Below are 49,958 nucleotides of genomic sequence, written 5' to 3' on the forward strand. Positions count from 1 at the left end.
TGACTGACAGGAATGAGGGCGTCCCGCTGCGCGGGAGGCCTTACATCGGGGGGGGGGGGGGGGGGGGCGGGGGCCGGTTTTTTGGCGGGGGGCAAAAACACCCCCCCCCCCCCCCCCCCCCGGCGGGGCGCGCGCGCGCCCCCCCCCCCCCCGGCGGAGGCACCGCAGGCTTACAGCGCTTCCAGGCTGCAGCACGGCAGCGCAGGCAGGCCCTGACCCGCCACGGCCGCGGCCAGCTGCGCATCGGCACCGTCCACATCGATGCCCTGTCGTGCGTACCACGCCGGGTCGTAATAGCTCTGCGCGTAGCGCTCGCCACTGTCGCACAGGATGCTGACGATGCTGCCGTGGCGGCCGGCTTCGCGCATCCACTGCGCCGCCTGCAGCACACCGATGAAGTTGGTGCCGGTGGAGCCTCCCACGCGCCGACCGAGCTGCCGGCTGACGTGGCGCATGGCTGCCAGGCTCAATGCATCCGGCACCTTCACCATCGCATCGACGCTGGTTGGAATGAAGCTCGGCTCCACCCTCGGTCGGCCGATGCCTTCCACACGGGAGCCACCGCTGCAGGTCAGGTCACGCCACTGCTGCTCGCCCGCCACCGCCGCCTGGTAGCCCTCGAAGAACACCGAGATCTCCGGATCCGCGCAGAGGATGCGGGTGTCGTGCCGCCGGTAGCTGACGTAGCGGCCCAGCGTGGCCGCAGTGCCGCCGGTGCCTGGGCTGCACACGATCCACTCGGGTACCGGGCTGGGCTCTTCGGCCATCTGCTTGAAGATGGACTCGGCGATGTTGTTGTTGGCGCGCCAGTCAGTGGCCCGTTCGGCGTAGGTGAACTGGTCCATGAAGTGACCGCCGGTTTCGCGCGCCAGCCGTTCCGATTCGCAGTTGAGATCACAGGCGCGCTCGACCAGGTGGCAGCGGCCACCATGGAATTCGATGGCAGCGATCTTTTCCGGCGAGGTCGTGGCCGGAATCACCGCGATGAAGGGCAGCCCCAGCAGGCGTGCGAAATACGCTTCGGACACCGCGGTCGAGCCGCTCGACGCCTCGATCACCGGCCGCCCTTCGCGCAGCCAGCCGTTGGCCAGCGCGTACAGGAACAGCGAACGCGCCAAGCGGTGCTTGAGGCTGCCGGTGGGGTGGCTGGATTCATCCTTCAGGTAGACATCGATGCCTTCGAACCCGGGCAGCGCCATCGGGATCAGGTGGGTATCGGCGGACCGGTTGAAATCGGCTTCGATCTTGCGGATGGCCGCAGCCACCCAGGCGCGCTGGGACATGGAACGCCACTTCGGTGAGTACAGCTGGGCATTCTACTCCGCCCGCACCGCTGCAACGGGCGCCGCGGCCGCCCTGCACGGCCACGGCGCCTCCACTTCAGATCTTGAAATCGTCGTATGCGATCCGCTCTTCCGTCACCCCCAGCCGCTGCAGCAGCTGCCGGGTCGCGGCCAGCATCGGTGGTGGCCCGCACAGGTAGAACTCGCAGCCGGAAAGATCCGGATGCCGCTGCAGCAGATCCTCATGGATGGCGTCATGCACGCGCCGGCCAGTTCCCTGCCCGGACCAGACGGGATGCCAGCTGAAGTTCGCGTGCGCTGCCTGCAGGGCCTGCATCTGCGCCATGTAGGGGCAATCGCGGTCGCTGCGGGCACCGTACCAGTAGTGGATGCGCTCCTGCCCTCCCTCGGAAAGCCGATGTTCGATCATCGCCCGCAGCGGCGCCATGCCGGCGCCGGCTCCGATGAAGATCTTTTCCCGGGACACGCCGCTGAGCGCGAAATCACCGAACGGTCCGCTGTAGCGGACGCGATCGCCGGGGCGCAACGCGTACAGATAGCTGGACCCTTTGCCCGGCGGATGCCGCTTGCCCTGCTGCCAGCCGGGGCTGAACCGGGCCAGCAGCACCAGGCGCCCCGCTTCGGCGGCAACCGGCATCGCCAGCGAGTACGAACGACGCACCGCCGCCTTGTTGTGCAGGGTTTCCGGCAGGGCCAACGGTGCCCAGTCCTGCCGGTGTTCGTCCGGATGCCAGAGCGCGGAACGGGGCAACTCGTATTCGGGCACATGCAGCTGCAGGTAGCAGCCGGGTTGATAGAGTGCGTCGGCGGCGTGGTCCGGACGCAGGTGGATCTCGCGCAGGAACGGGGTCACCGCTTCGATCCGCTCGACCGTTGCCTCATGCTCGGTCCACAGGCTGGCACCGCCGGACACCTCGATCTCCATATCCGCCTCCACCTGCAGGTTGCAGGCGAGCCGGCAGCCGACCTTCAGGCGCGATCCGGCCAGGTGCGCCCGATCTGCGGCGGAAGGGGTTCCAGCCTGTCCACGGACCCGGACTTCGCACAGTCCACAGCTCTGCCCGCCGCCGCAGTTGGAAGGCAGGTTCACGCCTTCGCGGGCCAGCGCCAGGTAGACACTGTCCCCCTGCGCCGCGGCCACGGTGCGCAGGTGCGTGCCTCCCGGGGCGAACACTGCCAACTGCCGGCGGCTGCGCCATCGATGTGGAACGAACTCATGCAGGCGGACGCTTGCCAGCAGCAGCCACGCGCCGGTCAAGGCCATCCACAGCCCCCCCAGCCCCATCCCCACCACCAGCGGATTGTTGAAGTTGGCCCGCGCCGCGTAGTCCATGATGTGCAGCATCCAGAACACATCGAACAGCCGCCACGTTGCGGTGCGATGCTCGAGCACCTGTCCGCTGTCGGCGGAGACGTAGACGGTGGTGTCCTGCGCATCGCCGAAGTCCACCCGCCACACCGCGTCGGGATGGCCGCGCGTCTCCAGACTGTGCGCCAGATGCACCGGCGCTGCGGGCACGCCCTGGCCACGGTAGGCGGCCTGCGCGACGCGCAGCGCGATCACCGGATCGATGGTGATGCGCCTGCCATCACGCGCATCGATCACCTCGGTGCCTTCCGCTGACTGCAGTCGATACACCGGCGCCTGCAGCAGCCAGCCGCTGTCCAGGGTCGCGGCCGGCCACCGCGCAGCACGCAGCGCATCGGCCGGTGAGACGGTATCTGCCGGCCATGCCAGGGGCGCCGCGGGCGCAGCCCGCTGCGAAGTGCCGGCGATCCGGTCCGGGTCAAGCAGGCTCATGCCCAGTCCACTGCCGAGCCAGACCAGGAACTGCAGTCCCACCAGCACCCCGATCCACCTGTGCAGCCGGCGCAGCCACGGCGTCATGCGCGCCTCCTCTGGCCGAAGCTGTAGAACAGCAGCCACACGCCACTGAGGCCGAATGCCAGCCCGATCACCGATGCGACGCGCAGCAGGCCATTGTTGACGTCGGTGCGCTGCTCGTAGTCCATGATGTGGAACATCCACAGGAAATCGAACCAGCGCCACAGGCTGTGCCGGCGCGCCAGCAGTTCACCGCTGTCCGGTGACAGGTACAGCGTGGTGCTTCCGCGGTCAGCGAAATGGACGGCCCACATCGGCACCGGTCGCGTCTTCACTTCCGACGGCGCACGGGTCACCCATTCCACCCGCGCGACCTCGCCTGCGCCCTGGTACAGCGCTGTGGCCAGCGCGATGGCGCCATCCCGGTCCAGCCGCGGCAGGCGCTCTCCACTGCGGGCATCGACCAGGAAGCGTTCCGGTCCGCGCTGGACGTCGTAGACCTCACGCTCCAGCAGCCGCTTGAGGCGGAACGACTGCAGGCCGGGATAACGCGCGGCCAGCACATCGACACCGACCCGATCATGCACCGGCGCCAGCGGTTCGCCACGGACATGGGCCAGGTGGTCGCCATGGATCACCTGCAGCGGCACCACGGTCATGTAGACCCCGCTGAGCATCCACAACAGCGCCTGCACACCGATCACCAGTCCGATCCATTTGTGGGCGCGGCGCGCCCAGAATGCGGGTTTCATCTACCTTCTCTCCCTTGCGGAGCACCCCCGCCGCAGGCGACGGGGGCGCGTGCGATCACCAGCGGTAGCCGATGCGTGCATACCAGCGACGACCGAGCAGGTCGTAGGTCATGGTGTCTGTGTTGGCGTCGGTATAGCTCTGGATGAACGGCGCCGAGCGATCAAAGACGTTGTCCACGCCCAGCGCCACATCCAGCGCCTTGCTGACCGCGTACCTGAGCTGGAGATTGTGATAGAACACCGATGGCGCATGATCACCGATGTCGCCACGCGCGGCATTGATGTCGTCGGCCCGGCCGATGTACTGGGTGGTCCAGGTACCGGACCATTGCCCACGGGACGCGTTCATCGACATCAGTCCACGCCACTTGGCATAGCTGCCACGGCCGCCGGTGATCCTGCCGGCATACGTGATCACCTCTGCTCCGGCATACGGGCGCACGTCATAACGCTGAAGGTAGGAGATGTCGGCACTGATGCTGGCGTCCATGCCCCACGGCTTGAACTCGTAGAGTGCGCCCAGGTCGTAGCCACTGACCTGCTCATCGGCCGTGTTCACCGGCTGCGATGAGAGGTAGTTCACTTCGCCGGTGCGCGGGTCGCGGGTGAAGTTGCTGGCGTCGCAGAACGGATGCGCCAGCGACGGAGTGTTGTAGCAGATGGCCAGCTTGGTGGAGCCGGCGATACGCTGGATCGCGTTCTCGATGCGGATGCGGTAGTAGTCCAGGGTGAGCGTCAGCCCGGGTGCGAACGTGGGTGTCCACACCACCCCGGCGGTGAAGGAGGTCGCATCTTCCGGCTCGAGATCCGCATTGCCGCCGGACGTGGTCAGGATGGTATTGCCCGGCTGCACGTAACCAGCCGGCACGCCATCGGCCTGGCAGTTCGCACGCACGATCGAGCTGGCCGGCAGTCCGCTCCAGCCACTGCAGGGGTCGGTGGTGGTGAGGTTGCCCTCGGACACGCCACCGAACAGTTCGGGGATGTTGGGAATGCGGAATGCCGTAGCATAGGTGCTGCGCAGCTTCAGCGAAGGGCTGACCTGCCAGTCCAGCCCGGCCTTGTAGTTGAAGTCGCGCCCGAACAGGTCGTAGTCGGACACGCGGCCGGCCAGGTTGAGGTACAGCGAATCTGCGATGACCGCGTCCTGCAGCAGCGGCACCGCCAGCTCCATGTACGCTTCCTTGGCCGTGTATCGCCCGGCGATCGGATCCTGCCGGTTGGTGTTGCCGATGCCGAGCACGGTCAACGGATCCGGATCACGCCAACCGCGCTCCCTGCGCACCTCCACGCCCGCGGCGAATCCCACCCAGCCTGCCGGCAGCTCGAAGATCTGCCCGCTGAGATTGGCGGTGAAGCTCTTCTGCTCGTTTCCGCCGGTATCGCGCGAGGTGTACAGGATGTAATCCAGCACGTCACGGCTCAGGTCCCCGTAGCCGAGATAGTCGCCGCAGGGAATCGCTGCGCCGGGCGCGGTACTGCACAGGGACCGGTCCAGCGTCTGGTCGACGCGATCGAGGTTGGCGACATTGTCCGAACCATCCACGCCGGTGTTGCGCCCCCAGTTGAAGGCCACCGACCAGTCCCAGCTGGTGCCGAACTGGCCTTTCAGGCCCGCTACCACCCGGTAGGTGTCGGTCTCCTGGAAGAAGTGGCGGGGACCGGCCTCTTCCAGGCGCCGGCGCTGCAGCAGCAGATCCTGCCCGGTGGGATTGGTCGGATGGTCGGCGGCGATGTTGATCGGCCGGTAGACGCCCAGCCCACCCGAGGTCGCCAGCTGCCTGGACTGGCGGTTGGTGTACATCGCTTCGATGAACGCGCGTGTGCTGTCATTCAACTGGCTGTCGCCGAACACGCTCAGGCTGAGCCGCTCGATCGGGTTGACCGCGTTGAGCGTGGGATTGCCGTTGTAGTTGTGCTTGGCCGCCGAATAGGGCTCGTAGAAATCGCCGTCGCCTCCGGGCACCTGGTTGAAGTTGACCCGTCGGCCATCCGCCAGCAGTGCACGACCACCGATGGTGGACGAACTGCCGGAGCAGACCAGCCGGCCATCGGATTCGATCAGGCCGCAGGGCGCGCGCGAGGCCATGTTGACCGCTCCGCTGTCGAAGTAGCTGACCGCAGCCATCAGCGAGCCGCGTTCGCTGCTGACACCCCAGCTGACATCGACCGAGGTTTCCTCGCCGTCGCCCTGGCTGGTCTGGCCATAGCGCACCACCGCTTCGGCACCCTCGAATCCCTGCTTGGTGATGATGTTGACCACGCCAGCCACCGCATCGGCGCCATAGATTGCCGATGCACCGTCCTTGAGCACCTCCACGCGCTCGATCAGTGAGACCGGAATGACATTGAGGTCGACCGAACTGTTGGCGCCGGTGCCGCCATTGACGATGCGCCGGCCGTTGAGCAGGACCAGGGTCCGGTTGATGCCGAGACCGCGCAGATTGACCTGGGTGGTGCCGTAGCCGTTCTCGGCCCAGTACGCATTGCTCTGGCTGCCCGCGAACCCTGCCGAGGCCGGCAGGCGCTGCAGCAGGGTTTCCACCGAGGTGGCGCCGGAACGTTCGATGGCCTCGGCATCGATCACGCTCACCGGGCCGACGCCTGACAGCTGCGCGCGCTTGATGTGGCTGCCGGTCACCTGCACGGTATCCAGCGTGCGTGCCTTCGAATCGGGCGACTGCGCATCCTGCGCGGCGACGGAGTGGACAACGGAGACGCACAGCAGACTGCCGATGGCCGCAGCCATGGCATTGGACTTCAGATACATGTTCTCTCTCCCGCAGGAATACTGTCTCTGGGTGCCCCCGCCACGATTCGGGCAAAGGGACACGACGGCGTCATGTCGACGCGGGGACAGCCGCTCAGGCGATGGGAGGTCGGAATACGCGGGAAAGTTTGCTGGCAGGCAGGATCAGTGCCGGCAGCGCAATGTCCAGCGCGATGCGCGGATGGGCGCTGGGCAGCAGCAGCGATGGCATCGGAGGGTAGAGACTCAACAGGCAGCGGCAGTCGCAGCCGGCCGCATCGACACAGCTGCAGTGATCCTTGTGCACGTCGCCGGCGGCCACCGGCGCCTGATCATGGCGGGTGTGGCCCGACGCCGGTGCCGCGCTGCGCGGTGTTGCCTGGCAGCCCGCAATCGCCCGGCCCGCGGAGCCTGCAGCGTCCCCGCCAGGCAGCGCCATGCGCGTCCCCGCCCACGCTCCGAAGACACCTTCGAAGAGGAGCACGGCCATCAGCAGCAGCGGCAGCCATCGGCGGTAAGGCATGGGACCCCTGAAGACCCTCGGTTATTTGTATATACATACCATCATTAGCGCGGCAGGCAACGGGCTGTCAACCGCCCGCGACGATGCCCGGGCGTCTCGCCATCCCTGCCGGATTCCCCTGCGTCCCACTGCCGCGCCGTCTGCTCTGGTTGCAGGCATTTCACCCGGCGTTGCGGGAGCGCTCATCCCATTGCGGACGCACACCGATTATCCTGCGCTGCAACATGACCGACGATCCCAGATCGACAACGAGGATGCAAGCGAAGTGCGGGTTCCGGCAACTGCCGGTTTCAGATGCAACTTCCAGCCACTCTCCGCGGGTCATTTCCCTCCATTGCTGACAGGACGCGAATCATGAGCCTTTCTTCCCTCCAACAGGTCCCCGGCGTCGCCGCCCAGGCCCCGGCCGAAACCAGCGGCTTCGTGTTCAACCACACCATGCTGCGGGTGAAGGACATCACCGCCTCGCTGGACTTCTACACCCGCGTGCTGGGCTACCGGCTGATCGACAAGCGTGACTTCGCCGAAGCGCAGTTCAGCCTGTATTTCCTGGCCTACGTGCCGTCCGGCGCCGTGGTGCCGGAAGACGATGCCGAGCGCCGCCTGTGGATGGCCGGCCTGCCGGGCGTGCTGGAGCTGACCCACAACCACGGCACCGAAGCCCAGGATGGCCCGGTCTACCACGACGGCAACAGCGATCCGCGCGGCTTCGGCCACATCTGCGTCTCGGTGCCCGAGCTGGAAGCTGCCTGCCAGCGCTTCGAAGATCTGGGCGTGCCGTTCCAGAAGCGCCTGACCGACGGTCGCATGAAGAACATCGCCTTCATCAAGGACCCTGACGGCTACTGGGTGGAAATCATCGCCAACGCCTGATCCGGAAAGGGGCACAATTGCGCTGGCGCCAGGCCATGCCCGGCGGCCTTGCTCCGATATTCATCGCACGGGAAGCAGGCCGCGCTGCGCGCTCACCGGGCGCGGCCCGGCGCTATCCACACTGTCCCCTTTTCTGTAGAGGTACGCATGGAAACTATGGAACTGCACCGCGGTCGATTGATCGATCACCTGCAGCTGGTGGTGCGCGACCTGCCGGCCAGCCGCCGCTTCTACCAAACAGTGTTCGACACGATCGGCATTCCGATTGCCGGCGAAGGGCCGGACTATTTCTGGGCTGACGAGCTGTTCATTTCCACCGCCAGCAGCGATGCCGCTGCCGGCCAGCTGACCGGACGCCACCACCTGGCATTCCAGGCGCGCGATGCGGCGACCGTCGATGCGTTTCATGCTGCCGCCATCGCCGCTGGCGGCACCGACAACGGCGCACCGGGCGAGCGCCCCTATCATCCGGGCTACTACGGCGCGTTCGTGCTTGACCCGGATGGCAACAACATCGAGGTGGTCTATCACGGCCCGGCGCGCTACAGCGCCGATTCGGTGAAGGTGACGTTCTGATTCCACCGATGCCGTGAACGAAGAAGCCGGGCAGTGCCCGGCTTCTTTCCTTCTACTGCGCCGGCGTCAATGCGCGGCCATGTAGATGTCCTGCAGCACGGCCTTTTCCAGCTCCAGCTCGCCCAGCAGATTCTTCACGATGTCGCCCAGGCTGAGGATGCCGACCAGGCGCGTGCCATCGGTGACCATCAGATGACGGCGCCGCGAGTACGTCATCAACGACATGGCCTGCTTCAGGGTGGCCTCCGGTGCGATGCCTTCCAGTCCCGTGGACGGCAGGGTGGAAATCACCCGGCGGCCGGCCTGCGGGCCATCGTCAGCCAGGGTACGCACGATGTCTTTCTCGGAGATGATGCCGACCGGCGCATCATCCTTCATCACCACCAGGGCAGCGATCCTGTTCGCGCTCATCTTGTGGGCGGCGGCACCGATGGTGTCTTCCGCATCGATGGTGATGACAGCTTCTTTCTTGGATTGCAGGAGTTCGCGGACGTTCATTCTTGTTTCCTGTTGCAGGTCACTGAAGTCAAAAAAGTGTGCTCTTCCGATTCGCCCCCTCCCCGGGAACAGACCTTTCAGCGCACGTCTGGCGCACCGGTCTGCCCATGGGGAATGCATCGGCAAGGCGAGGTGCTGCAACGCGAAGGAGGCGGGTCCGGCAACGCAACCCGTATCTCGGTCGGCTCGATTCTACGACTGCGATCCTCGGTCACTACCGGCATCGATAGGACAGTACGTCGTGGGAACCTGCCGACGATCCAGAGAATGGCACTGCGGCTGAAACCGCCGCTGAACACGCGCGGTGCCGCGCGTTAAAGATTGATGGCCTGCTGCCGAACGCGGACAGAACACCCTGCGGGTGTCCCACTTGGCGCTGTGAGCGGCGCAAACGAAAGGGGGCCACGTGGCCCCCTTCACCTGAAGCATCCCATGCAGCCGATGGCGGTTACTCCACCGTCACGCTCTTGGCCAGGTTGCGCGGCTTGTCCACGTCGGTGCCACGCGCCAGTGCGGTGTGGTAGGCCAGCAGCTGCACCGGAATGGTATGCACCACCGGACTGAGCACGCCCGCGTGGCGCGGCGTACGGATCACATGCACACCTTCGCTTTCGGAGAAGTTGCTGTCCTGGTCGGCGAACACGAAAAGCTCGCCTCCCCGCGCGCGGACTTCCTGCATGTTGGACTTCACCTTCTCCAGCAGGCTGTCGTTGGGGGCGATCACCACCACCGGCATGTCCTCGTCCACCAGCGCCAGCGGACCGTGCTTGAGCTCGCCCGCCGGATACGCCTCGGCATGGATGTAGGAGATCTCCTTGAGCTTGAGCGAACCTTCCAGTGCGATCGGATAGTGCAGTCCACGGCCCAGGAACAGCGCGTTGGATTTGCGCGCGAAGCGCTCGGCCCAGGCCGCGATCTGCGGCTCCAGGTTCAACGCGTGCTGCACGCTGCCCGGCAGGAAGCGCAGCTGCTCCAGATAGTCGGCTTCCTGTGCGGCATCGACGCGCCCATGCAGCTTGCCCAGCACCACGGTCAGCTGGAACAGCGCGGCCAGCTGGGTAGTGAACGCCTTGGTCGAAGCCACGCCGATCTCGGCCCCGGCACGGGTATAGCAGACCAGTTCACTGGCGCGTGGAATCGCGCTTTCCGGCACGTTGCAGATAGACAGCGTGTGCTGGTGGCCGAGCGACTTGGCGTACTTCAGCGCCTCCATCGTGTCCAGCGTTTCGCCGGACTGGGAGATCGTCACCACCAGGTGCTTCGGGTTCGCATACGCCGCGCGGTAGCGGTACTCGCTGGCGATCTCCACGCTGCACGGCAGGCCGGCGATGGACTCGATCCAGTAGCGCGCGGTCAGGCCGGCGTAGTAGCTGGTGCCACACGCCAGGATCTGCACGCCTTCGATGCCCGCCAGCACCGCCTCGGCATTCCTGCCGAACAGCTCGGCCGGGAAGCCACCGGCGTCGATCGCCGCCTCGATGGTGTCCCCCAGCGCGCGCGGCTGCTCGTGGATTTCCTTCTGCATGAAATGGCGGTAAGGGCCAAGTTCCAGCGAGGCCAGCGACACGTCGGACAGGTGCACCTCGCGCTGTACCGGATGATCGTGCTCGTCGAAGATGCGCACACCCTCGCGGCGCACCTCGGCGGTGTCGCCCTCCTCCAGGAAGATCACCTTGCGGGTGGCCGAGATCACCGCCGAGACATCGGAGGCAACGAAATTCTCGCCTTCGCCCAGGCCGACCAGCAGCGGGCAGCCCATGCGTGCGCAGACGAAGCGTTCCGGCTCGGCGCGGCTGACCACGGCCAGCGCATAGGCACCGGTGAGTTCCTTCACGGTGCGCTGCAGCGCCACCAGCAGATCGTCACCGCTCTGCAGATGATGATGGATCAGGTGGGCGATCACTTCGGTGTCGGTCTGCGACTCGAAGGTGTAGCCCAGCGCGCGCAGCCGCTCGCGCTGTTCTTCATGGTTCTCGATGATGCCGTTGTGGACCAGGGCCACGCCCTGGCTGATGTGCGGATGCGCATTGGCCTCGGTGACGCCGCCATGGGTGGCCCAACGCGTATGGCCGATACCCAGCTGCGCATTGAACCCCTCGGCGGCGGCGGCAGCGGCCATCTCGGCGACCCTGCCGGTGCGGCGGACGCGGTGCACGTCAGGGCGATCGGTCGCGTCGATCACCGCGATGCCTGAAGAATCGTAGCCGCGGTACTCCAGTCGCTTCAGACCTTCGATCAGCACCGGCACCACGTCGCGATCAGCGATCGCTCCCACGATTCCACACATGTCACGCATTTCCTTGAAGACGGTCGCGGCATTCTAGCGTGCGTGTCCGGTTTCCCCCTCCTGTCCGCTTAATGAATGTGTCCGCACAGGTGTCCGCGGACACCCGGACACCGCCACTCGAATTGCAACTTATTGATAGGAAAGGAAATAAAGTTGGCACGCAACGTGCTTGGTATGGATCACCACCGTCAGGCACGAACCCGATGATCCGCGACACTTCCGCCCAGGACCAGATCGTTTCCTCCACCCCGGCCCGCCCGACCGCCGCCGCCTGGCATCGCTACCGTTGGCCGGCACTGGGCAGCATCGCCCTGCTCGCCGGCATCGGCTGGGCCGTGTACGCCTGGGCAAACGCCAGCCGCTCGTTCGACAGCAGCCGGGTGCGCATCGCCGAAGTGCAACGTGGCGACCTGGTGCGTGACATCGCTGCCGACGGCCGTGTGATCGCCGCCAACAGCCCGGTGCTGTATGCGATCTCCGCCGGTACCGTGGACCTGAAGGTCGTGGCCGGCGACGTGGTCAAGAAGGGACAGGAGCTGGCGATCATCGACAGCCCGGAACTGCGCAGCAAGCTGGCCCAGGAACAGGCCACCCTGGCTGGCCTGGAAGCCGAGGCCAGCCGCGCCGCGCTGGACGCAACGCTGGCCCGCGCCAAGTCGCGCAAGGAAACCGATCAGGCCACCATCGAGCGCCAGGCTGCCGATCGCGACCTGCAACGCTACCAGCGCGGCTTCGACGGCGGTGCGGTGCCGCAGATCGACCTGGCCAAGGCCCAGGACAGCCTGAAGAAGGCCGACATCAGCCTTGCCAACGCCACCACCGATGCCCGCCTGCAGAGCCAGGGCGCCGACCTGGATGCACGCAACAAGCGGTTGCTGGCCGATCGCCAGAAGGCGGTGGTGGCCGAAGTGCAGCGCCAGGTCGATGCGCTGACCCTGCGCGCGCCGTTTGATGGCCAGGTAGGCCAGGTGCAGGCCACCCAGTCCACCAATCTGGCGGCCAATGCGCCGGTGCTGGGCGTGGTGGACCTGTCCAAGTTCGAAGTCGAGATCAAGGTTCCGGAAAGCTTCGCTCGTGATCTGGCCATCGGCATGCCCGCACAGCTCACCGGCGGCAACGGCCAGCCGTTCCCGGGCGAGATCAGCGCGGTGTCGCCGGAAGTGGTGAACGGCGAGGTCAATGCCCGCGTGCGCTTCGCCGACAAGCAGCCCGAAGGCCTGCGCCAGAGCCAGCGCATGTCGGTCCGGGTGCTGCTGGATACCCGCAAGAACGTGCTGAAGGTCGAGCGCGGCCCGTTCGTCGAACAGGGCAACGGCGTGGCCTACGTGATGGATGGCCGCACGGCGGTGCGCCGTCCGGTGGAACTGGGCGTCAGCAGCCTGGGCGAAGTGGAAATCAAGTCGGGTGTGCAGCCGGGCGACCGTATCGTGGTCTCCGGCAGCGACCTGTTCAAGGACGCCGAACGCGTCTCCGTCAACTGATACATCCTGGAGAGAGGACACCCCATGTACATGCTCGAAATGCGTTCGGTCGCCAAGGTCTTCCGCACTGAACAGGTGGAAACCCATGCACTGCGCTCGCTGGAACTGCAGGTCAAGGAGGGCGAGTTCGTCGCCGTCACCGGTCCCTCCGGCTCCGGCAAGACCACCTTCCTCAACATCGCCGGCCTGCTGGAGACCTTCACCAGCGGCACCTACCTGCTTGATGGCGAGGATGTCAGCCAGCTCGGTGATGATGCGCGCAGCCGCCTGCGCAACCAGAAGATCGGCTTCATCTTCCAGGGCTTCAACCTGATTCCGGACCTGAACCTGTTCGACAACGTCGACGTGCCGCTTCGCTACCGCAAGATGAGTGCCGGCGAGCGCCGTGAGCGCATCGAGAAGGCGCTGACCCAGGTCGGCCTGGGCTCACGCATGAAGCACTACCCGAACGAACTGTCCGGCGGCCAGCAGCAGCGCGCGGCGATTGCCCGTGCCCTCGCCGGCAGCCCGCGCCTGCTGCTGGCCGACGAACCGACCGGCAACCTGGATACGCAGATGGCACGTGGCGTGATGGAGCTGCTGGAGGAAATCAACGCGGCCGGCACCACCATCGTCATGGTCACCCATGATCCGGAACTGGCCGCGCGTGCGCAGCGCAACGTGCACATCGTCGATGGCCAGGTCACCGACCTGGTGCGCGAGCCGGTGCTGGCCACCCCGCGCCGCATCGTCGCCGTCAACGAGTGAGGGCATGCCCATGTTCGCCTACTACGCTCGACTGGCGGTACGCAGCTTCCGCCGCAACAAGGTACTGACCGCGCTGATGGTGGTGGCCATCGCACTGGGCATCGGTGCCTCGATGACCACCCTGACCGTGTTCCATGTCCTGTCCGGCGATCCGATTCCGGAGAAGAGCGACCGCCTGTTCTACGCGCAGCTCGATCCGCGGCCGCGCTCCGGCTACCTGACGGACGAGGAGCCGGAAGGCCAGATGACGCGGTTCGACGCCGAAGCCCTGCTGCGCGAGAAGCGCGCCGTGCACCAGGCGATGATGAGTGGCGGCAGTGCCATCGTCGAGCCGGAGGGCAGCACCCTCAAGCCGTTCTCGGTGGATACGCGCTGGACCTCGGCGGACTTCTTCCCGATGTTCAACGTGCCGATGCAGTACGGCCGCGCCTGGTCTGCCAGCGACGACGATGCACACAGCCGCGTGGTGGTGCTGTCCAAGGCCATCAATGAAAAGCTGTTCCAGGGCGCCAACAGCGTGGGCCGCGAGATCCGCGTGAACAGCCAGTCGCTGCGCGTGATCGGCGTGATGAAGGAATGGAATCCCGAACCGCAGTTCTTCGACCTGACCACCGGTTCCTACGGCAAGGACGAGGACCTGCTGGTGCCGTTCTCCACTGCCATGGATCTGGATTTCGGCAACAACGGCAACATGAACTGCTTCCGCGACGGCGGCCCGGGCGGCGACAGCCACTCGCTCAGTGCGGCCTGCACCTGGATCCAGTACTGGGTCGAGCTGGAGCCGGGCAAGGTCGATGACTACCGCCGCTATCTGGTGAACTACTCCGACCAGCAGCGCGCTGCAGGCCGCTTCGAGCGTCCCGCCAACGTGCGTGTGCGCAGCGTCATGGAGTGGCTGGACTTCAACGGTGCGGTGCCCAGCGACGTGCGCCTGCAGATGTGGCTGGCGCTGGGCTTCCTGGGCGTGTGCCTGGTCAATACGGTCGGTCTGCTGCTGGCCAAGTTCCTGCGCCGCAGCGGTGAGATCGGCGTGCGGCGTGCGCTGGGTGCCAGCCGTGGGCAGATCTTCCTGCAGTGCCTGGTCGAAGCCGGTGCCATCGGTGTGGTCGGCGGTGTGCTCGGCATCGGCCTGGCCCTGATCGGTCTGGCCGCAGTGCGCAGGCAGCCGGTGGAGTACGCCCAGCTGGCCCATCTGGACGGCAGCATGCTGCTGCTCGCCCTCGGCCTGACCCTGCTGGCCAGCCTGGCCGCCGGATTCCTTCCGGCCTGGCGTGCCATGCAGGTCACCCCCGCCATCCAGCTCAAGTCGCAGTAAGCACAAGGACACTGCCATGGATATCCGCCCCATCCTCAGCACGCTGCGCCGGCACAAGACCGCCGCTGCCCTGATCGTGCTGGAAATCGCGCTGACCTGCGCCATCGTCTGCAACGCGTTGTTCCTGGTCAGCCAGCGCGTGGAGAAGATCACCCAGCCCAGCGGCCTGGCCGAGAACGAACTGGTGATCGTCCGTACCAGTGGCATCGGTACCCAGACCAATGCCATGGCGCGTACCCAGGAAGACCTGGCCGCGCTGCGCGCCGTTCCCGGTGCGACCAGCGTGACCAAGGTCAACCAGCTGCCGTTCCGCCCCAGCTCGTCCAATACCAGCATCTCGCGCGAGCGCGACCAGGAACGGCCGACGACCTCGGCGACGCTGTACATGTTCAACGAAGGTGCGTTGTCCACCCTGGGCCTGCAGCTGGTGGCCGGCCGTGACTTCCTGCCCAGCGAGTACATCGACTTCGAGGACGCACGCAAGTCGGCCAGCACCACACCGGACAAGGCATCGGCGGTGATCCTCAACCAGGCCGTGGCCGAGAAGATGTTCCCGGGCCAGAACCCGCTGGGCAAGACCTTCTACATGGGTCGGCAGGCGCTGCACGTGGTGGGCGTGGTTGCCCACCTCGCGCCGCCGACGGACTGGAACAACAACACCACCCTGTCGATGATCCTGCCGGTGCGCACCGACTTCGCCAGCGGCGGCCCGTACATGCTGCGCACCACGCCTGAACGCCGCGATGAAGTGCTGAAGGGTGCCCTGGCGGCCCTGGAACGCAACGATCCCAACCGCCTGGTGCGCGAGAAGCTCAGCTATGAGGACCAGCGCAACGACTACTTCAAGAACGACCGGGCGATGGTCGGGCTGCTGGTCACCGTATGCATCGCCCTGCTGGTGGTGACGGCGCTGGGCATCGTCGGCCTGGCCAGCTTCTGGGTGCAGCAGCGCAGCAAGCAGATCGGCATCCGCCGTGCCCTCGGTGCCACCCGCGGCCAGGTGCTGCGCTACTTCCAGACCGAGAACTTCCTGCTGGCCTCGCTGGGCATCGTGCTGGGCATGCTGGCAGCCTACGCCATCAATCTGTGGTTGATGAACATGTACGAGCTGCCTCGCATGCCGCTGCTGTACCTGCCGCTGGGTGCGGTGCTGCTGTGGGCACTGGGCCAGATCGCCGTGTTCGGCCCTGCGCGCCGGGCGGCCGCCGTGCCTCCGGCCGTCGCCACGCGGGGGGCCTGACATGCGCGCACCTTTCCTGGCGATGATGCTGATGCTGCCGCTGCCGGCCCTTGCCGGCAGCAGCAACCAGCAGACCATGAGCTGGCAGGACGACGGCGCCCATGTGGCGCTGGCTTCCTCGGGTGGCCACGTGCGGGTCGATGCGGCGCATCCGGAGGCGCGCTTCGGCGTGCGCCGTGGCGACCGCATCCTGCGCGTGGACGATACCGCCGTGCAGCAGGTCGACCAGCTGACAGCCGCGATGCAGGCCACCGACGCATCCAGCGTACGGCTGCTGCTGCAGCGCGATGGAAAGACGCTGACCGTGCCGGTGTCCCTGGCTGGCTGGCGGCCCCTGCTGTCACCGCCCACCGCACCACCACCGCCGCCGGCTCCGCCGCCGCCACGACGGTGATCCGGCACCGGCTGCAGGGCGGCAGCTTTTAGCTATGCTTGATGGGTGGCGCCTGCTCCTACCGGCGCCCTGGAACCTACAGCTCTCTCCGGCGCTGCCCATCCCTTTTTCCAGAACCGGTCCATGCCCGCGATCCTCATCATCGACGACAACGCCAGCGTGGGCACCGCGCTGGACGTGCTGTTCTCCCTGCACGACATCGACACGCTGCAGGCACAGAGCCCGGCCGAAGGCCTGGCCCTGCTCGAATCGCAGCCGGTGGACCTGGTGATCCAGGACATGAACTTCAGCGAGGACACCACCTCCGGCGAGGAAGGTGAGGCTCTGTTCGCACAGATCCGCGCACGCCACCCCGACCTGCCGGTGATCCTGCTGACCGCCTGGACCCATCTGAGCAGCGCGGTGGACCTGGTCAAGGCCGGCGCGGCCGATTACCTGGCCAAGCCCTGGGACGACCGCAAGCTGCTGACCACGGTCAACAACCTGCTGGAACTGTCCGAAGCACGTCGCGAACTGGACCGTCGGCGCGAACGCGAGCAGCGCCAGCGCACCGCGCTGGAACAGAAGTACGACCTCAGTGGTGCCGTCTTCGCCGATCCTGCCAGTGAACGCGTGATCACCCTGGCCTGCCAGGTCGCACGCTCCGAACTGCCGGTACTGATCACCGGACCCAATGGCGCCGGCAAGGAGAAGATCGCGCAGATCATCCAGGCCAATTCGCTGGTGGCAAAGGGACCGTTCGTCACGGTCAACTGTGGTGCGCTGCCGTCCGAGCTGATCGAAGCCGAGCTGTTCGGCGCCGAGGCAGGTGCCTACACCGGTGCCAACAAGGCGCGCGAAGGCAAGTTCGAGGCGGCCGATGGAGGCACCCTGTTCCTGGATGAGATCGGCAACCTGTCGCTGGGCGGGCAGATGAAGCTGCTGCGCGTGCTGGAGACCGGTCGCTTCGAGCGCCTGGGCTCCAACCGCGAACGCCAGGTCAAGGTACGCGTGGTCAGCGCCACCAATGCCGACCTGCCGGCGATGATCCGCGACGGCACGTTCCGCGAGGACCTGTACTACCGCCTCAACACCGTGGAGCTGGTGCTGCCGCCGCTGGCCGAGCGGCCCGGCGACATCCTGCCGCTGGCCGAACGCTTCCTGGCGGGCGGCAAGCCGTTGTCCAGCGCCGCCGCTGCCGCGTTGCAACGGCACCCATGGCCGGGCAACGTGCGCGAACTGCGCAACGTGATCCAGCGCGCCGAGCTGCTGGCCACCGGCAACCGCATCGAAGTGACCGATCTCAACCTGCCACGCGCTCCGGCTGCGCCACGCCCGGCGCCGAGCGCCGGCAACGATCCGGACCGCACGCGCATCGAGGAGGTACTGGCGCGCAATCATGGGGTCATCGCGCAGGCGGCCGCCGAACTCGGTCTCAGCCGCCAGGCACTGTACCGGCGCATGGACCGCCACGGCATTCCGCGCGAATGAAGCGACGCTCGTTCACCTTCCGCCTGTTCCTGCGCCTGCTGCCGGTGCTGGCGCTGGCTGCCGCGCTGCCCTGGCTGCTGGCCTACTGGCTCGACCACGGCTGGGCGGTGGCCATCGTATCCACGGTGATCCTGCTTGCCCTGATGTGGTGGGCGCTGCGCCGCGCCACCGCACCGGTCCGCTCGCTGATGCGTGCGTTGTCCGGCACCACCAGCAGCTACCGCGATGGCGAGTACAACTTCGGCGTTCACTGGGAAGGCAACGACGAACTGGGTGACCTGGTGAAGGCACATCGCGAGCTGGGCGACGTGCTGCGCGAGCAGCGCCAGGGTCTGGTGCAACGCGAACTGCTGCTGGACACGATGGTGCAGAACACGCCCGTGGCGATGCTGCTGATCGCATCAGGCGGTGATGGCATCGCCCGTGTGGTGTTCTCCAACCTGGCTGCGCGCAAGCTGCTGCATGGTGGCTGGAAGCTGGAGGGCCAACGCCTGGAGGAGGTGCTGGAGCAGGTGCCGGTGGAACTGCGCGACGCCATCGCCCGCGGCGGCGACAGCCTGTTCGCGGTGCAGGCCGAAGGCGAGGACGGCGACGAGGATGACGAGCAGGTCTACCACCTGTCGCGGCGCGCGTTCCATCTCAATGGACGGCCCCATGATCTGCTGCTGGTGCGTCTGCTCACCGCCGAGCTGCGCAGGCAGGAAGTCCAGACCTGGAAGAAGGTGATCCGGGTGATCAGCCACGAGCTGAACAATTCGCTGGCACCGATTGCCTCGCTGGCGCATTCCGGAGGGGAACTGGTCAAGCGTGAGCGGTTCGACCGCCTGCCGGAGATCTTCACCACCATCGAAGATCGCGCCCGCCACCTGGAGGGGTTCATCCGCGGATACGCACGCTTCGCCAAGCTGCCACAGCCCCAGCTGCAGACCGTGCACTGGGCCCCGTTCCTGTCCAGCCTGCGCCAGCAGATTCCGTTCGGCATGGAGCAGGAGCCGGACGAGGAGATGAGCAGCCGCATCGATATCGCGCAGTTCGGGCAGGCGCTGCTGAACCTGCTGAAGAACGCGCACGAAGCCTGCGCGGAAGCCGATCCGCCCAACGATGACGTGCAGGTGCAGTTGACCCGCCTGCCCCAGTGGCTGCGTCTGGATGTGCTTGATCGCGGCAAAGGCATGAACGAGCAGGTACTGCAGAATGCGTTGATGCCGTTCTATTCGACCAAGCGCAACGGCACCGGGCTGGGACTGGCGCTGACCCGGGAGATCGTGGAGGCGCACGGTGGACGGGTGTCGCTGCAGAACCGCAGTGAGGGTGGGTTGTGTGTTTCGATCCTGCTGCCGGCGGGGTGAGGTGACGCTCCGGGAAGCGGAAGCGGCCGCTCCGCCCGCCGGGCATGACCCGGCGCTGCCCGACATCATTGGCGAAGGCACCCCGGAACGACCTTCAGCCATCCATCGAAGACAGGACACGCCGCATCGCCACCCGTAGATGCATCGGAAACCCCAATGCGGCTTCCTCCGCCATCACGGCCTGCAGCCCGTCACCCCATTCCTCCTGCGCAAGCCCCACGAATCCCTCGCCGGCATAGAACGGCGCATTCCACGGCACGTCTGCCAGCGTGGTCAGCACCGCAGAGCGATAGCCCTGGGTCCTGGCCAATGCCAACGCGTGCCGCAGCAAAGCACGACCATGGCCACGACGCGCATGCGCCGGGTCCACATCCATCTGCAGCACATGGAATTCGCCGCACAGCCCGCCTGCCAGCAGGTAACCGGCGATGCCGCCGCCGGCGGCGTCATCCACCACCCACAGCTGCCCACGCCGGAGGCCGTCCCGCAGCGCCTGCAGATCCAGGCCGTGGCCGGCGAACACCGGATAGGCTTCGTGGCCCTTCAGCAGTTCGCCGGCACGCTGTTCGATCGCCGGCAGCACGCCGAGCTCGTCGGCATGCGGAACCCGTGGCTCAGGATTTCTTGACCGGCCGCTTCCAGCCATCGATGGTTTCCTGCCGTGCGCGTGCCAGCGTCAGCTTGCCGTCCGGCGCGGTGCGGGTGATGACCGAACCGGCGGCGATGGTGGCGCCCTCGCCGATCAGCACCGGTGCCACCAGCGAGCTGTTGGAACCGATGAAGGCATTGTCGCCGATGGTCGTGGTCGACTTGTTCACGCCGTCGTAGTTGCAGGTGATGGTGCCGGCGCCGATGTTCACCTTGCTGCCGATCACCGCATCGCCCAGATAGGTCAGGTGGTTGGCCTTGCTGCCCACGCCGAGAGTCACTTTCTTGGTCTCCACGAAGTTGCCTACGTGGACGCCATCGGCGAGCACCGTGCCCGGGCGCAGCCGGGCGAACGGGCCGACCGATGCGGCACCTTCGGTGACCACCCCTTCCAGGTCGCAGTGCGCGCGCACTTCGGTGCCCGGCCCGAGCGTCACGTCCTTGAGTCGATTGAACGGGCCGATGGTCACGCCATCCCCCAGCACCACCTTGCCCTCGAGAATGACATCGACATCGATGAGCACATCGCTGCCGACCGTCACGCTGCCGCGGATATCCAGCCGTGACGGGTCCAGCACGCGCGCGCCCTGCGCGCACAGCGCACGTACTGCGCGGCGCTGCCACGCGCGCTCGAGCTGCGCCAGCTGCCAGGGATCGTTCGCCCCTTCTGCTTCCTGCACATCGGCCACCAGTGCCATCTCGGCCGGGGTGAACTCACGGGCTGCAAAGGCAAATACGTCGGTCAGGTAGTACTCGCCCTGCGCGTTGCTGTTGGACAGCTGCGAGAGCCACCGGCGCAGCGCGGTCGATTCGGCGGTGATGATGCCGGTATTGATCGTGCGCACGCGCAGCTGGTCATCGCTGGCGTCCTTCTGTTCGACGATGGCGCCGACCCGTCCCTCGGCGTCGCGCAGCACGCGGCCATAACCGGTCGGGTCATCGACATCGGCCACAAGCACGGCCAGCCGGCCCGGCTGCGCCAGCAGGTCGCGCAGCGTCTGCGCGCGGATCAACGGCACATCGCCGTACAGCACCAGCACCTGCGCGGCGTCGGGCACCTGCGGCATCGCCTGCGCGACCGCGTGGCCGGTCCCCAGCTGCTGTGCCTGCTCGGCCCATTGCAGGTCGGTCTGGTCGGCGAAGTGGCGCCGCACTGCCTCGCCACCATGGCCATACACCACGTGGATCGCAGCGGGGTCGAGCTCGCGGGCGGCAGCGATGACATGCGCGAGCATCGGCTGCCCGGCGATCGGCTGCAGCACCTTCGGCAGCACCGACTTCATGCGCTTGCCGGCACCTGCGGCCAGGATGATCACGTGCAGGGGTTGGGTCATGGGGGGAATCCGTGGTTCGATGACACCGATTCTAGAGCGTGGCCCGTTAACATGGATGCCCCTCCTTCTTCAGCATGCCGATGAGCCTCATCCGCCAGGGAAGCACCTACCTCGTCATCGGGCTCGTGCAGCTGCTGGTCGACTGGGTGGTCTTCGTGGCGGCCACCGCACTGGGGTTGCCGGTTGCACCGGCCAACGTCACGGGCCGGCTGGCGGGGATGCTGCTGGGCTTCTGGCTCAACGGTCGCTACACGTTCGCCGAGCCGGGCACGCACAAGCTGGGCTGGAAGCGCTTTGCGCGCTTCTGCGCGCTGTGGCTGCTGCTGACGGCGGCCAGCACGCTGCTGGTCAGCCTGGTCGACCAGGCTCTGGGCCTGCGCTACGCGTGGCTGGCCAAGCCGCTGGTCGAGGGCGGACTGGCGGCGGTGTCGTTCCTGCTGATGCGCCACGTGGTCTACCGCTGACCGGCGGTGATGGCGCACAAACAAAAACGCCGGCACGAGGCCGGCGTTCCTGTGGGTGTGGCGAGCCTCAGTGCTTGAGGTTCTTGCGCAGGCGCTCCAGCGCCTGCAACTGGACCACGGCTTCGGCCAGCTTCTGCTGGGCTTCGGCCACTTCCATGGCTTCACCACGGTTGGCCAGGATGCGCTCGGCTTCTTCCTTGGCCTTGCGGACCGAGGCTTCGTCGATGTCCTGCGCGCGGATCGCGGTGTCGGCCAGCACGGTCACCACCTGCGGCTGAACCTCCAGGATGCCGCCGGAAATGGCGAAATCCAGCTGCTCGCCGTTCGGCGTGGTCACCACCACCTTGCCCGGCTTCAGGCGGGTGATCAGCGGTGCGTGCTTGGGCGCGATGCCCAGTTCGCCCAGCTCACCGGTGGCCACGACCAGGGTCGCTTCGCCACGGAAGATTTCCTGCTCGGCGCTGACGATGTCGCAACGGATCGTGCTCATGCAAATCTCTTCGCTGTTCGCGGTGGCGCGATGCCACCGTGGAGGTCCACCGGCCCGGGCGGCTGCCCGGCGCCGGCGTCAGGTCGGGCAGGATCGCTCCCGCCCCTCCCGGATCAGGCCTTCTCGGCCATCTTCTTGGCCTTCTCGACCGCTTCTTCGATGCCGCCGACCATGTAGAACGCCTGCTCCGGCAGGTGGTCGTACTCGCCATCGACGATGGCCTTGAAGCCACGGATGGTGTCCTTCAGCGGCACGTACTTGCCCGGCGAACCGGTGAACACTTCGGCCACGTGGAACGGCTGGCTGAAGAAGCGCTCGATCTTGCGGGCGCGCGACACGGCCTGCTTGTCTTCTTCGGACAGTTCGTCCATACCCAGGATGGCGATGATGTCCTTCAGTTCCTTGTACTTCTGCAGGGTCTGCTGGACGCGCTGGGCGGTGTCGTAGTGCTCGTGGCCGATAACCAGCGGGTCCATCTGGCGGCTGGTGGAGTCCAGCGGATCGACGGCCGGGTAGATACCCAGCGAGGCGATCGAACGCGACAGGGTCACGGTCGAGTCCAGATGGGCGAAGGTGGTCGCCGGCGACGGGTCGGTCAGGTCGTCCGCGGGAACGTAGACGGCCTGGATCGAGGTGATCGAACCGTTCTTGGTCGAGGTGATGCGCTCCTGCAGGACGCCCATTTCCTCGGCCAGGGTCGGCTGGTAACCCACGGCGGACGGCATACGACCCAGCAGTGCCGACACTTCGGTACCGGCCAGGGTGTAGCGGTAGATGTTGTCGACGAACAGCAGCACGTCCTTGCCCTTGCCGTTCTCGTCCTTCTCGTCGCGGAAGTACTCGGCCATGGTCAGGCCGGTCAGCGCGACGCGCAGGCGGTTGCCCGGCGGCTCGTTCATCTGGCCGTACACCATCGCCACCTTGTCGAGGACGTTGGAGTCCTTCATTTCGTGGTAGAAGTCGTTGCCCTCACGGGTACGCTCACCCACGCCGGCGAACACGGACAGACCGCTGTGCGCCTTGGCGATGTTGTTGATCAGTTCCATCATGTTGACGGTCTTGCCGACGCCGGCGCCGCCGAACAGGCCGACCTTGCCGCCCTTGGCGAACGGGCACATCAGGTCGATGACCTTGATGCCGGTTTCCAGCAGCTCGGTGGCCGGGGACTGGTCTTCGTACGACGGTGCCGCACGGTGGATTTCCCAGTTGTCGCTGGCAGCGACCGGGCCGGCTTCGTCGATCGGACGGCCCAGCACGTCCATGATGCGGCCCAGGGTGCCGGCGCCGACCGGCACCGAGATGCCACGACCGGTGTTGGTGGCGACCAGGTTGCGCTTCAGGCCATCGGTGGAACCGAGGGCGATGGTACGCACCACGCCGTCGCCCAGCTGCTGCTGGACTTCAAGGGTGATTTCGGTGTTGTCGACCTTCAGTGCGTCGTACACCTTCGGCACCGACTCACGCGGGAATTCGACGTCGACGACCGCGCCGATGATCTGAACGATCTTGCCCTGACTCATTGCTGCATCCTCTAAATGTGTGCTTTGAACGAACGCGGTCAGACTGCTGCCGCGCCGCCGACGATTTCGGAGATTTCCTGGGTGATCGCTGCCTGGCGCGCCTTGTTGTAGACGAGCTGCAGCGTACCGATCAGCTTGTTGGCGTTGTCGCTCGCCGCCTTCATCGCGACCATGCGTGCGGCATGTTCGGAGGCGACGTTTTCCAGCAATGCCTGGTACACCAGCGACTCGATGTAACGCGTCATCACGTGCTCGAGCACGGTCGCGGCATCGGGTTCGTACAGGTAATCCCAGTCGTGGTGCGCGACCTGCTTCTCGGCCGCCGGCAGCGGCAGCAGCTGATCGAAGCTGGCCTTCTGCGTCATGGTGTTCACGAAGCGGTTGTAGACCAGGTACACGCGGTCGACCTTGCCTTCAGTGAAGGCGTCGAGCATGACCTTGATCACACCGATCAGCGATTCCAGCTTCGGCACGTCGCCGATGTGGGTCACGCTGCCGACCATGTTGACCTTGACGCGGCGGAAGAAGGTCGATGCCTTCTGGCCGATGGTCACCAGATCCACTTCCGCACCCTTGTCCTGCCATGCCTTGGCTTCGCCCAGCATCTTGCGGAACAGGTTGTTGTTCAGGCCGCCGGCCAGGCCGCGATCGGAGGAGATCACGATGAAACCGACCCGCTTGACCTGCTCGCGCTCGACCAGGAACGGATGCTGGTAATCGGTGCTGGCCTGCGCCAGGTGGCCGATCACCTGCTTCATCGCCTGCGCGTACGGACGCGAGGTCTTCATCCGATCCTGCGCCTTGCGGATCTTGGAGGCCGAGACCATCTCCAGGGCGCGCGTCACCTTGCGGGTGTTCTGCACGCTCTTGATCTTGGTTTTGATTTCGCGTCCGCTTGCCATCTCTTGTTTCCCGTGGCGCGGGGCTGATGCCCCGCGTTGTTCAACGGTGGAACGGGGCCAGGCCCCGTTCCCCATGCGCTGTTACCAGCTGCCGGTGGTCTTGAAGTCGGCGATGCCCTTCTTGAAGGCACCTTCGATATCGTTGTCCCAGCCACCGGTGGCGTTGACCTTGTTGATCAGCTCGCCCTGGGTGTTGGCGAAGTGGGCGTGCAGGCCCTCTTCGAACGCCAGCAGCTTGTTGACCGGCACGTCGTCGAGGTAACCCTCGTTGACGGCGTAGATCGACAGCGCCTGGTTGGCGATCGACATCGGCGCGTACTGCTTCTGCTTCATCAGCTCGGTGACGCGCTGGCCACGTTCCAGCTGCTTGCGGGTGGCTTCGTCCAGATCCGAAGCGAACTGCGCGAACGCAGCCAGCTCACGGTACTGGGCCAGCGAGATGCGGATGCCGCCCGACAGCTTCTTGATGATCTTGGTCTGCGCCGAACCACCGACGCGCGACACCGAGATACCGGCGTTCACGGCCGGGCGGATGCCGGCGTTGAACAGGTCGGTTTCCAGGAAGATCTGGCCGTCGGTGATCGAGATCACGTTGGTCGGAACGAAGGCGGACACGTCGCCGGCCTGGGTTTCGATGATCGGCAGCGCGGTCAGCGAACCGGTCTTGCCGGTGACCTTGCCTTCGGTGAACTTCTCGACGTACTCCTCGGACACGCGGGCAGCGCGTTCCAGCAGGCGCGAGTGCAGGTAGAACACGTCGCCCGGGTAGGCTTCACGGCCCGGCGGGCGCTTCAGCAGCAGCGAGATCTGGCGGTAGGCAACGGCCTGCTTGGACAGATCGTCGTACACGATCAGCGCGTCTTCGCCGCGGTCCATGAAGTACTCGCCCATGGTGCAGCCCGAGTAGGCGCTGATGTACTGCATCGCAGCCGATTCGGACGCGGTGGCCGCCACGACGATGGTGTGGGCCAGGGCGCCGTTTTCTTCCAGCTTGCGCACGATGTTGGCGATGGTCGATGCCTTCTGGCCGATCGCAACGTACACGCACTTGATGCCGGTGCCCTTCTGGTTGATCACCGCGTCGATCGCCATGGCGGTCTTGCCGGTCTGGCGGTCACCGATGATCAGCTCGCGCTGGCCACGGCCGATCGGGATCATCGAGTCGACCGACTTGTAACCGGTCTGCACCGGCTGGTCGACCGACTTGCGCCAGATCACGCCCGGAGCAACACGCTCCACCGGAGCGGTCACGTCGGTGCCCAGCGGGCCCTTGCCGTCGATCGGCTCGCCGAGCGCGTTGACGACGCGGCCCAGCAGTTCCGGACCGACCGGCACTTCCAGGATGCGGCCGGTGGTCTTGGCGACGTCGCCTTCGCGCAGGTGCTCGTAGTCACCCAGGACCACGGCGCCGACCGAGTCGCGCTCCAGGTTCAGGGCCAGGGCGAAGGTGTTGTTCGGCAGTTCGATCATTTCGCCCTGCATCACGTCGGCCAGACCGAAGATGCGCACGATGCCGTCGGACACGCTGGTCACGGTGCCTTCGTTGCGCGATTCCGCGGCCAGCTTGACCTTCTCGATGCGGTTCTTGATCAGTTCGCTGATTTCGGAGGGGTTGAGCGTGGTTGCCATCGTCAAGTCCTAGTGCCGGCAGCGGGGCCGGACGTTAAATGAATTCAGTTAGCGAGCGCGGTCTGCAGGCGGGCCAGCTTGCCCTTCAGCGAACCATCGATGACCACGTCGCCGGCGTCGATCACGGCGCCGCCGATCAGCGAGGCATCGACCGCAGTGGTCACATCGACCTCGCGGTTGAAGCGCTTGCGCAGCGCGACCTTGATCGCGTCCAGCTCGCCGGCCGACAGTTCGGCGGCCGAGGTCACGGTGGCCTTGACCACGTGCTCGGCTTCGGCGCGCAGGGCGTCGAACATGCCGGAGATCTCCGGCAGCAGCGGCAGACGATGCGATTCGGCCAGGATGGCCAGGAAGCGCGAGAAGCTTTCGCCGTGGGTCGCCGGCGCCAGCAGGGCGACAGCGTCGTCACGACCGAGCTCCGGGTTGGCGAGCAGGGCCGCCACGCGCGGGTCGGCGGCGACGTGGGCGGAGAACGCCAGGGCGTCCGACCACGGCGCGAACGCGCCTTCGTCGCGCGCGGTCGCGAACGCGGCGCGGGCGTACGGGCGGGCAAGCGTGAGGGCCTGGCTCATCCTTAGATCTCCGAGGCCAGCTCGTCGAGCAGCGCCTTGTGGGCGTTGGCGTCGATTTCGCGCTTGAGCAGCTTTTCGGCACCGGTCACGGCCAGCGCGGACACCTGCTTGCGCAGATCTTCACGGGCACGGTTGGCGGCGGCGTCGATCTCAGCCTGGGCCAGTTCCTTCTGACGGGTGGCTTCGGTGATCGCTTCGGTACGGGCTGCGTCGACGATCTGGTTGGCGCGCGCGTGGGCCTGGTCGATGATCTCGTTGGCCTTGGTGCGGGCTTCCTTCAGCGCTTCGTTGACCTTCTCCTGCGCCTGGGCCAGATCTTTCTGGCTGCGGTCGGCAGCAGCGAGGCCTTCAGCAATCTTCTGCTGGCGCTCTTCGATCGCGTTCATCAGCGGCGGCCAGATCTTGGTCGCGATGATCCAGATCAGACCAGCGAAGGCGAGCGCCTGCGCAAGAAGGGTGAAATTGATATTCATGGTTAGCTCGATCGCTGGTTTCGGGGTGGACGCGCCGCCGGGGCGGCGCATCCGGCCTTCATCCGAAACCGGGTGCATCAGCACCCGGTCGTCTCAAACCGCTGTATCAGCCGGCCAGAGCCTTGGTGACGGCACCGGCGAAGGCGGCCGACAGCGGGTTGGCGAAGGCCAGCAGCAGGCCGACGGCGACCGAGATGATGAACGCGGCGTCGATCAGGCCGGCGGTGATGAACATGCGGACCTGCAGGACCGGGATCAGTTCCGGCTGGCGGGCGGCCGACTCCAGGAACTTACCAGCCATGATGGCCAGACCCAGACCGGCGCCCAGCGCGGCCAGGCCGATCATGATGCCGACGGCGAGGGCGGTGGAGCTCTGAATCTGCGCGAAGTTGGTCAGGACGGCGAAGTACATGGTTATCTCCAGGAACTTAAGTTGCTAAGGGTGATGAAACGGATGAAGGTTGAAACGCGTTGAAGCTTGAAACTCAGTGAGCGTCTTCCGACAGGCTCAGGTACACGATCGACAGCATCATGAAGATGAAGGCCTGCAGCGGGATCACCAGCAGGTGGAACAGCATCCAGCCGAGGCCGAACGCACCACCGGCAATGGCGCCGAAGAAACCGGCACCACCCAGCACCCAGATCAGCAGGAACACGATTTCGCCGCCGAACATGTTGCCGAACAGTCGCATCGCCAGGGAGATCGGCTTGCTCAGCCACTCGACGATGTTGAGGATCAGGTTGAACGGCATCATCCACTTGCCGAACGGAGCCGTCAGGAACTCCTTGATGAAGCCGCCCAGTCCCTTGGACTTCAGCGCGAAGAACAGCATCAGGAAGAACACGCTGATGGCCATGCCCAGGGTGGCATTGACGTCGGCGGTCGGCACCGGCTTCCAGTAATGGATGCCCGCCAGCTCCAGCGGCTTGGCGATGAAGTCGGCCGGGATCATCTTGATGAGGTTCATCATCAGGATCCAGAAGAAGATCGTGATGGCGATCGGCGTGACCAGCTTGCTCTTGCCGTGGTAGGTGTCCTTGGCCTGGCGGTCGACGAACTCCAGGCAGATCTCCACGAAGGCCTGCCACTTGCCCGGCACGCCAGCCGTGGCCTTGCGGGTGCCCAGCCAGAAGGCGACCACGATCACCAGGCCCATCAGGACCGCGGTGAGGAAGGTATCGACGTGGATATGCCAGAACATCCCGTCGCCGTTGCCGACCGGTGCGGTCAGGTTCTGCAGGTGATGCTGGATGTAGCTGGTAGGGGTTAGAGCCTCGCCCGCCATGTGTCCGGAACCTTAGTTAATTGAATTCTGTCAACGCCTGGCCATCGCCAGGACCTGGAACATCAAGCCGACGGCGATACCGGCCAACAGCGCCAATGCAGGCAGCTTGAAGACCAGGAACCCCACCAGCAGGACGCCGAAAACGACTACCCACTTCGCCACGATCGCAATGATCAGCCGTGCCATTGCCGACCCCGCAGCCAGGGCACCCCCGCCCAGCGCCATCCGTGCCGCGACCCAGCCACCGGCCGAGATCGCCACGCCGGATGCCAGGGCACCGAGCGCGTACTTCGGCCCTACCAGCAGGAAGGCCAGGGCCAGGACAGCCACTGCGGCCAGCGGGTAGACCGCGGCGCGCAGCATCAGTCGCCGACCCGCTTCAACGGAGTTCAGCACAGGACGTCCCGCGTGGTTGCAAGTGGAGGGCTGAGGCGGCTACAGCAGGGGGGCCTCATCGAGCCGCCAAATTATAGCAATGGGACAATTTGCGAGACAACCGCTGCCTGTTCATCCCGGAAGGGCGCAAGTTGCGGTAACGGTTACATTTTTGCGTGCCGCCCAAGGGACAATGACGTCCACATGATGCTGCGGTGCAGCGTATTGAACTTTGGTCGCACGCCTGGGAACTTTCCGCGACCTTGCCGGTCCGACCTTCCGACCTGCCTGCAGCAACCTCGTCGACGCTTCGCCCCGCAGGTCCACGATGGCCCCGAAGCCCGGCTCCGGGGCCATCCTTTTTCATGGTCGTGACAGCGCTGAACCGTGCACACGCCATCGACCATACGTTCACGCATGGTGGACGAGCGCGTCCTGCACAGTGGGCTTCATTCTGATGAACCACTGCAAGGACTCTTTCGATGCGCTCCGTCCCCACCCTGCTCGCCCTCTCCCTGCTTGCCGCCGGCGCATCGTTCGCCAGCGCCGCCCATGCCGCCGAAGGCGATGACCGTTTCGCCCTGCGCCTGGGTGCGATGAACATCGATTCGGACAACACGCTGCGCGGCAACACCACTGTCGCCGGCCAGGACGTCGGTTTCTCGGAAGATTTCAAGCTCGGCGGCAAGGAATGGGAACCGCGGGTAGACGGCATGTTCCGCCTCAGCGACCGCCAGCGCTTCCTGTTCAACTACTTCAAGTACGACAAGGACCGCCGCGAGACGCTGGGCCAGGATATCTCCTTCGGCGGCGTCAACGTGCCGGCTGACAGCTTCGTCAAGGCCGAGCTGAAGTACCAGGTGGCCAGCCTGGTCTACGACTACTCCGTTGTCGACACCGACACCTTCGATCTGGGCCTGCAGCTGGGTGCGGAGTACGCCAAGGTCAGCACCAAGGGCTATGCGGACCTGGGCACCGTGTATGAAGGCCAGTTCCTGGACGAGAAGACCGACGGTGTGGCACCGGTGGTCGGTGCACGCCTGAGCTTCACCCCGTCCGAGAAGTGGATGATCACCCTGCAGGGTCAGTACCTCAACACCCGCTGGGGCAGCTTCGACGACTACAAGGGTGACCTGAGCCGCGCCAATGCCATCGTCGATTACCGCCTGACCAAGAACTTCGGCCTGTTCGCCGGCTACGACTGGTTCAAGCTGGATGCGGACAAGAAGGGCAGCGACGGCACCATCGGTCTGAAGCAGGAATTCAAGGGCCCGGTGGCCGGCGTCAGCTTCGTGTTCTGATTCCTGCCCCTTCCATCGCACTCTCTCCTGGCGCGGCCTCCGAAACATCGGGGGCCGCGTTTTTTTGTGCTGCTTTGTCCTGCCGGGGTAAAGCGGCATGGTCGAGCGCTGGAGGGAGAGGGGGCTGCGTGCGAATGTCCCCCGGCGCCGGCCTGCGGCCGTCACCTCCTCCTTTACTTCGCACGCAGCCCCCTCTCCCTCCGCGTGTCAGGCCTCCACGCGCCTGTCGAAGTGCCTCTTGCGGCTGGACCCTCCGAAAGCCGAGCCGCTGCACGGGTGGCAGGCATTTCGACACAGTAAAGGGGGAGGCGACCGCCGCAGGCGGACGACGGGGGACATTTGTCCAAGCGTCTGCCACTCGCGCAGAGGCCCTGAAGCTCGCGACCAGAGTCACCGAAACCACAGAAGCCACCAACAAAAAACCCGGCTTTCGCCGGGCTTTCCGTTTCACCGGGCATGGCCCGGCGCAAGCGCCTTACTTCTTCTTCGGCATGTACAGATCGGTGATCGTGCCGTCGTAGATTTCCGAAGCCATCGCCACCGATTCACTCAGCGTCGGATGGGCATGGATGGTGTGGCCGATGTCTTCGGCTTCCGCGCCCATCTCGATGGCCAGACCGATCTCGGCCAGCAGGTCACCGGCATGCACACCGACGATCGCGCCACCGATGATGCGGTGGGTCTCTTCATCGAAGATCAGCTTGGTGAAGCCCTCGGTGCGACCGATGCCGATCGCGCGGCCACTGGCCGCCCACGGGAACTTGGCCACGCCGACCTTCAGGCCCTTGGCCTTGGCCTCGGTCTCGGTCACGCCCACCCAGGCGATCTCCGGGTTGGTGTAGGCCACCGACGGAATCACGCGGGCCACCCACTCCTTCTTGTGGCCGGCCGCCACTTCAGCCGCCAGCTTGCCCTCGTGCGTGGCCTTGTGGGCCAGCATCGGGTTGCCGACGATGTCACCGATGGCGAAGATGTGCGGCACATTGGTACGCATCTGCCGGTCAACCGGGATGAAGCCACGCTCGGTGACCTGCACGCCAGCCTTCTCGGCATCGATCTTCTTGCCATTCGGCGAACGACCCACGGCGACCAGCACGCGGTCGAAGGTCCCCTGCGCCAGCGCCGGCGACTGCCCTTCCTCGGCCGCCTCGAAGGTCACGGTGATGCCCTTGGCATCGGCGGTGACGCCCGACGCCTTGGTCTTCAGGTGAACGTCGATGCCCTGCTTCTTCAGGCGGTCGGCCAGCGGCTTGACCAGGTCCTTGTCGGCGCCCGGCATCAGCTGGTCCATGAATTCGACCACGGTGACCTTGCTGCCCAGCGCACCGTACACGGTCGCCATTTCCAGGCCGATGATGCCGCCACCGACAACCAGCAGCGAACCCGGCACTTCGGCCAGCTCCAGCGCGTCGGTGGAATCCATCACGCGCTTGTCGTCCCACGGGAAGTTCGGCAGCTTCACCGCCTGCGAACCGGCGGCGATGATGCACTTCTGGAAGCGCAGCAGCTGCGTGCTGCCGTCAGCGGCGGTGATCTCCAGCTCGTTGGCCGACAGGAACCGACCGACACCCTGCACGTTGCGCACCTTGCGCTGCTTGGCCATGCCAGCCAGACCCTTGGTCAGCTGGTTGACGACCTTTTCCTTGTACTGGCGCAGCTTGTCCAGCGTGATCGTCGGCTTGCCGAACTCCACGCCGAAATCGCCGGCATGGGCGACTTCATCGATGACCGCCGCCGCATGCAGCAGTGCCTTGGACGGAATGCAGCCGACGTTGAGGCAGACGCCGCCGAGGCTGGCGTAGCGCTCGACCAGTACCGTATCCAGGCCGACATCGGCTGCGCGGAACGCGGCGGTGTAGCCGCCCGGGCCGGAGCCCAGCACGACCATCTCGCATTCGATGTCGGCCGGCTTGCCGCTGGCCAGCGCCGGCTTCGGTGCGGCCGGTTCGGCCGGGGCACGATGCGACGGGGTCACCGGCGGCTTGCTGGCCGGGGCGGCGGCCGCCGGCGCAGGTGCGGCTGCCTTGGCCGGGGCCTCGGCGGCTCCTTCGGTGTCCAGCAGGACCACCACGGCCCCCTCGGACAGCGTATCGCCGAGCTTGACCTTCAGTTCCTTGACCACACCGGCGGCCGAGGACGGCACTTCCAGCGTGGCCTTGTCCGATTCCAGGGTCACCAGGCCCTGGTCTTTCTTCACCGTGTCGCCGACGGCGACCAATACTTCGATCACCGGCACATCGCTGTAATCGCCGATGTCGGGAACCTTGACTTCAATCGTGGCCATGGTGGGTTTTCCTCATGCCCGCCCGGCGTGGCCGGCGGGCTGTCACTGCGTTTCGTCAGGCGGCCGCGCCAGGGGCGACGGCCACACGGTGGGGGCGAAGCGGTGCCTTACAGCAGCACGCGGCGCATGTCGGCCAGCACCTGCGACAGGTACGTGGTGAAGCGTGCGGCCAGGGCGCCGTCGATGACGCGGTGGTCGTAGCTCAACGACAACGGCAGCAGCAGCTTCGGCGCGAATTCCTTGCCATTCCAGACCGGCTGGATGGAGGACTTGGACACGCCCAGGATGGCCACTTCCGGCGCATTGACGATCGGGGTGAACGCGGTGCCACCGATCCCGCCCAGCGAGCTGATCGAGAAGCAGCCGCCACTCATGTCGGCCGGGCCCAGCTTGCCGTCGCGCGCCTTCTTGGCCAGCTCGCCGGTTTCCTGCGCGATCTGCACCACGCCCTTCTTGTCGACGTCGCGGATCACCGGCACGACCAGGCCGTTCGGCGTATCGGCAGCGAACCCGATGTTGAAGTACTTCTTCAGGGTCAGGTTCTCGCCGCTGGCATCCAGCGAGGCGTTGAACTCCGGGAACTTCTTCAGCGCTGCGGCGCTGGCCTTGATCAGGAAGGCGAGCATGGTCAGCTTGATGCCGGCCTTCTCGTTCTCCTTGTTCAGTGCCACGCGCAGTGCTTCCAGATCGGTGATGTCGGCCTGGTCGAACTGGGTGACGTGCGGAATCATCGCCCAGTTGCGGGCCAGGTTCGCGCCGGAGATCTTCTTGATGCGCGACAGCGGCTGCACTTCGGTCTCGCCGAACTTGCTGAAATCGACCTTCGGCCACGGCAGCAGGTTCAGCCCACCGCCTGCGGCGGCAGCGGTGCCGCCCGCGGCCGGAACGCCACCACTGAGCGCGGCCTTGACGAATTTCTGCACGTCACCCTTGGTGATGCGCCCGCCCTTCTCGGTACCGCTGATCTGCAGCAGGTCCACGCCCAGCTCGCGGGCGAACACGCGCACCGCCGGGGTGGCATACGGCACCTTGGCCGGCAGCACGCCATCGGCGTTGAACTGTACGGGCGGGCTGGACGGAGCGCCGGCCGACGCGATCTCACGAGCCGCCAGCTTGTCCGGCTGGGCGGGCACAGCGACCGGCTCGACCTGGGTGGCGGTCTCGGCAGCGGCCGGGGCCGCCGCAGCCGCTTCGCGGGTCGGCGCCGGCGCAGCAGCACCCTCGGCTTCGATGATGGCCACCACATTGCCCTGCGACAGGGTGTCCCCCACCTTGACCTTCAGTTCCTTGACCACACCGGCCACCGAGGACGGCACTTCCATGGTCGCCTTGTCGCTTTCCAGCGTGACCAGGCCCTGATCCTTCTTGACGGTGTCGCCCACGGCGACCAGCACTTCGATGACCGGGATGTCGGTGTAATCGCCGATGTCCGGCACCCGGGCTTCAACCGCACCGCCACCGGCAGCCGGGGCGGCCGGCGCGGCAGCCGCCGGGGCCGGGGCGCTCTGGGTGGCCGCCGCCGGGGCAGCGGCCTTGGCCGGGGCCGGGGCCGGAGCGGCCGGCGCTGCGGCCTCGTCTGCCGCCACTTCGATCAGCGCCACGACCTTGCCCTCGGACAGGGTGTCACCCACCTTGACCTTGATCTCCTTGACCACACCGGCCACCGAAGACGGCACTTCCATGGTCGCCTTGTCGCTTTCCAGCGTCACCAGGCCCTGGTCCTTCCTGACCGTATCGCCAACGGCGACAAGCACCTCGATTACCGGGATATCGCTGTAGTCACCGATATCGGGGACAAGTGCTTCCTTGATTTCGGCCATGGGGATAACTCCGGCAATCTGGTGTAGGGAAACGTCTATTGTGCGGCCAGCGGGGGCCAGCGCCAACCGTTACAGGTGTTTTCAGTACGCACGCAGCCGGGACACGCTGTTGCCCATGGGGCGCAGGCACCTCCAGTGGGTAGCGTATTGTCCGCACGATGTCCGCTTCATGTCGCCAGTGCATCGGCCACCGGCTGCCATGCCTGACGCAGGCGCTGCAGCGACCAGGCCGCATTGGCCGGGCTGGTCGAGGGCAGCGCCAGCACACGCGGTGGCGCCCCCAGGACAGGCAGCACCCAGCGCTGGAATGCCTGCATCGACGCAGCACCATTGCAGCCGATCAGCTGCAGCTCAGGCAGCAGGGCGATCAGTTCCGGCAGCGCGTTGGCCACTTCCGTGCCACGCACGATGTCCGCATCCAGGCTGCCCCGGCGCTCGCATCGGCCGATCACATCCCACACCCCGACACCGGCGGCGTTCAGCGCGCGCATGCGTTGCGGATAGGGCAAACCGGCGTCAAAGCCGCAGATATCGGACATGAGCGGCCAGAAACGATTGCGTGGATGCGCGTAGTACTGGCCAGCGTGCAGCGACGCAGCACCCGGCATCGAACCAAGCAGCAACACGCGCGATCGCGTGTTCACCTGCGCGGGCAGGCCGGTGCAGAGCGTTGGCGCGCTCACGGTTTGTGCAACTGCATGAACATTCCTCCAGAGCAAAAACCCCATGAAAACAGGCTTTTCGAACTCATCGCTGAACAGAGCGAACTATTTTTTAACGCGCGTCGGATTCGATTCATGTTGAGGCGACTACGGTGTGCTCGCCCCGCAACCGGGGGCCCAAAAACAAGAAACATTAGGAGATACCCCCATGCGCTCCATCCGTATCCTGAGTCTCGCCCTGCTGACCTCCGCCGCCTTCGCGCCGGCCGCTTTCGCCCAGGACAGCAGCACCACCGACACCGCCTCGGGCAAGCATTTTGCCGTGGTTGGCGGCGTCACGCTGCTGCAGCCGAAGAATGATCCGATCACCGGCGTCAAGAAGCTCGATGGCGGCCCGGCGCCGACCGTCAGCTTCAGCTACTACGTCAACGACAACTGGGCCGTTGAGCTGTGGGGCGCTGCCGACAAGTTCGATCACCGCGTCAAGGGTCCGGGCAACACCCGCCTGGGCAGCGTCGAGCAGCAGCCGGTCGCGCTGAGCGGCCAGTACCACTTCGGCCAGGCCGACAACGTGTTCCGTCCGTTCGTGGGCGTGGGCTACTTCCAGTCGGCCTTCAGCAACGAATCGCTGGCTGACGGCAGCAGCTCCGACATCCGCCTGAAGGATGCCAAGGGCGTGATCGGCACCGTCGGCGTCGACATGAACATCAACTCCACCTGGTTCGCCCGTGCTGATGCCCGCTACATGCGCGCCCGCCCGGACGTGAAGGTTGGTGGCGAGAAGATCGGCGAAGCCAAGCTGGATCCGTGGACTGTCGGCGTGGGTATCGGCGCCCGCTTCTAAGCATCGCCTGCTTCACTGTCTGTACGCGACGGGCCCTTCGGGGCCCGTCGTCGTTTCCGTCACCCGCGTTCTGTGTAGAGTCGGGCCGTGCTCGACTGCTTTTCTCCGGACGTCGAGCAGGGCTTGACTCTGCAAAGGACGGAAGGCCGGTGATCGTGATGGACAACATCGACCTGCTGGTGATCGGAGGTGGCATCAACGGCGCCGGCATCGCGCGCGATGCCGCAGGCCGCGGCCTGCGCGTGCTGCTCTGCGAGCAGCACGATCTTGCGTCACATACCTCCAGCGCCAGCAGCAAGCTGGTCCATGGCGGGCTGCGCTACCTGGAACAGGGCGAGTTCGGCCTGGTGCGCAAGGCGCTGGGCGAACGCGATGTGCTCCGCAGGCAGGCGCCCTGCCTGGTCCGGCCGCTGCGCTTCGTGCTGCCCTGGGAACCCCACCTGCGGCCACGCTGGATGCTGCGGCTCGGCCTGTGGCTGTATGACCACCTCGGCCATCGCGGCGCAGCGTTTCCGGCTTCGCGCGCACTGCACCTGCCACACGACCCGTTGGGCACGTGGCTGTCGCCATCGTTGCACCAGGCCTTCAGCTATGCCGACGCGCAGGTGGACGATGCACGCCTGGTCCTGCTCAACGCGCTGGATGCCGCGCAACGCGGTGCCCGTGTGCAGGTCCGCACCCGCTGCGTCGAACTGCACGGCGAGCAGGGCCACTGGCGGGCGGTACTGGTCGATGCAGCGGGACAGCAGCAGACGGTGCATGCACATGCCGTGGCCAACGCGGCCGGTCCCTGGGCCGGAGGCCTGCTGCAACGCATGCAGGCGCGCAGCGGCACACCGGCCCTGCGCCTGGTGCAGGGCAGCCACATCGTGCTGCGCCGGCCCTGGCCCGATGACAGCGCCTGCCTGCTGCAGCAGCCCGACGGACGGGTCGTATTCCTGCTGCCCTTCACCCACGACCACCTGCTGGTGGGTACCACCGACACCGACTATCAGGGCGATCCGGCGCGCTGCCACGTGCTGCCTTCGGAAGTGACATACCTGTGCGAGGCGGCCAACCGCTATCTGCGCCAGCCGATCACGGCGACGGAGGTGGTCTGGCAGTTTGCCGGCGTGCGCCCGCTGCTGGCCGACCCGGATCCGCGCGCGGCACGACTCAGCCGCGACTATCGCCTGCAGTTGCAGGTGCAGGGCGCGCCCGCCGTGCACGTGCTGGGGGGGAAGCTGACCACCTACCGCGTTCTGGCCGAAGAAGCGCTGGATCTGCTGCGGCCCCACCTGCCGCAGATGGGGCCGGCATGGACGGCAGCCGGGACGCCGCTGCCGGGCAGCGACTGGGGCGATGCCGTGCAGGCACGCTCTCACCTGCGGAGACTCGCACCGTGGTTGCCTGAGGACACTACGCGGCGCTGGGCCGAGGCCTATGGCAGCCGCAGCACCGAGCTGCTGCACGGGGTGCAGGGCATGGACGATCTCGGCGAACACTTCGGCGGTGGGCTGCACGCCCATGAGGTCGTGTTCCTGCGCGATCACGAATGGGCGCATACCGCCGAGGACATACTGTGGCGGCGGAGCAAGCTGGGACTGCGGCTGGACACCGCACAGGTGGCACGCCTGCAGGACTGGTTGGAGGAACAGCAGCACCAGGCCATGCCCGGCCGATCGCGGTGACACCCGGCATGGCCCGTCGCTGCCGATGCAGTAGGATTTCCCCATCGCTACCGGAGACGCCGCATGACGCCCCGCTACGTGCTGGCCATCGATCAGGGCACCACCAGTTCGCGCGCGATCCTGTTCGATCACGCCGGCGACATCGTCGGCAGCGCGCAACGTGAGTTCGCCCAGATTTTCCCGCAGCCCGGTTGGGTGGAACATGACCCGCGCGAGATCCTCACCAGCGTCTACGCCACGCTGACCGAGCTGCTCAGCCGCGAACAGATCGACCCGCGCCACATCGCCGCACTGGGCATCACCAACCAGCGCGAGACCACCGTGGTCTGGGAACGCGCCACGGGCCAGCCGATCCACAACGCCATCGTCTGGCAGTCCCGGCAAAGCCAGGCCATCTGCGAGCGGTTGCGCTCGCAGGGGCACGAAGCGCTGATCCGTGAACGCACCGGCCTGCTGATCGATGCCTACTTCTCGGCCACCAAGGTGCGCTGGATCCTCGATCACGTGGAAGGCGCACAACAGCGCGCGGAGCGTGGCGAACTGCTGTTCGGCACCATCGACAGCTGGCTGGTCTGGAATCTCAGTGGCGGCCAGGCACACGTGACGGACTACAGCAACGCCGCACGCACGCTGCTGTTCAACATCCACACCCTGGACTGGGACGACGAGCTGCTCGCGCTGCTGGACATTCCGCGCGCCATGCTGCCGCAGGTGCGTGACTCCAGCGCGGTGTACGCGCACACCCGGCCGCAGTTCTTCTTCGACCACCCGATTCCGATCGCCGGTATCGCTGGCGACCAGCAGGCCGCGCTGTTCGGCCAGGCCTGCTTCCAGCCGGGCATGGTGAAGAACACCTACGGCACCGGCTGCTTCATGCTGATGCACACCGGAACGCAGGCCGTGCGTTCGCACAATGGCCTGCTGACCACCATCGCCTGGGGCCTGGACGGGCGCGTGGAGTATGCACTGGAGGGGTCGATCTTCATCGCCGGCTCGGTGGTGCAGTGGCTGCGCGACGGCCTGCGCATGATCGATCGGGCCAGCGACAGCCAGGCGCTGGCCGCGAAGGTCGGCGACAGCGCTGGCGTCTATCTGGTGCCGGCGTTCGTGGGCCTGGGTGCGCCTTACTGGCGCAGCGACGTGCGTGGAGCGATGTTCGGCCTGACCCGGGGCACCAGCAGGTCGCACTTCGTGCGTGCAGCATTGGAAGCAATGGCTTACCAGACCCGCGATGTACTCGATGCCATGCAGTCCGATGCAGGTATCGGCCTGAGCGAGCTGCGTGCCGACGGCGGCGCGATCGGCAACGACTTCCTTGCCAGCTTCCAGGCCGACATTCTGGGCGTTCCGCTGCTGCGGCCACGGCTGACCGAGACCACGGCGCTGGGCGCGGCCTACCTGGCCGGGCTGGCGGTGGGATTCTGGGAAAGCCGCGAACAGATCGCCGCGCAATGGGGACTGGACCGCCGTTTCGAGCCGCAGATGCCGGCAGCACGGCGCGAGACGCTGTATGCCGGGTGGCAGCAGGCGGTCGCCGCCACCCTGGCCTTCCACGTCGATTGAGGGCGGTAGCGCCGGGCCATGCCCGGCGAATCAATCCCCAATCCGCCGGGCATGGCCCGGCGCTGCCCCAACATCAGAACGCCGGCAGCACGGCACCCTTGTACTTGGTCTCGATGAACGTCTTCACCTGTGCGCTGGTGAGCGCCTTGGCCAGCTTCTGCACGCGCGCGTCATCCTTGTTGTCGGGCCGGGCCACCAGGAAGTTCACGTACGGCGAGTCCTTGCTTTCGATCGCCAGCGCATCCCGGGTCGGGTTCAGACCCGCATCCAATGCATAGTTGGTGTTGATCAGGGCCAGGTCCACCTGATCCAGTACGCGGGGCAGCATCGCCGAATCCAGCTCGCGGAACTTCAGCTGCTTCGGATTGGAGACGATGTCGCGCTGGGTTGCCAGCGCATTGGTCGGATCCTTCAGCTCGATCACACCGGCCTTGTGCAGCAGGATCAGCGCCCGGCTGTTGTTGCTCGGATCGTTCGGGATGACCACATCCGCGCCTTCGCGCAGTTCGGCCAGCGACTTGATCTTGCGCGAGTATGCGCCGAACGGCTCGATGTGCACGCCGATCACCGTCACCAGATCGGTCTTGCGGTCGCGGTTGTAGGCGTCCAGGTACGGCTCGGTCTGGAAGTAGTTCACGTCCACCTGCTTCTGCACCAGCTGGTCGTTGGGCTGCACGTAGTCGTTGAACACGCGCACGTCCAGTTCCACGCCTTCCTGTTTGAGGATCGGCTTGACCACCTCGAGGATTTCGGCGTGCGGCACGGCCGTGGCGGCCACCACCAGCTTCTGCGAAGGCTCGCCGGACTTGCCGCAGGCGGTCAGGGCCAGCGCAGCGGCGAGCAGGGGCAGCAACAGGGTCTTCTTCATGGGCGGAATGATTCTCGGGGGGAGGTCAGGATCTATCGTAGTTGCTCAGGGCCAGCTCGAGCAGCGCCTTGGCCTGCTCGCGCAGCATCTTCGGTTCGACGATCTCGGCATCCGAGCCGTAATGCAGCACATCCATCAGCAGTTCGCGTGACACGCTGTAAGGCACTTTCAGCTCATAGCGGCCGTCGGCCAGGAAACGGCCCTGCTGCTTGGAATGCCAGTGCTCATCGGCGACCCAGCGCGCAGCCTTGGCGCTGAACAGGATGGTGGCCCAGCCCTTCGGCGCACCGGAGAAAATGCCGTAGCTGGCACCCAGCTGCTCGTCCAGTTCGCTGTCGGCCACGTCACGGGCCGTGTGGTCGATCACCCGCGCCTTGTGGATCCGGTCCACCGCGAAGCTGCGGAGGGCCTCGCGGTCGTGGTCCCACGCATCGAGGTACCAGTTGTCGCGGTAGTGGGTCAGGCGCTGCGGCGAAACAGTGCGCTTGGTCGGTTCGTCGGTGGAACGGGCGCGGTACTCGAAGCCCAGCTGGCGCCGCTCGAGCACGGCCGAAGCCACGCTGCGGAAGCTGCCTTCGTCGAATTTGCGGCCGCGATGCGGAATGACCCGCACCCGGTCCACCGGCCAGCTGGAGACCCCCGCCTGCGCGGCCAGCAGGCTTTCGATGCGCTGCTGCAGCGGTGCCAGCACCGAAGACAGCACGCCCCCGCCGGTACGGGCCAGCAGGTGCTGCGATGCCAGCAGGGCATGCAGCTCCTCCGAGCTGAGCCAGAGGCCGGGCAGTTCGAAGCGGTCGCTTTCGTCGGCGTGATAGCGGAAGCCGGCCTCGCCATCGCCCTCGATCGGCGCCATCAGCGCGTCGCGCAGGAACGCCAGGTCGCGGTAGACGGTGGCACGGGAACAACCGAGCTTGTCCTGCAGGGTCGCCACCGTCACCGGATAGCGCGCGGACTTGAGCAGACGATGCAGGGCGGTGATGCGTTCGTATCGGTCCATGCCCCCGATTATGTCCGAGTCGCGGGTCTTGTGTGGGGGGTTTGGGCTATCGTGGGCGCCCCGCCCTCTGCGAAAGCCCTCCCATGCGCCGGTTGCCCGCCCTGCCCCTGCTGGCCTGCCTGCTGCTGGCTGCCTGTGGTCGCCCCCCAGCGCCGTCCGGCGGCGACGCGGTCGTTCCGCAGGCCGACCCGGCGCAGGCGGTACTGGCCGCCAGCCAACGGTTCGCCGCCCTGCGCAGCTTCCACGCGGAACTGGAAGTGCTGGGTACGCCACAGCCGGTCCGCAGTGCGATGGACTTCGTGGCCCCGGACCGATTCCGGGTACAGACGGCGGCCGGTGCACAGACCATCATCGGTGACACGATGTTCCTGCAGGCCGACGGGGCCATCCGCCAGGTGCCGACGCCGCCCGGTCTGCTCGAGCAATGGCGGACGCCGCTGCCGGCCGACGTCGCGCCCGCGGCGCTGCAGGCCGAGGATCTGGGCAGCCAGACGCTGGACGGGGTCCAGACCCGCCGCTACCGGCTGCGTGGCGCCGGCCCCGGCGAGCGCCTGGAGTACTGGGTGGATGGGCAGGGCCTGCCACGCCAGATCGTGCGCAGCGGCAGCAGCAACGGCAAGGTGTTCCAGCTGCGCCTGCGCTATTCGCGCTTCAACGACCCCTCCGTCCGCATCGAGCTGCCCTGAATGGGGAGCGGTGACAACGCCTGCTGAAGCGGCCAGCGCCATGGGGCGGACGGCCATCACGCTTCCAGTATCATCACGGGTTGTTAACCGCTTCGGAGAAGCCTCGATGTCCCTGCGCGTGTCCCTGCTGATTCCCCTGCTGCTCTGCGCCCCGCTGGCGTACGCGCAGGATGCATCCGAACTGGCGGCGATGTCCTCGCCCTGGAGCGGCAGCGGCGGCGAGCTCGGCTTCGCCTCGGCACGCGGCAACAGCAGCACCGAGAGCTTCAACGGCCGCCTGCGCCTGCGCTACACCGACGGTGACTGGGTGCACAGCATGGACCTGTTCGGCCTGCGTTCCAGCTCCAAGGTGACCGAGACCAACGACGACGGCACCACCACCCGCCGCAACAACACCACCGCCAACCGCTACACCGGCAGCGCCGGCAGCGCGCTGCAGCTGGGCGAGCACCGCCAGCTGACCGCCACGGTGCGTACCGAGCGCGATGACTTCGCCACCTACGACCGCCAGAGCTCGTTCGGTCTGGGTTACGGCACCCGCCTGTGGAGTACCGAGCGCTTCTATTTCGATGCCCAGGTCGGCCCCGGTGTGCGCCGCACCCACAGCACCGAGGATGATCGCACCCGTACCGGGCTGATCGGTCGTGGCCTGTTCGACATGAAGTACTCGCTTACCGAGAACACCGATCTGGTCAACACGCTGCTGGTCGAATCGGGGTCGTACAACACCTTCGGCCAGAACGATTTCGGCCTGTCGGTGAGCATGAATGAACACCTGGCCTTGAAGGCCGGCTGGCAGGCCCGCTACAACAGCGACGTCGCGGTGGACAAGCGCAAGACCGATACGCTGACCACCATGAACGTGGTCTACAAGTTCAAATAAGCGAAACGGGCGCCTGGCGCCCGTTCTCTTTTCTGTTCCGCAGCGCCTGGCCGAGGAAATCGGCCGGGTCAGGCGTTCAGCAGCTCACCCGCCCCGCCATCGAGCAGCCTCTGCGCCACGCGCTGGCCCAGCGCGTCCGGGTCGCTGGCCGGGCCCACGCCTTCGGCGCGCACCGCACGGCCATCGCTGGCGCTGCCGACCAGCCCCTGCAGGTGCAGGTCCTGCCCCTGCCACTGCGCGATCGCCGCCACCGGCACATGGCAGCTGCCATGCAGCGCGCGGTTCATTGCCCGCTCCGCTTCCACGCAGGCGCGTGTCGCGGCGTCATCGAGCGCAGCGAACAAGGCCATCAGCGGCGCATTGCTGCCGTCGCACTCCACGGCCACGGCGCCCTGCGCCGGCGCCGGCAGCCAGTGCGGCGGCTGCAGGCGCAGCACGATCCGATCGCCCAGTCCCAGGCGCTCCAGCCCGGCGACGGCCAGCACGATGGCGTCGTAGCCCCCGTTGTCGAGTTTGGCCAGGCGCGTATTGACGTTGCCACGCAGGTCCAGCAGTTCCAGGTCCGGGCGCAGCGCACGCAGCTGGGCCTGGCGGCGTAGCGAGGACGTGCCGACGCGCGCGCCGATGGGCAACGCATCAAGCGAGGCATAGAGGTTGGAGACGAAGCCGTCGGCCGGGTCATGACGGGGCAGCATGGCCGGCAGCACGAACGGCGCATCCAGTTCCATCGGCACATCCTTCAGCGAATGCACGGCGCAGTCGGCGTCGCCGCGCAGGATGGCCAGCTCCAGTTCCTTCAGGAACAGGCCCTTGCCACCGATGGCGGCCAGCGAGCGGTCGAGCACTTCATCGCCGCGCGTGCTCATCGGGACCAGCTCCACGTGCAGGCCGGGATGGGCCTGGCGGAGGCGGTCGGCGACGTGTTCGCTCTGCCAGAGGGCGAGCGGGCTCTTGCGGGTGGCGATGCGGACGGTTTCCATCCGGTCATTATCGCGCCTTCGGCGCGGATACGGCCAACGGCGGAGCCCCTCGTGGCTGGCTGGGGACAAGGCTGAAGCAACAGCCGTGCTTGGCCGGGCGGGATGGGCTGCGCAGGGGCCGCTGCAAGCACGTCCATGTAAGCTCGGTCGCCGCATCCATGCGGCTCACGCCCCTGCGCAACCCACCCCGCCCGGCCTCTGACAGTTTCCGTGTGCGCCAGCCACGGAAGATCAAAAGAAAGAAGCAGAAGCAACAGCCAGCGGCTCTCGGGGTGGGGGACCAATTTATGGGGGGCAACGGGGGGGGGCCCCGGAGGCCCCCCCCCAAACAAGGGGGGGGGGGGCCCCGGGCAAATAGGCGGGGGGGGGGGGCCCCCCCCCCCCCCAACCCCCCCCGGGGGGGGGGCCCCCCCCCCCCCCGCCGCCCCCCCCGGGCCCCCCCCCCCCCCCCCCCACTCACCCAACACGCAACAACTCAGAGCCGAACACAACCTGCAGTTGCTGTTGCTGTTGCTCTTGCTTCAGACGTTGCCCGCAAGCAGTCGCGGCCGCAGGCCGCGCCGGACACTCACAGATGCCGCAGTTCCTGCTTCAGCGTCGCCACACAGCGGCGGCTGACCTCCAGCGGCTGCTTGCCATGCCGGAGCACCGCCTGCACCTGCCCGCCCACGCCACGACGCAGTTCCACCAGTTCGTGCCGCGCCACCAGACAGTTGCGGTGGATGCGCACGAAGCGGCTGGCGAATTCCTCCTCCAGCGACTTCAGCGACTCCTCGATCAGGTCCTCACCACGCGCGTGGTGCACCACCACGTACTTTTCCTCGGCCTGCAGGTAATGGATGTCATCCAGTGGAATCAGCCGCAGGCTGCCCCGCAGCCGGGCGCACAGCATGCTGCGTGCCTGTTGCCCCGCGTCGTGCTGTGGCTGCCCCCCGCGCCCGGCCAGAAAGGTCCGCGCGCGCGCGATGGCCGCTGCCAGCCGCTCGGCACGCACCGGCTTCATCAGGTAGTCGATGGCCGCCGCTTCGAATGCCGACAAGGCATGCGCGTCGTAGGCCGTACAGAACACCACCGCCGGGCGTGGCTCGAAGCTGGCCAGGTGACGGGCCGCTTCCAGCCCATCCAGTCCGGGCATGGCGATGTCCAGCAGCACCAGGTCCGGCTGCAGTTCCGCGCAGGCGTGCAGGGCCTGCTCGCCGTTGCCGGCCTCGGCCACCACGTCCACCCCCTCCTGCGCGGCCAGCAGGCTGCGCAGGCGCTCGCGCGCCAGCGGTTCGTCATCGGCGATGACTACCCTCACGATCGTTCCCTCACTGGATCGGCACCGTCACCTGGCAGGCATAGTAGCCCTCGCTCCAGCCGGCCGTCATCCGTGCGGCACTGCCGAAGCGCCACGCCAGGCGATGACCGATGCTGTGCTGGGCATGCCCGGCGCCGCGTGCCAGGGCCAGCCCCGGCGTCTGTGGATCGGGAGCGGGATTGCGTACGCGGATGTGCAGCTCGTTGCCTTCGCGCGCCACGTGCAGCTCGACGGTGCCACCTTCCGGCAACCGCGAAATGCCATGCAGCACCGCGTTTTCCACCAGTGGCTGCAACACCAGCCGCGGCAGCGGCTGCTGCCACGGCAGCGGCTCGTCACGCTGCCAATGCACCTGCAGGCGCTCTCCCAGGCGCAGCGACTCGATCGACAGGTAACGCTCGGCCAGCTCGCATTCGGCCTGCAGGGTGGAATCTCCATCGCCCGCCCCCAGCGCCGCGCGGAACAGATCGGACAGGTCCAGCACGGCGCGTTCGGCCACCGCCGGATCACGATGCAGCAGACTGGCGATCAGATTCATGCTGTTGAACAGGAAATGCGGACGGATCCGGGCCTGCAGTGCATCGGCCTGTGCACGTGCGTTGGCCTGCACCTGCGCGGCCCAGCGGTCGCTCACGTAGAAGTAGCGCAGGGCCAGCGCGCTGATCAGTGCGCTGGTGGCCGCACTGCCAAGGGTGAAGCGCCAGAAGCTGATGCCACGGGCGAAGCTGTCGCCCAGCACGGCATACAGCGCGTGGATGATGCCCGCGCAGACCACGGCGATCAGCGCCGCCAGTGCGATCGCCGCAGCGGCGCCCAGCAGCGGTGGCAGCCTCGACAGCGCCTGCCGCAGCATGCACAGGCTGGCGGTCACCGCCAGCGCCAGCCAGAGTGCGAAACCGCTGGCCGAAAGCAGCTCGCCCACCGTCCAGTGACGGCTGCCATCGGGCGCCAGGGCCAGCAGCACCACCACCAGCTCGGCCAGGCCGAGCATCGCCGCCAGCCGCCGCAGGCGGCACAGTTCCGGCATCCAGGGAGGCGTGCTGGCCGGTGACATGGGTCAGGCGACGCCCAGGCGTTCCTGCAGCCAGTCACCCAGGGCATCGATCTCCTCGGCACAGACCTGGTGCGCCATCGGGTAGCTGTGCCACTGCACCTGCAGGCCCAACGCGCGCAGCGCCTGCGCGCTGTGTGCGGCTACCGCCTGCGGAATGACCGGGTCGCCGCTGCCGTGGGCCATGAACACCGGCACGTCCACTGCGGTAGCCACGCGCTCGGCGCTGTCCGCGTCGGGCAGGTAGGTGGACAGCGCGATCAGCCCGGCCAGCGGCGCCGTGCGCGACAGCGCGGCGGTAAGAATGATCGCGCCCCCCTGCGAGAAGCCGGCCAGGAAGATCTGCTCCGGCGTGATGCCCCGCTCGATCTCGCGGGCGATCAGGGCCTCTACCTGGGCCACCGATTCGCGCACGCCGGCCATGTCGGCGCGGGAACGGAAATCCATGCCGACGATGTCGTACCAGCCGCGCATCGGCACGCCGTTGTTGATCGTGATCGGCCGCACCGGGGCGTGCGGGAACACGAAGCGCAGCGCCGGCCAGTGCGGACGCACCAGCTCCGGAACGATCGGGGCGAAGTCATGGCCATCGGCGCCGAGGCCGTGCAGCCAGATCACCGACCACTGCGGCGAGGCGCCGGTTTCCTGTTCCACCGTTTGCAGCATGTTGCGGCTCCTTCAGATGCGAGCCGCATTATGCCGCCGGTGTGGGGCGATCAGTACAGCGGTGGCTGTTCGGCCGCTTCCCGGCGCAGCTGCGCGGCGCGTACCAGCACCGGCGGCGGAATGTTCTCCTCGGGGATGTCGAGCAGGCCCAGCCGGTGCAGGAACGCACCGGGACCGCGCGACGAGGTCAGTGCGACCACCGGGATGGCCAGCACCATGCCGATCACCACCGGCGCCATCCATGCCGCCAGCGACGGCGAGACCAGCCAGGCCAGCACGCCCATGAAGGCGCCGAACAGGCCCAGGCCGCCGTAACCGCGCACCAGCGCCATCCAGGAAATGCCACCGTCGTCGCGCTGCTGGGCGTCCCACCCCGAGTCGCGTCCGGACAGCACTTCGGCCACGCCGCGGGACTGCACATACATGACCACCGGCGCCATCAGTGCCGCCAGCACGGTCTCCACCAGCATCGACACGAAGGCACGGAACGCACCGCCGCAGCCACGACGATCCACCGGGTCCAGCAGCATCGCCAGGTAGCCCAGCACCTTGGGCATCAGCAGTACCGCCATGGTGGCGGCGAACAAGCGCACCACCTGCTGCTCGTCCTGCGCGCGCCAGTACACGCCGGGCGCCAGGTGCAGTACGGCATTGAAGTCGATGCCTTCCTGGAACAGCGGGATGGCGATGCCGATCAGCATCAGCATCGCCCACATGGGCGCAGTGAAGTAGTGGCCGATGCCGATCAGCATGTGCATGCGGCTGATCCAGTGCAGGCCGCGGCTGCCGACCACCTTGCCGTGCTGCAGGTTGCCCTGGCACCAGCGGCGGTCGCGCACCAGCAGGTCGGTCAGGGTCGGCGGGCCTTCCTCATAGCTGCCCCCCAGGTACGGCACCATGTGCGCGGCCCAGCCGCCACGCCGCATCAGCGCGGCTTCGACGAAGTCGTGACTGAGCACGTGGCCGCCGAACGGCTTGCGCCCAGGCAGCGATGGCAGGCCGGCATGGTCGGCGAAGGCACGGGTGCGGATGATGGCGTTGTGGCCCCAGTAGTTGCTTTCAGCGCCGTGCCACCAGGCCACGCCCCGGGCGATCACCGGCCCGTAGACGCGGCCGCCGAACTGCTGCATGCGGGCGAACAGGGTGCGTCCGCCGATCACCGACGGCAGGGTCTGGATCAGGCCGACGTCAGCGTTGTGTTCCATGCCGGCCACCAGGCGCACGATGCTGTCGCCGGTCATCAGGCTGTCGGCGTCCAGGATCAGCATCTGCGGGTAGGCCCCGCCGAAGCGGCGCACCCAGTCGGCGATGTTGCCCGCCTTGCGGCCGCTGTTGTCGCCACGACGGCGGTAGAACAGCCGCACGCGGCCGTCGGGCACCTGCTCGCGGAGCTCGGCGAAGACCTGCTCTTCGGCCCGCGCGATATCGTCACGGCGGGTGTCACTGAGCACGAAGAAGTCGAAACGCTCCAGCTGGCCGGTGGCCGCCACCGATTCGTAGATCGCACGCAGGCCGGCCAGCAGCCGGCGCGGATCCTCGTTGTAGGTCGGCATCAGCAGCGCCGTGCGGCTGTGCACGGTGGGCAGCGGCTTGTCCGGATCAATGCCCAGGCGATAGCCACGGTCGAACACGGCGGTGAGGAAGCCTGCCACCGCGCTGGCGAACGACAGCGCGATCCAGGCGAACAGGCCCACGAACAGCACCAGCAGGCAGGCTTCGAGCACGCTGATGCCGTTGACCGACAACACCCGCCACATCATCCGGGTGGCCGCTGCGGTCATCACCAGCGTGCCGCCCAGGATGTACAGCCGACGCAGGCCGATCAGGCGTGGCGAGGTGCGGTGCCGGCGCACCCTGAGCTGCCCTTCGCGCAGGGTCTGCTCGGGCATCGGCAAGGGCACTTCGGCAGGCAGCAGCGCCCAGCCGGCGTCAGGCCCGGCCGATTCCGCCTCCGCATGGATGGTCTGCACCCCCATCGGCGCCTACTCCGCGCAGTCGGCATGGCCGGCCGTCCGGGCCAGGCTGCATGCATGAAGGTTCCCGGCGCGCCTTCCCGGCGCCCGCACTTGTCCTGGCTGCGTCGGCCTGAGGCCGCGCAGTCGCTGTCTGTCACTACCGGAACCCACACGATCTCCAACGGGGCGGAATCGAAAATGCGGCCCAGTCTAGGCCGCTACATGTAAGCCGGGTGCGAAGGCCTACGCCGGGATTTCTCCCCATTCAGCAAACAGCAGGCGAGGCTGCCGGCGCGGTGCCGGCGGCCTGCCGGATCGAACGCAATTGGATCGAGCAAAACGGGCGGCGGCACATCCCTCGGCGATCGCGCTGGCGGCGAGGCCAACGCGATCGATCGTACTTCAGCAGCGGGCGTTACTCGTCCTGCAGGACGACGCCGGCCGCGTCCTGCAGGGCAGCGGTGCGCGCACGGTCCATCGCCACCGCCAGTTGCTGGCGGGCGAGCAGTTGTTGGGCCTGCACCACTTCGGGTGTGGGCAGAAGCACCGGTCCCGGTGCGTTTTCCGGTGTAGCGGGTGTGGTCATGCAACCTCCGTGGACATCCCCGCTGCCGCGCGGGTCCAACCGGGCGGCAGCGGAACTGCGCACCCTATCCTAAAAACAAGGCGGATGGGTGACGTGCAAGCCGGTGAGGCCTGCGCCTGCAAAGGGCATGTGTCACGTTCCAGGCACGCAGCGCTGGATCCTGAATAGGCATTTCCGGTAGCATGAAAACGTTTTCTCACAGGGACGTTCCTCCCATGAATACCGTCGACCTCACCCACTTCAGCCCCAAGTGGCAATTCCGCTTCAACTTCTATCGCCAGCACGGCGCGCCCAAGGAGCCCGGCTTCAAGCAGGCATGGCGGGCCCTGTCCTTCGGTGACCGCCTGAAGATCAACCTGAACATCTTTGCCCTGTTCTTCGGCCCCATCTACCTGCTGATCCTGGGCATGTGGCGCAAGGCGCTGGTGGTGGTCGGCATCGCCATCGCCCTGGCGGCCATCACGATGTTCCTGCCCGACATCGTCGGCCGCGCGGTGTTCATCGCCTTCAATGTCCTGGTCGCCTCCAGCACCAACTACAGCTATTACCTGGAAAAGGTGGAAGGCCGGACCGGCTGGAACCCGTTTGAAGGAATGTTCTGAGCCACTCAGACCTGCGCAAGGACGCGCGGCAAGGATGCAACCGACGCCCCGCCCCCGCCGGGCGGGGTGGGTTTGGGGCTCCCGCGGCGCGCCCCGGGGGGGGGCGGGCCCAGCCCCCCGACCCCCGCGGCCGGGCCGCGGGCCCCCCCCCCCCCCCCCGCGCG

General features: G+C 66.7%; 46 protein-coding genes. 17 read left to right on the forward strand and 29 right to left on the reverse strand.

Going from position 1 to position 49,958, the window contains the following annotated elements; genetic code table 11:
• Positions 1-170: 170 nt before the first annotated feature.
• The 5 genes from ACVOME_RS13315 to ACVOME_RS13335 all read right to left on the reverse strand — a co-directional run bounded on the left by ACVOME_RS13315 (position 171) and on the right by ACVOME_RS13335 (position 7,153).
• On the reverse strand, positions 171-1,283 hold the full coding sequence (locus ACVOME_RS13315) for a PLP-dependent cysteine synthase family protein (RefSeq protein WP_065181781.1): 1,113 nt from the start codon (positions 1,281-1,283) through the stop codon (positions 171-173).
• Positions 1,284-1,380: 97 nt separating this feature from the next.
• A complete protein-coding gene (locus ACVOME_RS13320; RefSeq protein ID WP_345782736.1) occupies positions 1,381-3,192 on the reverse strand; it encodes a 2Fe-2S iron-sulfur cluster-binding protein in 1,812 nt (603 codons plus the stop codon).
• The gene (locus tag ACVOME_RS13325) at positions 3,189-3,881 is read right to left on the reverse strand and encodes a PepSY domain-containing protein (RefSeq protein WP_065181783.1); all 693 of its coding nucleotides are present in this window, start codon (positions 3,879-3,881) and stop codon (positions 3,189-3,191) included. Before ACVOME_RS13325 ends, ACVOME_RS13320 begins: the two co-directional genes overlap by 4 nt.
• Before the next feature lie 55 nt (positions 3,882-3,936).
• Positions 3,937-6,651, reverse strand: a complete 2,715-nt coding sequence (locus ACVOME_RS13330) for a TonB-dependent receptor (protein ID WP_481505180.1) — start codon at positions 6,649-6,651, stop codon at positions 3,937-3,939.
• Positions 6,652-6,745: 94 nt separating this feature from the next.
• Entirely contained in the window at positions 6,746-7,153 is a 408-nt protein-coding gene (locus tag ACVOME_RS13335; RefSeq protein ID WP_053518715.1) for a CopL family metal-binding regulatory protein, read from the reverse strand.
• 354 nt (positions 7,154-7,507) lie between these two features.
• Between ACVOME_RS13335 and gloA the strand changes: the two genes are divergently transcribed.
• Together gloA and ACVOME_RS13345 are read left to right on the forward strand one after the other, a co-directional pair.
• On the forward strand, positions 7,508-8,026 hold the full coding sequence (gene gloA / locus ACVOME_RS13340; protein ID WP_481505181.1) for a lactoylglutathione lyase: 519 nt from the start codon (positions 7,508-7,510) through the stop codon (positions 8,024-8,026).
• 147 nt (positions 8,027-8,173) lie between these two features.
• Entirely contained in the window at positions 8,174-8,602 is a 429-nt protein-coding gene (locus ACVOME_RS13345; RefSeq protein WP_481505182.1) for a VOC family protein, read from the forward strand.
• A 66-nt stretch (positions 8,603-8,668) separates the two neighbouring features.
• Here ACVOME_RS13345 and ACVOME_RS13350 read toward each other — a convergent pair whose 3' ends face one another.
• Together ACVOME_RS13350 and glmS are read right to left on the reverse strand one after the other, a co-directional pair.
• On the reverse strand, positions 8,669-9,100 hold the full coding sequence (locus ACVOME_RS13350; RefSeq protein ID WP_053518718.1) for a CBS domain-containing protein: 432 nt from the start codon (positions 9,098-9,100) through the stop codon (positions 8,669-8,671).
• Positions 9,101-9,548: 448 nt separating this feature from the next.
• Entirely contained in the window at positions 9,549-11,387 is a 1,839-nt protein-coding gene (gene glmS, locus ACVOME_RS13355) for a glutamine--fructose-6-phosphate transaminase (isomerizing) (RefSeq protein ID WP_065181785.1), read from the reverse strand.
• Positions 11,388-11,590: 203 nt separating this feature from the next.
• Here glmS and ACVOME_RS13360 point away from each other — a divergent pair, with 203 nt between their 5' ends.
• The 7 genes from ACVOME_RS13360 to ACVOME_RS13390 all read left to right on the forward strand — a co-directional run bounded on the left by ACVOME_RS13360 (position 11,591) and on the right by ACVOME_RS13390 (position 19,383).
• Positions 11,591-12,868 carry an efflux RND transporter periplasmic adaptor subunit gene (locus tag ACVOME_RS13360; protein ID WP_053518722.1) on the forward strand — a complete coding sequence of 426 codons (1,278 nt, stop codon included), beginning with the start codon at positions 11,591-11,593 and terminating at the stop codon, positions 12,866-12,868.
• Positions 12,869-12,892: 24 nt separating this feature from the next.
• Positions 12,893-13,615 carry an ABC transporter ATP-binding protein gene (locus ACVOME_RS13365; RefSeq protein ID WP_053518723.1) on the forward strand — a complete coding sequence of 241 codons (723 nt, stop codon included), beginning with the start codon at positions 12,893-12,895 and terminating at the stop codon, positions 13,613-13,615.
• 10 nt (positions 13,616-13,625) lie between these two features.
• Positions 13,626-14,930: an ABC transporter permease gene (locus ACVOME_RS13370; protein ID WP_053518747.1), complete on the forward strand. Its 1,305-nt coding sequence runs from the start codon at positions 13,626-13,628 to the stop codon at positions 14,928-14,930.
• A gap of 16 nt (positions 14,931-14,946) precedes the next feature.
• Positions 14,947-16,170 (forward strand): ABC transporter permease, encoded by a 1,224-nt coding sequence (locus tag ACVOME_RS13375; protein ID WP_197571332.1) that lies wholly within the window; start codon positions 14,947-14,949, stop codon positions 16,168-16,170.
• 1 nt (position 16,171) lies between these two features.
• Positions 16,172-16,564, forward strand: coding sequence for a PDZ domain-containing protein (locus ACVOME_RS13380; protein WP_180876814.1), 393 nt, complete (start codon positions 16,172-16,174; stop codon positions 16,562-16,564).
• 123 nt (positions 16,565-16,687) lie between these two features.
• Positions 16,688-18,034: a sigma-54-dependent transcriptional regulator gene (locus ACVOME_RS13385; RefSeq protein WP_053518728.1), complete on the forward strand. Its 1,347-nt coding sequence runs from the start codon at positions 16,688-16,690 to the stop codon at positions 18,032-18,034.
• Entirely contained in the window at positions 18,031-19,383 is a 1,353-nt protein-coding gene (locus ACVOME_RS13390; RefSeq protein ID WP_053518729.1) for a sensor histidine kinase, read from the forward strand. The genes ACVOME_RS13385 and ACVOME_RS13390 overlap by 4 nt, the downstream gene beginning before the upstream one ends.
• 94 nt (positions 19,384-19,477) lie before the next feature.
• Here the strand turns inward: ACVOME_RS13390 and ACVOME_RS13395 are convergent, their stop codons facing one another.
• Both ACVOME_RS13395 and glmU read right to left on the reverse strand, forming a co-directional pair.
• Positions 19,478-20,029, reverse strand: coding sequence for a GNAT family N-acetyltransferase (locus ACVOME_RS13395; RefSeq protein WP_481505183.1), 552 nt, complete (start codon positions 20,027-20,029; stop codon positions 19,478-19,480).
• Positions 19,998-21,365, reverse strand: a complete 1,368-nt coding sequence (gene glmU / locus ACVOME_RS13400) for a bifunctional UDP-N-acetylglucosamine diphosphorylase/glucosamine-1-phosphate N-acetyltransferase GlmU (protein WP_065175197.1) — start codon at positions 21,363-21,365, stop codon at positions 19,998-20,000. The genes ACVOME_RS13395 and glmU overlap by 32 nt, the downstream gene beginning before the upstream one ends.
• A gap of 80 nt (positions 21,366-21,445) precedes the next feature.
• Between glmU and ACVOME_RS13405 the strand changes: the two genes are divergently transcribed.
• Positions 21,446-21,829, forward strand: a complete 384-nt coding sequence (locus ACVOME_RS13405; RefSeq protein WP_053518733.1) for a GtrA family protein — start codon at positions 21,446-21,448, stop codon at positions 21,827-21,829.
• Positions 21,830-21,896: 67 nt separating this feature from the next.
• Here the strand turns inward: ACVOME_RS13405 and ACVOME_RS13410 are convergent, their stop codons facing one another.
• From ACVOME_RS13410 to ACVOME_RS13450, 9 genes are all read right to left on the reverse strand, one after another.
• On the reverse strand, positions 21,897-22,319 hold the full coding sequence (locus tag ACVOME_RS13410; protein ID WP_005419509.1) for a F0F1 ATP synthase subunit epsilon: 423 nt from the start codon (positions 22,317-22,319) through the stop codon (positions 21,897-21,899).
• A gap of 113 nt (positions 22,320-22,432) precedes the next feature.
• Complete coding sequence (atpD, locus tag ACVOME_RS13415; protein WP_049429233.1) at positions 22,433-23,839, reverse strand: F0F1 ATP synthase subunit beta; 1,407 nt, start codon at positions 23,837-23,839, stop codon at positions 22,433-22,435.
• Between the two features lie 38 nt (positions 23,840-23,877).
• Positions 23,878-24,741 carry a F0F1 ATP synthase subunit gamma gene (gene atpG, locus ACVOME_RS13420; RefSeq protein WP_053518734.1) on the reverse strand — a complete coding sequence of 288 codons (864 nt, stop codon included), beginning with the start codon at positions 24,739-24,741 and terminating at the stop codon, positions 23,878-23,880.
• Between the two features lie 81 nt (positions 24,742-24,822).
• Positions 24,823-26,370: a F0F1 ATP synthase subunit alpha gene (gene atpA / locus ACVOME_RS13425; RefSeq protein WP_053518735.1), complete on the reverse strand. Its 1,548-nt coding sequence runs from the start codon at positions 26,368-26,370 to the stop codon at positions 24,823-24,825.
• Between the two features lie 44 nt (positions 26,371-26,414).
• On the reverse strand, positions 26,415-26,942 hold the full coding sequence (locus tag ACVOME_RS13430) for a F0F1 ATP synthase subunit delta (protein WP_053518737.1): 528 nt from the start codon (positions 26,940-26,942) through the stop codon (positions 26,415-26,417).
• Between the two features lie 2 nt (positions 26,943-26,944).
• On the reverse strand, positions 26,945-27,415 hold the full coding sequence (locus tag ACVOME_RS13435; protein WP_053518738.1) for a F0F1 ATP synthase subunit B: 471 nt from the start codon (positions 27,413-27,415) through the stop codon (positions 26,945-26,947).
• 106 nt (positions 27,416-27,521) lie between these two features.
• On the reverse strand, positions 27,522-27,827 hold the full coding sequence (gene atpE / locus ACVOME_RS13440; RefSeq protein WP_005411133.1) for a F0F1 ATP synthase subunit C: 306 nt from the start codon (positions 27,825-27,827) through the stop codon (positions 27,522-27,524).
• 73 nt (positions 27,828-27,900) lie between these two features.
• Complete coding sequence (gene atpB, locus ACVOME_RS13445) at positions 27,901-28,701, reverse strand: F0F1 ATP synthase subunit A (protein ID WP_053518739.1); 801 nt, start codon at positions 28,699-28,701, stop codon at positions 27,901-27,903.
• Between the two features lie 30 nt (positions 28,702-28,731).
• On the reverse strand, positions 28,732-29,097 hold the full coding sequence (locus ACVOME_RS13450; RefSeq protein ID WP_180876808.1) for a hypothetical protein: 366 nt from the start codon (positions 29,095-29,097) through the stop codon (positions 28,732-28,734).
• A 461-nt stretch (positions 29,098-29,558) separates the two neighbouring features.
• Between ACVOME_RS13450 and ACVOME_RS13455 the strand changes: the two genes are divergently transcribed.
• Positions 29,559-30,377, forward strand: coding sequence for a hypothetical protein (locus ACVOME_RS13455; protein WP_053518741.1), 819 nt, complete (start codon positions 29,559-29,561; stop codon positions 30,375-30,377).
• Between the two features lie 475 nt (positions 30,378-30,852).
• On the opposite strand, the gene lpdA is transcribed toward ACVOME_RS13455, so the two are convergent.
• The 3 genes from lpdA to ACVOME_RS13470 all read right to left on the reverse strand — a co-directional run bounded on the left by lpdA (position 30,853) and on the right by ACVOME_RS13470 (position 35,164).
• Positions 30,853-32,661 carry a dihydrolipoyl dehydrogenase gene (gene lpdA, locus ACVOME_RS13460; protein WP_065175199.1) on the reverse strand — a complete coding sequence of 603 codons (1,809 nt, stop codon included), beginning with the start codon at positions 32,659-32,661 and terminating at the stop codon, positions 30,853-30,855.
• 107 nt (positions 32,662-32,768) lie between these two features.
• Positions 32,769-34,481: a dihydrolipoyllysine-residue acetyltransferase gene (gene aceF / locus ACVOME_RS13465; RefSeq protein ID WP_065175200.1), complete on the reverse strand. Its 1,713-nt coding sequence runs from the start codon at positions 34,479-34,481 to the stop codon at positions 32,769-32,771.
• Positions 34,482-34,648: 167 nt separating this feature from the next.
• A complete protein-coding gene (locus ACVOME_RS13470; protein ID WP_053518745.1) occupies positions 34,649-35,164 on the reverse strand; it encodes a DNA-deoxyinosine glycosylase in 516 nt (171 codons plus the stop codon).
• Between the two features lie 187 nt (positions 35,165-35,351).
• On the opposite strand from ACVOME_RS13470, the gene ACVOME_RS13475 reads away from it, so the two are divergent.
• The 3 genes from ACVOME_RS13475 (at position 35,352) to glpK (ending at position 39,220) form a co-directional block, all read left to right on the forward strand.
• Positions 35,352-35,987, forward strand: coding sequence for an OmpW/AlkL family protein (locus tag ACVOME_RS13475; protein ID WP_053520322.1), 636 nt, complete (start codon positions 35,352-35,354; stop codon positions 35,985-35,987).
• 158 nt (positions 35,988-36,145) lie between these two features.
• On the forward strand, positions 36,146-37,657 hold the full coding sequence (glpD, locus tag ACVOME_RS13480) for a glycerol-3-phosphate dehydrogenase (protein WP_053520329.1): 1,512 nt from the start codon (positions 36,146-36,148) through the stop codon (positions 37,655-37,657).
• A gap of 63 nt (positions 37,658-37,720) precedes the next feature.
• Positions 37,721-39,220, forward strand: coding sequence for a glycerol kinase GlpK (gene glpK / locus ACVOME_RS13485; protein ID WP_065181792.1), 1,500 nt, complete (start codon positions 37,721-37,723; stop codon positions 39,218-39,220).
• Between the two features lie 73 nt (positions 39,221-39,293).
• Here the strand turns inward: glpK and ACVOME_RS13490 are convergent, their stop codons facing one another.
• Both ACVOME_RS13490 and ACVOME_RS13495 read right to left on the reverse strand, forming a co-directional pair.
• Positions 39,294-40,088, reverse strand: a complete 795-nt coding sequence (locus ACVOME_RS13490; protein ID WP_053520324.1) for a MetQ/NlpA family ABC transporter substrate-binding protein — start codon at positions 40,086-40,088, stop codon at positions 39,294-39,296.
• Between the two features lie 25 nt (positions 40,089-40,113).
• Positions 40,114-41,085: a helix-turn-helix transcriptional regulator gene (locus ACVOME_RS13495; protein WP_111186222.1), complete on the reverse strand. Its 972-nt coding sequence runs from the start codon at positions 41,083-41,085 to the stop codon at positions 40,114-40,116.
• 83 nt (positions 41,086-41,168) lie between these two features.
• Here ACVOME_RS13495 and ACVOME_RS13500 point away from each other — a divergent pair, with 83 nt between their 5' ends.
• Positions 41,169-41,771, forward strand: coding sequence for a LolA family protein (locus ACVOME_RS13500; RefSeq protein WP_053520326.1), 603 nt, complete (start codon positions 41,169-41,171; stop codon positions 41,769-41,771).
• Positions 41,772-41,877: 106 nt separating this feature from the next.
• On the forward strand, positions 41,878-42,654 hold the full coding sequence (locus ACVOME_RS13505) for a DUF481 domain-containing protein (RefSeq protein ID WP_065175204.1): 777 nt from the start codon (positions 41,878-41,880) through the stop codon (positions 42,652-42,654).
• A gap of 68 nt (positions 42,655-42,722) precedes the next feature.
• On the opposite strand, the gene hemC is transcribed toward ACVOME_RS13505, so the two are convergent.
• The 6 genes from hemC to ACVOME_RS13535 form a co-directional block, all read right to left on the reverse strand.
• A complete protein-coding gene (hemC, locus tag ACVOME_RS13510) occupies positions 42,723-43,634 on the reverse strand; it encodes a hydroxymethylbilane synthase (RefSeq protein WP_053520328.1) in 912 nt (303 codons plus the stop codon).
• Between the two features lie 568 nt (positions 43,635-44,202).
• Positions 44,203-44,934, reverse strand: coding sequence for a LytR/AlgR family response regulator transcription factor (locus ACVOME_RS13515; protein WP_053517196.1), 732 nt, complete (start codon positions 44,932-44,934; stop codon positions 44,203-44,205).
• Positions 44,935-44,944: 10 nt separating this feature from the next.
• Positions 44,945-45,988, reverse strand: a complete 1,044-nt coding sequence (locus ACVOME_RS13520) for a sensor histidine kinase (protein ID WP_481505184.1) — start codon at positions 45,986-45,988, stop codon at positions 44,945-44,947.
• Positions 45,989-45,991: 3 nt separating this feature from the next.
• Entirely contained in the window at positions 45,992-46,651 is a 660-nt protein-coding gene (locus tag ACVOME_RS13525) for an alpha/beta hydrolase (protein WP_065174484.1), read from the reverse strand.
• A 50-nt stretch (positions 46,652-46,701) separates the two neighbouring features.
• Positions 46,702-48,627, reverse strand: coding sequence for a glucans biosynthesis glucosyltransferase MdoH (gene mdoH, locus ACVOME_RS13530; protein WP_262218941.1), 1,926 nt, complete (start codon positions 48,625-48,627; stop codon positions 46,702-46,704).
• A gap of 394 nt (positions 48,628-49,021) precedes the next feature.
• Positions 49,022-49,192 carry a hypothetical protein gene (locus tag ACVOME_RS13535; protein WP_164972337.1) on the reverse strand — a complete coding sequence of 57 codons (171 nt, stop codon included), beginning with the start codon at positions 49,190-49,192 and terminating at the stop codon, positions 49,022-49,024.
• 215 nt (positions 49,193-49,407) lie between these two features.
• On the opposite strand from ACVOME_RS13535, the gene ACVOME_RS13540 reads away from it, so the two are divergent.
• A complete protein-coding gene (locus ACVOME_RS13540) occupies positions 49,408-49,794 on the forward strand; it encodes a DUF2628 domain-containing protein (RefSeq protein ID WP_111186117.1) in 387 nt (128 codons plus the stop codon).
• Positions 49,795-49,958 lie beyond the last annotated feature (164 nt).

Source organism: Stenotrophomonas sp. STEN008 (assembly GCF_056760435.1).

Coding starts and splice junctions, on each gene's coding strand:
- ACVOME_RS13315 (WP_065181781.1), bottom strand. CDS start 1,283: ATGTCCCAGCGCGCCTGGGTGGCTGCGGCCATCCGCAAGATCGAAGCC.
- ACVOME_RS13320 (WP_345782736.1), bottom strand. CDS start 3,192: ATGACGCCGTGGCTGCGCCGGCTGCACAGGTGGATCGGGGTGCTGGTG.
- ACVOME_RS13325 (WP_065181783.1), bottom strand. CDS start 3,881: ATGAAACCCGCATTCTGGGCGCGCCGCGCCCACAAATGGATCGGACTG.
- ACVOME_RS13330 (WP_481505180.1), bottom strand. CDS start 6,651: ATGTATCTGAAGTCCAATGCCATGGCTGCGGCCATCGGCAGTCTGCTG.
- ACVOME_RS13335 (WP_053518715.1), bottom strand. CDS start 7,153: ATGCCTTACCGCCGATGGCTGCCGCTGCTGCTGATGGCCGTGCTCCTC.
- gloA (WP_481505181.1), top strand. CDS start 7,508: ATGAGCCTTTCTTCCCTCCAACAGGTCCCCGGCGTCGCCGCCCAGGCC.
- ACVOME_RS13345 (WP_481505182.1), top strand. CDS start 8,174: ATGGAAACTATGGAACTGCACCGCGGTCGATTGATCGATCACCTGCAG.
- ACVOME_RS13350 (WP_053518718.1), bottom strand. CDS start 9,100: ATGAACGTCCGCGAACTCCTGCAATCCAAGAAAGAAGCTGTCATCACC.
- glmS (WP_065181785.1), bottom strand. CDS start 11,387: ATGTGTGGAATCGTGGGAGCGATCGCTGATCGCGACGTGGTGCCGGTG.
- ACVOME_RS13360 (WP_053518722.1), top strand. CDS start 11,591: ATGATCCGCGACACTTCCGCCCAGGACCAGATCGTTTCCTCCACCCCG.
- ACVOME_RS13365 (WP_053518723.1), top strand. CDS start 12,893: ATGTACATGCTCGAAATGCGTTCGGTCGCCAAGGTCTTCCGCACTGAA.
- ACVOME_RS13370 (WP_053518747.1), top strand. CDS start 13,626: ATGTTCGCCTACTACGCTCGACTGGCGGTACGCAGCTTCCGCCGCAAC.
- ACVOME_RS13375 (WP_197571332.1), top strand. CDS start 14,947: ATGGATATCCGCCCCATCCTCAGCACGCTGCGCCGGCACAAGACCGCC.
- ACVOME_RS13380 (WP_180876814.1), top strand. CDS start 16,172: ATGCGCGCACCTTTCCTGGCGATGATGCTGATGCTGCCGCTGCCGGCC.
- ACVOME_RS13385 (WP_053518728.1), top strand. CDS start 16,688: ATGCCCGCGATCCTCATCATCGACGACAACGCCAGCGTGGGCACCGCG.
- ACVOME_RS13390 (WP_053518729.1), top strand. CDS start 18,031: ATGAAGCGACGCTCGTTCACCTTCCGCCTGTTCCTGCGCCTGCTGCCG.
- ACVOME_RS13395 (WP_481505183.1), bottom strand. CDS start 20,029: ATGGCTGGAAGCGGCCGGTCAAGAAATCCTGAGCCACGGGTTCCGCAT.
- glmU (WP_065175197.1), bottom strand. CDS start 21,365: ATGACCCAACCCCTGCACGTGATCATCCTGGCCGCAGGTGCCGGCAAG.
- ACVOME_RS13405 (WP_053518733.1), top strand. CDS start 21,446: ATGAGCCTCATCCGCCAGGGAAGCACCTACCTCGTCATCGGGCTCGTG.
- ACVOME_RS13410 (WP_005419509.1), bottom strand. CDS start 22,319: ATGAGCACGATCCGTTGCGACATCGTCAGCGCCGAGCAGGAAATCTTC.
- atpD (WP_049429233.1), bottom strand. CDS start 23,839: ATGAGTCAGGGCAAGATCGTTCAGATCATCGGCGCGGTCGTCGACGTC.
- atpG (WP_053518734.1), bottom strand. CDS start 24,741: ATGGCAAGCGGACGCGAAATCAAAACCAAGATCAAGAGCGTGCAGAAC.
- atpA (WP_053518735.1), bottom strand. CDS start 26,370: ATGGCAACCACGCTCAACCCCTCCGAAATCAGCGAACTGATCAAGAAC.
- ACVOME_RS13430 (WP_053518737.1), bottom strand. CDS start 26,942: ATGAGCCAGGCCCTCACGCTTGCCCGCCCGTACGCCCGCGCCGCGTTC.
- ACVOME_RS13435 (WP_053518738.1), bottom strand. CDS start 27,415: ATGAATATCAATTTCACCCTTCTTGCGCAGGCGCTCGCCTTCGCTGGT.
- atpE (WP_005411133.1), bottom strand. CDS start 27,827: ATGTACTTCGCCGTCCTGACCAACTTCGCGCAGATTCAGAGCTCCACC.
- atpB (WP_053518739.1), bottom strand. CDS start 28,701: ATGGCGGGCGAGGCTCTAACCCCTACCAGCTACATCCAGCATCACCTG.
- ACVOME_RS13455 (WP_053518741.1), top strand. CDS start 29,559: ATGCGCTCCGTCCCCACCCTGCTCGCCCTCTCCCTGCTTGCCGCCGGC.
- lpdA (WP_065175199.1), bottom strand. CDS start 32,661: ATGGCCACGATTGAAGTCAAGGTTCCCGACATCGGCGATTACAGCGAT.
- aceF (WP_065175200.1), bottom strand. CDS start 34,481: ATGGCCGAAATCAAGGAAGCACTTGTCCCCGATATCGGTGACTACAGC.
- ACVOME_RS13475 (WP_053520322.1), top strand. CDS start 35,352: ATGCGCTCCATCCGTATCCTGAGTCTCGCCCTGCTGACCTCCGCCGCC.
- glpD (WP_053520329.1), top strand. CDS start 36,146: ATGGACAACATCGACCTGCTGGTGATCGGAGGTGGCATCAACGGCGCC.
- glpK (WP_065181792.1), top strand. CDS start 37,721: ATGACGCCCCGCTACGTGCTGGCCATCGATCAGGGCACCACCAGTTCG.
- ACVOME_RS13490 (WP_053520324.1), bottom strand. CDS start 40,088: ATGAAGAAGACCCTGTTGCTGCCCCTGCTCGCCGCTGCGCTGGCCCTG.
- ACVOME_RS13495 (WP_111186222.1), bottom strand. CDS start 41,085: ATGGACCGATACGAACGCATCACCGCCCTGCATCGTCTGCTCAAGTCC.
- ACVOME_RS13500 (WP_053520326.1), top strand. CDS start 41,169: ATGCGCCGGTTGCCCGCCCTGCCCCTGCTGGCCTGCCTGCTGCTGGCT.
- ACVOME_RS13505 (WP_065175204.1), top strand. CDS start 41,878: ATGTCCCTGCGCGTGTCCCTGCTGATTCCCCTGCTGCTCTGCGCCCCG.
- hemC (WP_053520328.1), bottom strand. CDS start 43,634: ATGGAAACCGTCCGCATCGCCACCCGCAAGAGCCCGCTCGCCCTCTGG.
- ACVOME_RS13520 (WP_481505184.1), bottom strand. CDS start 45,988: ATGTCACCGGCCAGCACGCCTCCCTGGATGCCGGAACTGTGCCGCCTG.
- ACVOME_RS13525 (WP_065174484.1), bottom strand. CDS start 46,651: ATGCTGCAAACGGTGGAACAGGAAACCGGCGCCTCGCCGCAGTGGTCG.
- mdoH (WP_262218941.1), bottom strand. CDS start 48,627: ATGGGGGTGCAGACCATCCATGCGGAGGCGGAATCGGCCGGGCCTGAC.
- ACVOME_RS13535 (WP_164972337.1), bottom strand. CDS start 49,192: ATGACCACACCCGCTACACCGGAAAACGCACCGGGACCGGTGCTTCTG.
- ACVOME_RS13540 (WP_111186117.1), top strand. CDS start 49,408: ATGAATACCGTCGACCTCACCCACTTCAGCCCCAAGTGGCAATTCCGC.